The organism is Candidatus Rhodoblastus alkanivorans (genome assembly GCF_022760755.1).
Lineage (GTDB): Bacteria > Pseudomonadota > Alphaproteobacteria > Rhizobiales > Beijerinckiaceae > Rhodoblastus > Rhodoblastus alkanivorans.
Genome location: NZ_JAIVFP010000001.1, coordinates 3,093,172 through 3,148,531, shown reverse-complemented (window position 1 = coordinate 3,148,531; position 55,360 = coordinate 3,093,172). Strand labels below are relative to the sequence as shown.

Sequence of the window (55,360 nt, the reverse complement as noted above, 5' to 3'; positions counted from 1 at the left end):
GCTTTTCGCTGCTATGCCGGACCCGCCAGTCGGCTGGATGGCCGCCGTCTTTCGAGACGGAGGAAAGTCCGGGCTCCACGGAGAAACGGCGCCGGATAACGTCCGGCGGGGGCGACCCCAGGGAAAGCGCCACAGAAAGCAAACCGCCTCTGGGCTTCCAGAGGCAAGGGTGAAAGGGTGCGGTAAGAGCGCACCGCGCTGGCGGCAACGTCCGCGGCACGGCAAGCCCCGCCGGGAGCAAAACCGAATAGGGACGACAGGGGTTTTCCCCACCCTTCTCCGGGGCGTCGTCCGGGTTGGTTGCACGAGGCGGCAGGCGACTGCCGCCCCAGAGGAATGGCCATCGCGCGCCGCAAGGCGCCATACAGAACCCGGCTTACAGGCCGGCTGGCTCCCAACGCGATACCCTTTCGTCGCGTAAATGGGTTCTTAACGCTAACGATGCTTTAATCGGGCCAAATGTATTTTCTCCAAGCCCGTCGCCGCCTTGACGCTCCAAACGCCCCATGCCAACCGAATTCGCGATCCCCGCGGTCTCGCGCCGCCGCGCCGTCACGCAGGCGGAACGGCCTTCTGGCGCATCGGCGCGCGCCGCCGACACGCGAGGGCGCGGATGACTGAGATCGCGCCCGAAACGCCCCATGTTCCGGTGCTCGCGGCCGAGGCGATGGACGCTTTGGCGGTCGCGCCCGGCGGCCTTTATCTCGACGGAACTTTCGGCGCCGGCGGCTATTCCCGCCTCATTCTCTCCGCCGGCGGACGGGTGCTTGCGCTCGATCGCGACCCGACCGCGATCCAGGGCGGCGCGGGCCTCGTCGCGGAAAGCGGCGGCCGGCTGACTTTGGTCCAGACCCGCTTCTCGCGGATGGAGGCGGCGGCGCGCGAAAAAGGGCTCGGGCCCTTCGATGGAATCGTCCTCGACATCGGCGTGTCGTCGATGCAGTTCGACGAGCCGGAGCGGGGCTTCTCCTTCCGCTTCGACGGCCCGCTCGACATGCGCATGGAAAAGGTGGGCCGCAGCGCCGCCGATCTGGTGAATGAGATGGAGGAGGGCGCGCTCGCCGACCTGCTCTATCATTTCGGGGAGGAGCGCGCCTCGCGCCGCATCGCGCGGGCCATCGTCGCCGAGCGGACCAAGGCGCCGATCGTGACCACCGCCGCGCTGGCGCAGATCATCGCCCGGGCCAATCCCGGCCGGCCGCAGGACATCCATCCGGCGACGCGCTCCTTCCAGGCGCTGCGCATCGCGGTCAATGAGGAACTCGACGAACTGACCCGCGCGCTCGCAGCGGCCGAGCGCCTCCTGCGCCCCGGCGGACGGCTCGCGGTGGTGACGTTCCATTCGCTGGAAGACCGCATCGTCAAGCATTTCTTCGCCGCGCGCTCCGGGCGCGGCCGCGCGCCGTCGCGGCTGCTGCCGGGCGAAGAACCGCCGCCGACGCCGACCTTCAGGCTGTTCGGGCCTCAGCCGGTCGCACCGGGCGCCGCCGAATGCATCCGCAATCCGCGCGCCCGCTCAGCCAAATTACGCTGGGCCGAACGGACGGAGGCGCCGCCCGCGCCGCGAGAGGAGGGCCGCTGACATGCTGCGCTTGATGAATGTCCTCGCGATCGTCGTGCTGATCGGATCGGCGGTTTACGCCTATTCGATCAAATATGCGACGCTCTACCAGGTCGAGAAAGTGGCCAGGCTGAAGCGCGAATTGCAAGCCGAAAAGAACGGACTGGCCATGGCGCGGGCTGAATGGGCGCATGTCGCCGCGCCGGTGCGCATCGAGGCCCTGGCCGACCAATATCTCGGCGGTCAGGTGATGCAATTGTCGCAGATCGCCTCGCTCGCCAGCCTGCCCGACCGGGGGCCGAGCACAGACGAGATCGGCGCCGAACTCAAGCAACTCGGACTCGGCTCGCCGGTCACGACGCCGGGCGCGGCGGGCGCCACTGCCACGCCGGCCACGGTCCCGGCGCAGACGGGACCGGGCGCCTCGGCGTCGTCACGGACGGGGAGATAGGCCATGGCAGGAGCGCCCGCGCGGATCGAACCCGAATTTGAGACGGAGTATCCGGCGCCCATGAATGCGTCGCAGGTTCATGCGGCGCCGGCTTTCGCGCCCGCCGAAGCGCCGGCTTTCGCGCCGGTCGAGCCGCCGCCCGCCGCCGCGCCCGCGCCCGAGGCCCCGCCCGCGCCGCCGCCGCCACGCCGGCGGTTCAACCTGAAAAAGGCGCTGCGCGCGATCTTCGGCACCCATATGTCGAAAAGCCGCTTCCGTATCCGGCTGACGGCCCTCGCCTTCTCCGGGCTTTTCCTGCTTTTCGTCGGCCGTCTGGCCTATCTCGGCACGAAGCCGGACCCGGAATCCTTGCGCCGCGAGGCGTCCGAGGCGATTTCCGCGGCGCGGCCGGAAATCGTCGATCGCAATGGCGAACTGCTCGCCATGGACGTCAAGGTGATGTCGGTCTTCGCCGAGCCGCGCAACATCATCGACAAGGACGAGGCGACCGAGCTGATCACCGCCATCCTGCCGGACCTCAACGCCCGCGAGCTGCGCGCCAAGCTCGGCTCGCGCAAAGGTTTCGTCTGGGTCAAGCGCGCCGTCACGCCCGCCCAGCAGCAGGCGATCTTCCGCCTGGGCCTGCCGGGCGTCGGCTTCCTGCCGGAAAACAAGCGCATTTATCCCAACGGCCCGCTCGCCGCCCATGCGCTGGGCTTCACCAATTCGGACAATCAAGGCATCGCGGGAATCGAGAAATATATTGACGGGCAGGGGCTTTCCGACCTTCACGACGCCGGTTTCAAGCTCACGCCGGACAATCTCAAGCCCATCTCCCTCTCGCTCGACATGCGCGCCACCCATGCCCTGCGCGACGAACTCGAGCAGGCGATGCAGCGCTTTTCGGCCAAGGCCGCCGCCGCCGCGATCCTGGATGTGAACACCGGGGAGGTGGTCGCCGAAGCCTCGCTGCCCGATTACGATCCGAGCAATCCGGTTGACGCGCTCAAACCCGGCGCCATCAACCAGCTCACCGTCGGCGTCCATGAAATGGGCTCGACCTTCAAGGCGCTGACGCTCGCCATGGCCCTGGATTCGGGCAAGGCCACGCTGAACACCCGCGTGGATGTGAGCAATCCCCTGCGCGCCGGCCACAATTACATCCACGATTTCGAGCCGCAGCATCACCCGCTGACCCTGCCCGAAATCTTCACCTATTCGTCCAATATCGGCTCGGCGAAACTGGCGCTGATGGTCGGCGTCGAAGGTCACCAGGCCTTCCTGCGCAAGATGGGCCAGCTGACGCGCATGCGCACCGAACTGCCGGAAAACGCCGAGCCGATCCTGCCGCGCCATTGGAGCGACATCTCGACCATGACCATCGCCTTCGGCCATGGTCTGGCGGTCGCGCCGTTGCAGGCGATGATGGCGGTCGGCGCCTTGGTCAATGGCGGCTATCTCATCACGCCCACTTTCCTCAAGCGGCCGCCCGGTTTCAGCAAGACGAGCGAGCCGCGGGTCGTCAAGCCCGAAACCAGCGAGGCCCTGCGCTACATCCTGCGCCTCAACGCGGTCATCGGCACGGCGAAAAAAGCTAATATTCCCGGCTATTTCGTCGGCGGCAAGACTGGCACGGCGGAAAAGGTGGTCAATGGGCGTTACTCCAAGCACCTGGTTTTCACCACGTTCATGGCGGTCGTGCCGGCCGACAAGCCGCGCTATCTGTTCATGACGGTGATGGACGAGCCGAAAGGCCTGAAGCAGGACGGCAACTGGAACACCGCCGCCTATAATTCCGGCTATGTCACCGGCAGGTTGATCGAGCGCGTCACGCCTCTGCTCGGCCTGGCGCCGCGCCTTAAGCTGCCGACCGAGCCCTTCCCTCTGCTGGCGCGCATGGGCTATGGCTTCGCCAACGCGCCTCCGATCACCGGCGCCGGAGACCATTGATGCGCCTTGCCGCCTTGCTGCCCGATGCGCCTTCGACATGGCGCGGCCTCGACGTCACAAGCGTGACGGCCGACAGCCGCGCCGTCGCGCCCGGCGCGCTGTTTTTCGCGTTGAGCGGGAGCAAGGCCGACGGCATGCAATTCGCGGCCCAGGCGCTTGCGGCGGGGGCCGTAGCCGTGGTCGGCGACAGGCCGGCGCCTGCGGCGCTCGCGGGCGCGCCCTATATCCAGGCGGCGGATGCGCGCCAAAGCCTGTCGCTGGCGGCGGCCGCGCTCTTTCCCCGTCAGCCGGAGAAAATCGTCGCTGTAACGGGGACCTCGGGCAAGACTTCGGTCGCCGATTTCACCCGCCAGATTTTCGCCTTCTGCGGCCTTGAAGCCGCCTCGCTCGGCACGATCGGGGTGGTGCAGCCGGGGGGCGCGGTCTATGGCTCGCTGACCACGCCCGATCCCGTGACCCTGCACCAAACGCTCGACGCCCTGGCAGGCGAGGGCGTGACCCATCTGGCGATGGAGGCCTCCTCGCACGGCCTCGACCAGCGCCGGCTCGACGGCGTGCGCCTTGTGGCCGCCGGCTTCACCAATCTCTCGCGCGACCATCTCGATTATCACGCCAGCCTCGACGACTATCTCGCCGCCAAGCTGCGGTTGTTCACGGATCTGCTCAAGCCCGGCCAGACCGCGGTGGTCGCGGCCGACGGCGACTATGCGGGGCGGGTGATCGAGGCCTGCCGCGCGCACGGCTTGAAGCTGTTCACTGTCGGCGCCAAAGGCGAAGGCCTGCGCCTGAAAGAGGCGCGCGCGGAAGGTTTTGCGCTGCGGCTTGAGCTTGTGTTCGAGGGCCGCGAGATCGCTGTAAAACTGCCGCTCGCCGGCCAGTTCCAGGCCGAGAACGCTTTGGTCGCGGCGGGCCTCGCGCTCGCCGCCGGCGCGCCGCCGGAAAAAGTCTTCGCCGCGCTCGAAATCTTGCGCGGCGCGCCGGGCCGGTTGGAGCGGGTCGGCGACCGGAAGGGCGCGCCGGTTTTCGTCGATTACGCCCACAAGCCGGACGCGCTGGAAAAGGCGCTCGCCGCTTTGCGTCCTTTCGCAAAAGGCCGGCTCATCGTGGTTTTCGGCTGCGGCGGCGACCGCGACGCGGGCAAAAGGCCGATCATGGGCGGGATTGCGACGCGCTGCGCCGATGTGGTCATCGTCACCGACGACAATCCGCGCAGCGAGGAGCCGGCGTCGATCCGCGCGCAAATCCTCGCCGCGGCGCCAGGCGCGCGGGAGATCGGCGACCGCGCCTCGGCCATCAGGGCGGGCGTGGCGATGCTGGGGGAGGGCGATCTTCTCCTCATCGCTGGCAAGGGCCACGAGACCGGGCAGCTCGTCGGCAAGACCCTGCTGCCCTTTTCCGATCACGACGAGGCGCGCGCGGCGCTGGCGGAGTGCGCCACATGAGCGAAATTCTCTGGAGCGGTCTCGGTCTCGTCGCGCCCCTGCGGGCGCGGGTTCTCGGGCTTCCGCCCGAGGGCGCGACCGGAATTTCGATCGACACCCGCACCCTCCTGCCGGGCGAGCTGTTCTTCGCCATCAAGGGCGATCGCAGCGACGGCCACGATTATGTCGGCGCGGCCTTCGACCGCGGCGCGGTCGCGGCGGTGGTGGACGAAGCCCATGCCGACGCGCTCAAACATCTCGGGACGCTTTACATCGTCCATGACGTGCTCAAGGCGCTGGAGGGTCTGGGACGCGCGGCGCGCAAGCGCAGCCGGGCGCGGATCGTCGCGGTCACCGGCTCGGTGGGAAAGACCTCGACCAAGGAAATGCTGCGCAAGGTCCTCTCCGACGCCGGGCCGACCCATGCCTCGGACAAATCCTACAACAATCATTGGGGCGTGCCGCTGACTTTGGCCCGCCTGCCCGAAACGGCGCGCTACGCCGTGTTCGAGATCGGCATGAGCCATGCGGGCGAGATCGCGGCTCTGGTCGATATGGTCCGGCCCCATGTCGCGGTCGTCACCAATGTGGCGCCGGTCCATCTCGAACATTTCGCCAATGTCGAGGAAATCGCGCAGGCCAAGGCGGAAATTTTTTCCGGAATCGTCAAGGGCGGCGTCGCCATCGTCAACCGCGACGTCGAGACCTTTCCCATCCTCGAAGCGGCGGCCAAGGCCTCGCCCGCGGGCTATCTCCTCAGCTTCGGCGAAAATATCGCCGCCGACGCTCATCTGACCAAGTTCGACCCGGAGGAGAGCTTTTCGCGCGTTTCGGCGCGCGTGCTTCGTCAGGAGCTTCATTTCCGCGTCGGCGCGCCGGGGCGGCACATGGCGATCAACGCCCTTGCCGTGCTGCTGGCGGCGCGCGCCGTCGGCGTCGAATTCAGCGCGATCACGGCTTCGCTCGCCGGCGTCGCGCCGCCGCAGGGACGCGGGGCGCGCGAAACCCTGCAGCGCGACCGCGACGATCCCGAAAGCAGTTTCCTGCTGATCGACGAAAGCTACAACGCCAATCCGGCCTCGATGCGCGCCGCGTTTCAACTGCTTGGAGCGGCGCAACCGTCCGGCGCCGGCCGCCGGATCGCCGTTCTGGGCGACATGCTGGAGCTGGGGCCGACCGGCCCCGATCTGCACGCCGCGCTGCGGGACGACCTCGATCGCGTCAATGTCGAGCTCGTTTTCGCAGCCGGGCCTTTGATGCGCCATCTTTTCGACGCGCTCCCGCCGGAAAAGCGCGGCGCCTGGACCGAAACCGCCGCCGCGCTGGAGCCGCTCGTCGCCGAGGCCCTGCGCGCGGGCGACGTCGTCATGGTCAAAGGCTCCAACGGATCGAAACTGCATGCGCTCGCCGCCGGCCTCAAAAGCCGTTTCGCCGCGCCCGAGCTGCAAGAAGTCGAGGAATAAAATGCTCACCTGGCTCGCGGAACTGTCGCACCATTTCAGTCCGCTGAACGTCTTTCGCTACATTACGTTTCGCGCCGCCGGGGCCACCGCCACCGCGCTCGCCTTCGTCTTCTTTTTCGGCCCGACGATCATCGCTTCGCTGCGGATCAAGCAGGGCAAGGGCCAGCCGATCCGTAGCGACGGCCCGCAATCTCATCTGTCCAAAAAGGGCACGCCGACCATGGGCGGCCTGATGATCATCGCAGGCCTGGTGGTCTCGACCGTGCTCTGGGCCAATCCCAAGAGCGCCTATGTCTGGATCGCCCTGTTCGTGACGCTGGGATTCGGCGCGATCGGCTTTTATGACGATTATCTCAAAGTCACCAAGCAGAGCCACAAGGGCTTTTCCGGCCGCGCCCGGCTTGGCGGCGAGGCCGGAATCGCCATGCTCGCCGCCTATTTCATGATGTGCGCCTCGGCCTCCGGGCCGGTGAGCAATGTCGGCGATTTCATCGCCGCGCTCGGCGCGCCCTTCACCGCCGCCGCGCCGGCGACCAAGCTTTCGGCGCCTTTCATCCACGGCTGGATCGTCGATCTCTCGTGGCTGTTCCTGCCCTTTGCGGGTTTCGTCATCGTCGGCGCCGGCAATTCGGTCAATCTCACCGACGGGCTCGACGGCCTCGCCATCGTGCCGGTGATGATCGCCTCGGCGACATTCGGCATCATCGCCTATCTCGCCGGCAACGACATTTTCGCCCATTATCTCGGCATCAATTACGTGCCGGGCGCGGGCGAGCTGACGGTGATGACCGGCGCGATGATCGGCGCGGGCCTCGGCTTCCTGTGGTTCAACGCGCCGCCGGCCCAGATTTTCATGGGCGACACCGGTTCGCTGGCTCTTGGCGGGATGCTCGGCGCCATTGCGGTGGCGGTCAAGCACGAGATCGTGCTGGCCATCGTCGGCGGCTTGTTCGTGATGGAGGCGCTTTCGGTCATCGTCCAGGTGGCGTCCTTCAAGATGACCGGCAAGCGCGTGTTCAAAATGGCGCCGATCCATCATCATTTCGAACAATTGGGCTGGGCCGAGCCCCAGGTCGTGGTGCGGTTCTGGATCATCGCCTTCGTCCTGGCCCTCATCGGCCTCACGACGCTGAAGGTGCGCTGATGATCCCGATTACATACCTTGCCGGCCAGTCTGTCGCTCTGTTCGGTCTCGGCGGCTCCGGCCTTGCGACGGCGAAGGCGCTGGTCGCCGGCGGCGCTTTCGTCAACGCCTGGGACGATTCGCCCGCCGCGCTCGACAAGGCGTCGGCGGAAGGGATTCACCTGTTCGACCTCCATCAGGCGGACTGGTCGGCCTTTGTGGCGCTGATCCTCGCGCCGGGCGCGCCGCTCACCCATCCCGAGCCGCACTGGAGCGCGGCGCTGGCGTCAGCCGCGGGCGTTCCGATCATCGGCGACATCGAATTGTTCTGCCGCGAGCGCGCCCATGTTTCGCCCGGCGCGCCGATGATCGCGATCACCGGCACCAACGGCAAGAGCACGACCACGGCGCTGATCGCCCATATCCTGCGCGACGCGGGAATCGACGTTCAGCTCGGCGGCAATATCGGCACGCCGATTCTCGATCTGGAGCCGTTGTCTCTCGAGCGAGTCCAAGACCGCGTATATGTCGTCGAATGTTCGAGCTTCCAGATCGATCTCGCGCCCTCGCTCAATCCAAGCGTCGGCGTCCTGCTGAACCTGACGCCCGACCATCTCGATCGCCATGGGACCATGGAAAATTACGCCACGATCAAGCAGCGTCTGGTCGAGGCGTCCGACTTCGCCGTCGTCGGGCGCGATGACGACTGGTGCGAGGCGATCTTCCAATATCTCAAGCGCGCCGGCCATTCCGTGGTCGGGATCGCCAACAGCAGGCCGAACGCCCTTGCCAGCGTCTGCTACGAGGCGGGCCGGCTGCGGCGGGCCTTCGCTTTGCCGGGCCTCAAGACGCTGGAGGAAAACCTGTTCGACCTCGCCCGCGCGCCGGCCCTGCGCGGCGCCCATAACGGGCAGAACGCGGCGGCCGCCTTCGCCGCCTGCGAGCGGCTCGGCCTCGCTCATGACGAGATCGGCCTCGGCATGCGCGGCTTCCCCGGCCTCGCCCATCGCATGGAGCAGATCGGGCGCAAGGGCAAGGTTCTGTTCGTCAACGACAGCAAGGCGACCAATGCCGACGCCGCCGAGAAGGCGCTCGAAAGCTTCGACGATATTTTCTGGATCGCGGGCGGCAAGGCCAAGGCGGGCGGCATCGACTCGCTGCGGCCCTTGTTCGGCAAGATCGCCAAGGCTTTCCTGATCGGCGAGGCGGCGCCCGCTTTCGCGGCGACGCTCGAAGGCGCGGTCGCCTGCGAGCAATGTGGGACCCTGGACGCGGCGGTCGCGGCCGCCGCCCGCGACGCGGCCGCGAGCGACGCGCCCGAGCCGGTCGTGCTGCTGTCGCCGGCTTGCGCCTCATACGACCAATTCGCCAATTTCGAGCAACGCGGCGACGCCTTCCGCGAGCAGGTGCTGGGCCTGCTGGCGGAGGACGCCGTGCAGGGCGCGTTGTTTTGAGCTGATCGGGCTTTCGCCCACGAGAGGAGGCGGCCATGTTGTCTCGCGCTGAACGCTCCGCCATCGCCGACTGGTGGTGGACGGTGGACCGCTGGCTTCTCGCCGGCGTCGGGGTGGTGATCGTGCTGGGGCTGGTGCTGATCATGGCCGGCAGCCCGCCGGTGGCGGACCGCCTGCATCTGCCGTCCTTCCATTTCGTCAACCGGCAGGTCGAATTTTTGATTCCGACCATCGTCGTGATGCTGTCGTTGTCTTTCCTTTCGCCGCGCCATGTCCGGCGCGCCGCGCTCGTCCTCTATATTGGCTCGATGGTCCTGGTCGTCGCCACCTTGCTGTTCGGACATGAGGTGAAGGGCGCGCGGCGCTGGATTTTCGGCGTCGAGCCTTCGGAATTTCTGAAACCTGCTTTCGTCGTTCTCGCGGCCTGGGCGATTTCCGAAGGCGCGAAACGCCGCGACCTGCCGGGCAATTGGCTCGCCATTCTGCTCTTTCCGGCGACGGTCGTGCCGCTCATTCTCCAGCCCGACTTCGGCCAGACCATGCTGCTGTCGCTCGTCTGGGGCGTCATGTTCTTCATGGCCGGCCTGCACTGGTTCTGGCTCGGCGGCCTCGGCGCCTCCGCCGCCGCTTCGGTGACTTTGGCCTATAAATTCTCGCCCCATGTCCGCTCGCGCATCATGCATTTCCTCGATCCGGGCCAGATGGGCGGGATCGCTGACACATTCCAGGTGGACACAGCGCTCGACAGCTTCATTTCCGGCGGCTGGTTCGGCAAGGGGCCGGGCGAGGGCGTGCTGAAGCAGATCTTGCCCGACGCCCATACCGATTTCATCTTCGCCGTCACCGGCGAGGAATTCGGCCTGTTGTTCTGCATGTTCATCGTCGGGGTCTATGCCTTCATCGTGCTGCGCGCCTTGTTCAAGGCGGCGAACAACGACGATCCCTTCTGCCGTTTCGCCACCGCCGGACTGGCGCTGCTGTTCGGCATCCAGGCCTCGATCAATATTGCGGTCAATCTTCACCTCATGCCGGCCAAGGGCATGACCCTGCCGTTCATCTCCTATGGCGGCTCGTCGCTGATGTCGCTCGGCATCACGGTCGGCTTCCTGCTCGCGGTCACCCGCAAGCGGCCGAAATCGGAATTGATTTTCGACCGCGCCGCCGCGCCCGCCGCGCCGCCGATGGGAGTCCCGGCGGAATGACAGGCGACAATCTCGTTCTGGTCGCCGCCGGGGGAACCGGCGGCCATCTCTTTCCGGCCCAGGCCTTGTCTCATGCGCTGATCGCGCGCGGCGCGCGGGTGCGCCTCGCCACCGACGAGCGGGCGCTGAAATACGGCGGCGATTTTCCCGCCGAGGAAATTCACGAAATCGCCTCCGCGACGCCGACCGCGGGCGGCTTCATGGCCAAGGCGCTCGCCGCGCTGACCCTCGGCAAGGGCGTGATCGAGGCCTATGCGCTTCTCGGTAAAATCAAGCCGCGCGTGGTGGTCGCCTTCGGCGGCTATCCCACCGTGCCGCCCGCGCTCGCCGCCTCGTTGCGCGCGATCCCGCTGATCCTGCACGAGCAGAATGCGGTCATGGGCCGCGCCAATCGTTTTCTGGCGCGGCGCGCCGACAAAATCGCCTGCGGCTTCCCGACCCTCGACGGCCTGCCCGAAGGTTTGCGCGGACGCGTCACGCAGGTCGGCAATCCGGTTCGCCCAGCGGTGCTGGAGGCGGCGGCGCTGCCTTATCCCGATTTCGCCGATGGCCGCCTGCGCCTGCTGGTGACCGGCGGATCGCAGGGCGCGCGCATCATGTCGGACGTGACCCCGGCGGCGGTCGGTCTGCTCACGCCCGAGCAGCGGTCGCGGCTGGTGATCGTCCAGCAGGCGCGCGGCGAGGACCTCGCCCGCGTCGAGGACGCTTACCAACGCCTGAACGTGACTTGCGAGGCCGCGCCCTTCTTCCCGGACCTGCCGCTGCGCATGGCGCAAGCCCATCTCGTGCTCGGGCGCTCCGGCGCCTCGACAGTGTCGGAACTCGCGGTGATCGGGCGCCCCGCGATCCTCGTGCCGTTCCCCCATGCGCTCGACGCCGATCAGGCGGCCAACGCCAGGCACCTCGAAAAGACGGGCGCGGCGGAGGTGATGCGCCAGACCGGATTCACCCCGGAATGGCTGGCCGGGAGGCTTTCCCACGCGCTCGACGATCCAAAGGACTTGACGCGGCGCGCGCAAGCGGCCAAGAGCGCGGGCATTCCCGACGCCGCCCAACGTCTGGCCGATCTGGCCCTCAAAACCGCCGGCCTTTAGAAAGCCCATGATCGATCCCGCTTATGTCAAGACGCTCGCCGCATATAACAGGTGGCAGAACGCCAGCCTGTACGAGGCCGCCGCGACGCTGACCGACGCGCAAAGGCGGGAGGATCGCGGCGCTTTCTTCAAATCTGTCCATGCGACGCTCAACCACCTTTTGTGGGCCGACCAGATGTGGATGAGCCGCCTGTCGGACGTGGCCCGCCCGGAAACGCCCTTTCCCGGGATCGATCATGTCGCCGATTGGGACGAGCTGACGCAGCGGCGCAACGCTTTGGACGACAGGATCATCGCCTGGGCGGGCGGGCTCGCGGCGGACGATCTCGCCGGCGAGCTTGTCTGGATTTCGGGGCTGATGGGCGGCGAGGCGCGCCGCCCGCGCTGGCTCGCCGTGGTCCACATGTTCAACCATCAGACGCATCATCGTGGGCAGGTTCACGCCCTTCTCACCGGTCTCGGCGCAAAACCGCGGGACACGGACATCATCCTGAGCGAGTTTTGGTCGCCGCCGCCCGGCTGAGCCTTTTCGGAGATCCAGAATGAAACTGCCGAGCAAACTTGGCCCCATTCATTTCGTCGGGATCGGCGGCATCGGCATGTCGGGCATCGCGGAAGTGCTGCTCAATCTCGGCTATGACGTCCAGGGCTCTGACGCCGCCGACAACGCCAATGTCAAACGGCTGCGGGAAAAGGGCGCGCGCGTCTTCGTAGGCCACAACGCCAAGAACCTCGGCGAGGCGGCGGTGGTCGTGGTCTCGACCGCGATCAAGCGCGACAATCCCGAACTCGCCGCGGCGCGCGAAAAACGCCTGCCTGTCGTGCGCCGCGCCGAAATGCTCGCCGAACTGATGCGGCTCAAGCAATGCGTCGCCATCGCCGGCACCCATGGCAAGACGACCACGACCTCGCTGGTCGCGACTTTGCTCGACGCCGGCGGTCTCGACCCGACGGTCATCAATGGCGGCGTCATCAACGCCTATGGCGCCAACGCCAAGCTTGGCCTTGGCGACTGGATGGTGGTCGAGGCCGACGAGAGCGACGGCACTTTCCTGAAACTGCCGGCCGACGTCGCGGTGGTCACCAATATCGACGCCGAGCATCTCGATCATTTCAAAACCTATGACGCGATCAAGGAAGCCTTCCGCGCCTTCATCGAAAACCTGCCCTTCTATGGCTTCGCGGTGATGTGCATCGACCATCCCGCCGTGCAGGAACTGGTCGGCAAGATCGAGGACCGCCGCGTCGTCACCTATGGCGAGAATCCGCAGGCCGACGCGCGCCTTTCCAACACCGACCTTTCGGGCGGCGTATCGCGCTTCGACGTCACTTTGCGCGACCGCCAGCAGGGCCGGGAGGAGGTCCTGACCGATCTGACCCTGCCCATGCCCGGGCATCACAACGCCCTCAACGCGACCGCCGCCATCGCCGTCGCCCATCAGCTTGGCGTCAGCGTCGAGAATATTCGCAAGGGTCTCGCCAATTTCGGCGGGGTCAAGCGCCGCTTCACCCGCGCCGGCGAGTGGAAAGGCGTCGCGATTTTCGATGATTACGGTCATCATCCGGTGGAAATCGCGGCGGTGCTTCGCGCCGCCCGCGCCTCGACGCCGCATAAGGTGATCGCCGTGGCCCAGCCGCACCGCTACACCCGACTTCAGTCGCTGTTCGAGCAGTTCGCGACCTGTTTCAACGACGCCGACGTGGTGATCGTCGCCGACGTCTATGCGGCGGGCGAGACGCCGATCGAAGGCGTCAACAAGGAGGCTCTGGTCGCGGCGATCAAGGCCCACGGCCATCGCCAGGCGCTGGTCCTTCCGAGCCCCGACGACCTGCCCGACATGATCCGCGGCCTCGCTGGCCCCGGCGATTACGTGGTCATGCTCGGCGCTGGCAATATCACGCAATGGGCCTATGCGCTGCCAGGCCAGCTCGCGGCGGGAGACGAAGCTTGAGCAGGACCTGCCTCGTCATCCGCCATGTCGCTTTCGAAGGCCTGGGCGTTCTGGCGAGCCTGCTCACGAATCTCGACTTCGAGATTCGATGTTTTGACGCCGGCCTCGAACCTTTCCCCGTCGCCGACATGCAATCCTGCGATCTGCTGGTCGTGCTCGGCGGGCCGATCGGGGTCTATCAGGTCGAGGACTATCCCTGGCTGATCGTGGAAACGGCGGCGATCGGCGAGCGGTTGCGTGCGCAAAAGCCGACGCTCGGCATTTGTCTCGGCGCCCAGCTCATGGCGGCCTCGCTCGGCGCCAGGGTGGACCCGGGGCAGGCCAAGGAAATCGGCTACGCTCCTCTGAGCCTGACGCCGACGGGGCTGGCCTCGGTGCTGGCGCCTTTCGCCAACGAGCCGGTTCTTCATTGGCACGGCGACAATTTCGACCTGCCGCGCGGCTCGGTCCGTCTCGCCTTCACCCAGGCGTGCCCGAACCAGGCTTTCGCGATCGAGAATTACGCGCTGGGCCTGCAGTTCCATCTTGAGGTGGACCCGGATGCGCTGGAAAGCTGGCTGATCGGCCATGCGGTGGAATTGTCCGCGGCCGGCGTGCGGCCTGCGACCTTGCGCAAGCAGGCTGCGCTTCATGGCGCGGAGACGGCGGCGCGCGGGATGGAAGTCATCGCGCGATGGCTTGAGGGCGTTTTCGCGTGAGCCGCGCCTTTCCCGATCCGGCCGCGCGCGTGGCCGCGGCGGCGCCCGAATTGCGCGGCCGGCTCGCCGCCCAGGCCAAGCTTGCGCCCTTCACCTGGTTCCGCGTCGGCGGCCCGGCGGAACTGCTGTTCAGCCCGGCCGACGAGGCGGACCTGGCCTATTTCTTGAAAAATCTGCCCGCCGAAATCCCGGTGACGACGATAGGCCTCGGCTCGAACCTGATCGTGCGCGACGGCGGCGTCAAAGGCGTGGTCATTCGTCTCGGCGGCAAGGCTTTCGGCGAGATCGCGGTCGAGGAGGGGTTTCGGCTGCGCGCCGGCGCCGCTGCGCCGGACATGCGCGTCGCCAAGGCGGCCGCCGAGGCGGGGATCGACGGCCTCGCCTTTCTCCGCGGCATTCCCGGCTCGATCGGCGGCGCCTTGCGGATGAACGCCGGCGCCCATGGCGGCGAGACGAAGGAGGCGCTCATTTCCGCGCGGGGCGTGAACCGCAAAGGCGAGATCGTCGAATTCGCGGTCGCCGACCTCCGCATGACCTATCGCCATAGCGGCGCGCCGGAGGACGTGATTTTCACCAGCGCTCTGTTTCAGGGCAAGCCAGGCGATCCCCAACAAATCCTGGCGGAAATGGACCGCATCACCGAGGCGCGGGAAAAATCGCAGCCGATCCGCGAAAAGACCGGCGGCTCGACCTTCAAGAATCCGCCCGGCGAGAAGGCCTGGCAATTGATCGACCGCGCCGGCTGCCGCGGCCTCGTCGTCGGCGACGCGCAGGTTTCGGAAATGCACTGCAATTTTCTCATCAACCGCGGCGCGGCGACCGCCGCCGACATCGAAAACCTCGGCGAGGAAGTCCGTGCAAGGGTCAAGGCGGCGACCGGCGTCGAACTGCAATGGGAAATCAAGCGGATTGGCGTGACAAAATAGCGCCGTGAAGTTCCGACTGACGACATTGCGAGCGAAGTGATCCATTGCAGCCATGCGACAGATTGATCGGCGGATTGCTTCGGCATAGCTCGGCGCCATGCGCCGGACGTGGATTCAACGGGCGCGCGGTGCGCGCCTTATGGCTGGCGATGACGGTTGCGAAGGAAAAAATACATGACCAAGCACGTCGCGGTTCTGATGGGCGGCCTTTCCAGCGAGCGCAGCGTGTCCTTGCGCTCCGGCGAGGCCTGCGCCAAGGCGCTTGAAGGCGAGGGGTTTCAGGTTTCGCGCGTCGATGTCGGGCGCGACGTTGCGGAAGTTCTGGCAAAGCTCAAGCCTGACGCTGCGTTCAACGCTTTGCACGGGCCGGGCGGCGAGGATGGCGTGATCCAGGGCGTGCTGGAATTGCTGCGCATCCCCTATACCCATTCCGGCGTGCTGGCTTCGGCGCTCGCCGCCAACAAGGACAAGGCCAAGATGGTCATGGCGGCGGCCGGCGTGCCGGTCGCGCCGGGCAAGGCCGTGTCGCGCTTCGAGGCCGCCAGGGGCCATGTCCTGCCGCCGCCATATGTGTTGAAACCCGTGGCGGAAGGCTCGTCCTACGGCGTGTTCATCGTGCGGGAGGGAACGTCCCATCCGCCGCAGGAACTGCTGCGGCCCGACTGGCCCTATGGCGACCTCATGCTCGCCGAAAAATACATAGCTGGCCGTGAGTTAACCTGCGCGGTGATGGGCGATCGCGCCCTCGACGTCATCGAGATCAAAACGGCCGGCGGCGGCTGGTACGACTTCGAGGCGAAATATGCGCCGGGCGGATCAATTCACGAACTTCCTGCAAAAATTAAAGAAAATATTTACCAAAATGTTCAAGATTTGGCGTTGATGGCGCATCGGGCGCTCGGATGCCGCGGCGTGAGCCGAACCGACTTCCGCTACGACGACCGCCCCAACGGCACGGGCGAACTCGTCGTTCTGGAAGTGAATACGCAGCCGGGAATGACCGAGACTTCCCTTGCGCCTGAATTGGCCGCTTATGCCGGCATTTCGTTCGGTGAGCTTGTGAAATGGATGGTGGAAGACGCCTCCTGCGATCGGTAGATGGGCTTGATCCGGCCCTTGCGTCTCCGCGCGCCGCGGTCGCCGGCGCCGCGGCCGGACCCTTCCATGGATTTTCCTTCTTTCATCCGCGCTCGCCGGGACGCGCCGGATTTCCGGCCCGGCGGCGGCCGCGCGTCCGTCACGACGCCGGCGCGCTGACGGCGATTTTGCGGCTGCCGGGTCTTGGCTCCGCCCTCGCCGTCGCCTTTCTCGTCGGCGCCGGCTTGCTCGGCGTGATGGAGAACGGCCAATATGCCGCATTCGTGCAGGAATACGGCGCCCCCCGGGACATTGTCGCGCGCGCGATCGGCTTCGGCATCGATTCCGTCACCATCGCCGGCCAGGTCGAAGTGACCGACAAGGAAATCCTCGCGATCGCCGGGGTTAACGCCAAACAATCGCTGCTGTTCATCGACGCCAACGAAATGCGGAACAGGCTCCTTGCCCTGCCGCTGATCAAAGACGCCAGCGTCCGCAAATATTTCCCCGACCGCCTCGTCATCGACGTCACCGAGCGCCGGCCTTACGGCCTGTGGCAGAAGGACGGCGCGGTTTCGATCGTCGCCAGGGACGGCGCGCGGATCGACACGCTGAACAATCCGAAATTCGAGACCCTGCCTTTTGTCGTTGGCGACGGCGCCAATGAGCGCATCGGCGAATATGTTGCGCTGCTCGACGCCGCCGGCGCGATGCGGAGCAAGATTCGCGCGGGCGTGCTGGTGTCGCAGCGCCGCTGGAACCTCAAGATGAAATCCGGCGTGGACGTGCTGCTCCCCGAGGTCAATCCCAAAGAGGCCGTCGCCACCCTGGCGCAGCTCGAACGCGAATATGGCGTGCTGGAAAAGGCCGTCGTCACCCTCGACCTGCGCGTTCCGGGCAAGCTTTACATCCGCCTGACCGAGGAAGCCGCCGCCGCGCGCGAGGCCGCCCACACCCATGGCAAGGGAGCGCACTAATGGCCGCTTCCGTCCATCTCCCGCGGATCAAGCCGATCTCGTCGCGCAAAAGCTCGATCCTTTGCGTGCTCGACGTCGGCGCCTCGAAAGTGGTCTGCCTGATCGCCAAGCTGATCCCGGCCGAGCCCTCCGACCTGTTGCGCGGCCGCACCCATCGCACGCGAATTCTGGGGATAGGCCACCAGCGTTCGCGCGGCATCAAGGGCGGCGTCGTCATCGACATGGACGAGGCCGAGGCCGCGGTCCGCCTCGCGGTGGACGCCGCCGAGCGCATGGCCAAGGCGCAGGTCGAGAGCGTGATCGTCGCCAATCATGGCGGACGGCTCGGATCGGCCTATTTCCACGCCCAGGTGCCGCTGGTGAAAGGCGTCAGCGAAGGCGACATCCACCGCGTGCTGGAGGCGACGTCCGTGCGCACCGCGCGGCACGGAAGGGCGATCCTCCACAGCGTGCCGACCGGCTTCAATCTCGACGGCGCCGCCGGCATTCGCGACCCCAAGGGCATGATGGGCGAGTCGCTCGGCGCCGATCTTCATGTCGTCAGCGCCGACGCCCCCGCCCTCAGCAATCTTCTGCTCGCCATCGAACGCTGCCACCTCTCGATCGAGGCGGTCGTCGCCACGCCCTATGCCTCGGGCCTCGCCGTGCTGGTCGATGACGAGGCGGTGCTCGGCGCGACCGTGCTCGATCTCGGCGGCGGTTCGGTGAGCATCGGCGCGTTCCGCGACGGCAGGCTGGCGCACAGCGACGCTTTCGCGGTGGGCGGCAAGCACATCACCATGGACATTGCGCGCGGGCTCAACACCAGGCTCGCCGACGCCGAGCGGCTCAAGACGCTCTATGGCAGCGCGATCTCTTCGCCTTCCGACGACCGCGAGACGCTTGCCGCGCCGCAGGTCGGGGACGAGGGCGACAGCCCGATCCACATTTCGAAATCGCAGCTGACGAGGATCATCCGCCCGCGCGTCGAGGAGATTCTCGAACTCGCGCGCGACCGCCTCAAGGCGGCGGGTTTCCCGCCGACCTCCGGCGGACGGATCGTCCTGACCGGCGGCGCAAGCCAGCTCACCGGCCTGCCTGAGGCGGCGCGCCGCATTCTCGGTGGCCAGATCCGGGTCGGGCGTCCGCTCGGCGTGCAGGGGATGCCGGAATCGGCGAAAAGCCCGGGCTTTTCCGCGGCGGTGGGGCTGCTGGTCTATCCGCAATTCTCGAGCGTCGAATATTTCGAGCCGAGCCGGTCGGGCGCCGGCGGGGAGCGGCGGCCGGCGGGCTATTTCGGCCGGGTCGGCCGATGGATCAAGGAAAGTTTCTGACAGTAACGCGTAACGTCGCCTCCGGCGGCAGGGTTCAAACAGCAAACAGGCGCGGGCGGCTTCGCCCACAGAACAAGAGGCCACAAAATGACGATCAACCTTAAAGCGCCGGAACTGCGCGAACTCAAGCCCCGCATCATGGTGTGCGGGGTGGGCGGCGCAGGCGGCAATGCAGTGAACAACATGATCGCCTCCGGTCTCGCCGGAGTCGATTTTATCGTCGCCAACACCGACGCCCAGGCGCTGACCAGCTCCCGGGCCGAGCGCATCATCCAGATGGGCCTGCAGGTGACCGAAGGCCTCGGCGCCGGCTCCCAGCCCGAAGTCGGCCGCGCTTCGGCCGAGGAGGCGATCGAGGAAATCCGCGATCATCTCGCCGGCGCCCATATGTGTTTCGTCACCGCCGGCATGGGCGGCGGCACCGGCACCGGCGCGGCGCCGGTCATCGCCCGCGCCGCGCGCGAGTTGGGCATCCTCACCGTCGGCGTCGTCACCAAGCCGTTCCAGTTCGAGGGCGTGCGCCGCATGCGCATCGCCGACAACGGCATCGAGGATCTGCACCAGTCGGTCGATACCCTGATCGTCATCCCCAACCAGAACCTGTTCCGCGTCGCCAACGAGAAGACGACCTTCGCCGACGCCTTCTCGATGGCCGACCAGGTGCTCTATTCCGGCGTCGCCTGCATCACCGACCTGATGGTGCGCGAGGGCCTGATCAATCTCGACTTCGCCGACGTCCGCGCCATCATGCGCGACATGGGCAAGGCGATGATGGGCACCGGCGAGGCGACCGGCGAGCGCCGCGCGATCCTCGCCGCCGAAGCCGCGATCGCCAATCCGCTGCTCGACGAAGTGTCGATGAAGGGCGCCAAGGGCCTGCTGATCTCGATCACCGGCGGCAACGATCTCACCCTCTATGAAGTGGACGAGGCCGCGAGCCGCATCCGCCAGGAAGTGGACGAGGACGCCAATATCATTCTCGGCGCCACCTTCGACCAGGGGCTCGAAGGCGTGATTCGCGTCTCGGTGGTCGCCACCGGCATCGACAAGCCGGCCGGCGCCACCGATATGAATGATCAGCGCGGCGCGGCCGAGGCCGCCGAGCGCCTGCGCATGCAGGCGGCGTCCCGCCAGGCCGAGACCGTTCAGGCCGCGCGTCCGGCCGCGCCGGCGCCGGCGCCCGAAGGCTATTACGCCGCGCAGGCGCAGCAGCCCGCGACCGCTCAGGCGCAGCCCGCGCCGGCCTATGCCCCGCAGCCCGCGCCGGCCTATGCCCCGCAGCCCGCGCCGGCCTATGCCCCGCAGCCCGCGCCCGCTTACGCGCAGCAGCCTCAGACGGCGGCCGAAGTGGCCTATGCGCCGCACCATCCCGACGTGCAGATCAAGCGCATGGCGCCGCCCCCGGCGGTCTATCAGGAGCCGCCGGCCCCGCCGGCGCGTCGGCCCGAGGCGCACGCCATTCAGGAGCCCTTCGTCCCGCCGCCGGCGGAACAGCCCATGCGCGCCCCGCGCATGCCCAATATCGACGAACTGCCGCTGCCCGGCCAGAACCTGATCCGCGCCAGCCAGCAGCACGGCCAGGAAACCCGCCGCCGCACCCTGCTCGAGCGTCTCGCCACTTTCGGCATGAGCCGCGCCGAGGAACAGGCCGCCGGCGCCCCGATGGCGCCGCCCGCGCTTGGCGCGCCGCAGGCTCCCGCCGGCGCCCAGCCGCCCATGGGTTATGCGCCGCCGCGTCAGGCCCAGCCCTCGCCGGTCCATGCGGAATACGCCAAGCGTCCGCCGGCCCAGCGTCCGGCCGCGATCGACCCCAATGGCCGGGGCTATCCCCGCGCCGAGGACGATCACCTCGAAATTCCCGCCTTCCTGCGGCGCCAGTCGAACTGACGAATCGCCGCAAATGTGACGGAGACGGACGAAAACCCGCCGCAAGGCGGGTTTTTTGTGTTGCATTGCTGCGAATCGCGGTAAAGGCGAACGCTCGATTAACGGGATCAGGTCGAAAATGAGGTTAATTTGTAACAGCGGCGTAAGAAAGAGTGATTTGTTATGGCGCGTTGCTCCCGATATCTTTTCAATGTGGCGAATCAAGGATTTCGGCAGGCGATAAGGCTTCCCGAAGTTCGGTATCGAGGATCGCCCTCGGCGGTCGCCACGCGCCTTTCCGGGAGACGCCGCATTATCGCGGCGAGACCGTGGCGTCACCCCAATAGTCCCGTCGTTCGCCGGGACGAGCCAACGGAAATATAATGAAGCCTCGCTTTCAGACCACGCTCCGCGAACGCATCGTTCTGGCCGGGGGCATTGGCGTTCATTCGGGAAAGCCCGTCCGTCTGGTTCTCAATCCCGCCGAAGCGAACACCGGGCTCGTCTTCCTGCGCAGCGGCCTGCCCGATGGCGGCAGCCGTTTCATCGAGGCCAATTGGGCCAAGGTGACCATGACCGAGCTTTGCACCGTCATCGGCGACGGCGCGCAGCATATGGTCGCCACCATCGAACATCTGGTCGCGGCCTTGCATGGCATGGGCGTCGATAATTGCCTCGTCGAGGTCGACGGCCCTGAAGTGCCGATCATGGACGGCTCGGCGGGCGCCTTCGTCGAGGCGATCGACCGCGCCGGGATCGCCCAGCTCGACGCCTCCCGCCGCTATATCAAGATTCTCAAGCCGGTCCGCGTCGAGCAGGGCCGCGCCTTCGCCGAGCTTCTTCCCGCCGACAAGGGCTTCCGGCTCGATGTCGAAATCGATTTCAAGAGCGAGGCGATCGGCCGCCAGCGCAAGATTCTCGATCTCGACGCCTCCGCCTTCCGCCGCGAACTGGCGCGCGCCCGCACCTTCGGCTTCCTCGCCGACGTCAAGCGCCTGGTCATGGCCGGCTTCGCGCTCGGCGCGTCGCTCGAAAATTCTGTCGGCATCGACGATGACCGCGTGCTCAACCCCGAAGGTCTGCGGTTTTCCGACGAATTCGTGCGCCACAAGATGCTCGACGCCGTCGGCGATCTGGCTTTGGCCGGGGCGCCGATCCTGGGCCAATACCGCTCCTATTGCGGCGGCCATAAATTGAATGTGGCGGCGCTAGCCGCGCTTTTCGCCGACCGTTCGGCTTATCGCTTCGTTGAAGGCGCTCCCGCGCCGCGCGAAGGCGCGCGCGCCGATCTCGGTCTGGTCGCGGCGCCGGTCTTCATGCCGGAGCGCAGCTGAGCCGAAAGCGGCAAGTCTTAAAAATGCCGTAAAAAATCGCTTTTGCTTTCCGGCGCGCGGCGCTATGCGCGTGGGTTAAGAGCGGCGCGCCTGGCGCGTCCGTCTGCGCATAGTCGCCAGAAATGCGAAACTCATCCGGGCCCACGGCGCGCCCGCGTCATCACGAGCGTGTTGAATGAACCATTCGAATGTCACGGCCATCAGGACTTTTCGCGCCGTCCTTCTCGCAGGCGTCGCGCTTGTCGGGTTCTCTTCGGCGGCGTTCTGCTTTTCGCTGGAGGACCTCAATCCCTTCGGCAAAAGCAAATATGAGATGAAGGTCGATCCGGTCGTTCCTCCGGACCACCTCTACAACGAAGGCCTCGCCAAGATCCAGGACAAGGATTACGAGGCCGCCGCCAAGCAGTTCGCCAATTTGCAGAAGCAATATCCCTTCGGCGAATGGGCGCGGAAAGGCCTGGTGATGGAGGTCTACGCAAATTATCTGGGGGGCAAATATATCGACGCCTCCACCGGCGCCGACCGTTTCAATTCGCTTTACCCGAATGCGCCCGACGCCCCTTATGTGAACTATCTCGCCGGACAGGCGATGTATGGCGAAATGCCCGACGTCGAGCGCGACCAGGACCGGGTCGTGAAAGCGCAAAAATATTATCAAACCGTGGTGGATAAATATCCCAAGTCGAAATATGCGCAGGACGCGCATCTGAAGATCGACATCTGCCGCGACCAGCTTGCCGGCCATGAGCTGGATGTGGGCCGCTTCTATCTGAAGCGTGAGAATTATACCGCGGCGATCAATCGTTTCCGCGAGGTCCTGTTCAAATACCAGAAGACGCGCGAGGCCGAGGAGGCGCTGGAGCGCCTGACCGAGGCTTATCTTGCCATGGGCATCACCCAGGAGGCGGAGACGGCCGCAGCGATTCTGGGCGCGAATTATCCTCATTCGCAATGGTACAAGGACGCCTACGAGCGTCTGCAGTCGAACGGGCTTTCGCCGCACGAGCACCAGGATTCGTGGATTTCCAAGGCTTTCAAAAAGGTCGGATTGAGCTGAGGCGCGTTTCGCTTTATTCCTGCGGAGAGGGGGCGCAGCTCTCGTCTGGGCAGGGGAAATGTTGGTTCAGCTCGCGATTCGCGACATCGTCCTGATCGACCGGCTGGAGCTGGATTTCGGCCCCGGCCTGACCGTGCTCACCGGCGAAACCGGCGCCGGCAAATCCATTCTTCTTGACGCCTTTTCGCTGGCCCTTGGCGGGCGCGGCGATGGCGCCTTGGTGCGCTCGGGGCAGGGGCAGGGGCAGGTGATCGCGGTGTTCGATCCGCCGCCAGGTCATCCCGCGCGCCTCGTCGCCGCCGAACAGGGCCTAGACGTCGAGGGCGACCTCATCCTGCGCCGCGTGCAGATGGCCGATGGCCGCAGCCGCGCCTTCGTCAACGATCAGCCGGTCAGCATTCAGGCCCTGCGCGCCGTCGGCGATGCTTTGGTGGAGATCCACGGTCAGCACGACGACCGTGTTCTGGTCGATCCCAATGTCCATCGCGCGCTGCTCGACGCCTTCGGGGGCCACGGTGACCTTGTCGCCAGAACCCGCGCGGCCCATGCCGAGTTGCGTGAGGCCAACCAGGCCTTGCGCGACGAGACGGCGGCGGTCGAGGCCGCGCGCAAGGAAGCGGATTACCTCAGCCACGCCCATGAGGAGCTGGCCAAACTCGGCCCCCGCGCCGGCGAGGAGGAGGAGCTTGCGGCCGAGCGCACGGCGATGCAGCAGGCGGAAAAAGTCGCCGGCGACCTTCGAGACGCTCAGGATAGCGTTTCCGGCGACGGCTCGCCGCTCTCCACCTTGTCCTCCGCCCTGCGCCGGCTGGAGCGGCGCCAGCCCCAGGCCCCGCACCTGATCGAGCCGGCGCTCAAGGCGCTCGACGCCGCGCTCACCGCGTTCGATCTTGCCCAGCAGGCGCTCGATCAGGCCCTGCGTGACGCTGAATTCGACCCGCGCGCGCTGGAGCAAGTCGAGGAGCGGCTGTTCGCTCTGCGCGCCGCCTCGCGCAAATATTCCACGCCTGCGGACGGGCTTGCTGCCCTCGCGGAAAAATTTGCGGCCGATCTCGCCGCGCTCGACGCCGGCGAGGCGCGCCTCGTCGCGCTCGCCAAGGCGTGCGAAGCGGCGGAGGTCCATTATCGCGCCTGCGCCGCCGATTTGACCGCGGTGCGCAAAAAGGCCGCCAGAGCGCTCGACGCGGCGGTGAACGCCGAACTGCCGCCGCTCAAGCTGGAGCGCGCGGTTTTTTCGACCCAGATCGTGACCGACGAATCGCAGGCGGGGCCGGACGGCGCGGAAAAAGTCGAGTTCTGGGTCCAGACCAATCCCGGATCGCGTCCCGGCCCGTTGATGAAGGTCGCCTCGGGGGGAGAGCTGTCGCGTTTCATGCTGGCGCTGAAAGTGGCTCTGGCCGATCGCGGCTCGGCCCCGACTCTGGTGTTCGACGAAATCGATTCGGGCGCGGGCGGGGCGGCGGCCGACGCCATCGGCCAACGGCTGGCGCGCCTAGGGGCGAACGTGCAGGTGCTCTCCGTCACCCACGCGCCGCAGGTCGCGGCCCGCGCCACCACCCATATGCGCATTTCCAAGGACCTCGCCGACAAGGGCGCGCGCGCCGCCACCCGCGTCGCGCCGCTCGCCGACGAGCACCGCCGCGAGGAGATCGCCCGCATGCTCGCTGGCGCGACCATCACCGAGGAGGCGCGGGCGGCGGCGGCGCGGCTGATCGAAAATGCGCGCTAGCATGAGCAAGAGGGACGAACGCGTGCGCGCCCGCGAAGAGCACGCCAAACTCGGCGAGGAAATCGCCGCGCATGACCGCGCCTATTATCAGAATGACGCGCCGATCATTTCCGATGCGGAATATGACGCGCTCCGCCAACGCTATCAGGCGCTGGAGGCCGAGTTTCCCGAACTGGTTGATGAAAACTCGCTGAGCCGGACTGTCGGCGCGGCGCCGGCCGAGAAATTCGCCAAGGTCGCGCATGCCGTGCCCATGCTCTCGCTCGGCAATATTTTCTCGGACGAGGAACTGGAGGATTTCGTCGCCCGGGTGAAACGTTTTCTCGGCCTCGACCCGCAGGCGGAAGTCGCCTTCACCGCCGAGCCCAAGATCGACGGGCTTTCCTGCTCGCTGCGCTATGAAAAGGGCGTCCTGGTCAGCGCCGCCACGCGCGGCGACGGGCTGGTCGGCGAGGACGTGACCGCCAATGTCCGGACCATCGCCGATATTCCGCAAAAACTGGCCGGCGCGCCGCCGGAAATCATCGACGTGCGCGGCGAAGTCTATATGAGCCACAGCGACTTCGCCGCGCTCAACGAAAGGCAGGCGGCGGCCGAAAAGCCCTTGTTCGCCAATCCGCGCAACGCCGCGGCCGGCTCGCTGCGCCAGCTCGACGCCAATATCACGGCGCAACGGCCGCTGAAATTCTTTGCCTATGCCTGGGGCGAGTTGGTTTGGGGGGCGGCGGAGCCGGCGCCGCCGGCCGACACGCAGATGGGCGTGATCGCGGCCTTCCGCGACTTTGGCTTCACGGTCAATCCGTTGACGATTCTATGCCGTTCGGCGGCGGAAATGCTCGCTCATTTTCGCGACATCGAGAGCCGGCGCGCCGCGCTCGGCTATGATATCGACGGCGTGGTCTATAAGGTCAACGACCTCGCGCTTCAGCAAAGGTTGGGCTTCGTCTCGCGTGCGCCGCGATGGGCGACGGCGCATAAATTCCCGGCGGAAAAGGCGATCAGCGTCGTGCGCGACATCGAGATTCAGGTCGGCCGCACAGGCGTGCTGACCCCGGTGGCGCGGCTCGATCCGGTGACCGTCGGCGGCGTGGTCGTCTCCAATGCGACCCTGCACAATGAGGACGAGATCACGCGCAAGGATATTCGCGTGGGCGATAGTGTGATCGTTCAGCGCGCGGGCGACGTCATTCCGCAAATCCTCGGCATTGTTCCGGAAAAGCGTCCGGAGGGCGCGAAACCCTATGAATTTCCCCATGTCTGCCCGGCCTGCGGCTCGGCGGCGGTGCGCGAAATCGACGCCAAGACCGGCGAGGCGGAGGCGGCGCGGCGTTGCACTGGAACTTTAGTTTGTCCGGCTCAAGCTGTTGAAAGACTGAGACACTTTTGTTCACGTAATGCTTTCGATATCGAAGGCCTCGGCGATAAGCAGATCGCCTTTTTCTATGACAAGGGCCTGATTGGCGCCCCCGCCGACATTTTCACCCTTCAGCGGCGCGACCGTGAAAGCCTGACCAAGATCGAGAATTTCGAGGGCTTCGGGAAGGTCTCGACCAGAAAGCTGTTTGCGGCGATCGAGGCGCGGCGCGAGATCGCGCTCAACCGATTCATTTTCGCCCTGGGGATCCGCCATGTCGGCGAGACCAACGCCATCCGACTGGCGCGCTCCTTCGAAACTTTCGACGCCTTGCGCGAGACCGCTCGCCATGCCACGCCCGGTAGCGAGGCCCGCCGACGGATCAACGACATTGACGGCATCGGCGAGGTCGTCGCCGAAGCGGTGGCGGATTTTTTCGTCGAGCCGCACAATGAGCGCGCGCTCGACGCTTTGCTGGCGGAAGTGCGCATCCTGCCGATGGAGGCGCTCAAGAGCGACAGTCCGGTGGCGGGCAAGACAGTCGTCTTCACCGGCTCGCTGGAAAAAATGACCCGCGACGAGGCCAAGGCCATGGCGGAACGCCTCGGCGCCAAAGTGTCGAGCTCGGTCTCGAAAAAGACAGACCTCGTCATCGCCGGCGCCGATGCGGGGTCGAAGCTGGCCAAAGCGCGGGAGCTTGGCGTCGAAGTGATCGATGAGGACGGCTGGCTGGCGTTGGTCGGCGGGGCCTAGAACAAACGCTGTCATGTATTGAAATCATGGCGTTATTTTCAAGGCGACAATTTCGCGCGCCTAGCGGGGGAGGGCGCGGTTGCAACCCTTTCGCTCGCACTCTATCTGATGAGCAGAGGCGCGCCGCGAAAATCATGTTCGACGACATCTACAACCGCAAAATCCTGGAACTTGCCGCCAATATCCCGCGGGTTGGCCGGCTTGAGGCGCCGCAGGCCTCGGCCGACGCTCATTCGCGGCTGTGCGGCTCCTCGATCACCGTGGATCTCAGTCTCGAAGACGGAAGGGTTTCCGATTACGCCCAGGATGTGAAGGCCTGCGCTCTCGGCCAGGCGGCGTCCTCGGTCATGGGGCGGAATATCGTCGGCGCGGCGCCCGAAGAATTGCGGGACTTGCGCGAATGCATGCGCAAAATGCTCAAGGAAAATGGCCCGCCGCCGCAGGGCCGCTTCGCCGACGCGGGCGTGCTCGAACCCGCGCGCGATTACAAGGCCCGTCACGCCTCGATCCTGCTGGTGTTCGACGCGGTCGCCGCGGCGCTCGACAAAATCGAGAAAAGTTGTGTCCAGCCGCAACAATGATTTCGATCAATGCCTTTTCTGGCGAGAATTCTATATTAGCTATTGAAGCGAGGGGTTCAGCCCCAACCGCAACCCCAAGGGACAGAACCCTCGTCGTGACGCCCCGCAAATGGCGAGCCGCTGCTCGCCGGGCGCGGGGCGGACAGGAGGATGTCATGAAAACCCTGCTTCCGGATCTCTGGACGCGCGACTTTGTGACGGATCCCTTCCGCGCTTTTGAAAGGGAGCTGTTCGGGCGAGACCTTCCGAAAATGTTCCAGACGCCCGCCATGAAAGAAGCCATGGCGCCGGTTCCGGCGATGAACATCGCCGAGACTGAAAATGCGATCGAAGCGACGCTGGAAATTCCGGGCGTCGATGAGAAGGACATCAAGGTTCGCGTCGAAGGCGATCGCCTTATCGTCTCCGGCGAGAAAAGGTGTGAAAACAAACGCGAGGATAAAGATTGGCACGTGACCGAACGCCGGTTCGGCGCATTCTATCGCACGGTGCTGCTGCCGTTCGAACCTGCGGCGGATGCGATTAACGCCCATTATGACAAGGGCGTCCTGCATCTGACAGTTCAGAAACCCGCCGCCAAGACGACGACCGCCAAGACCATTCCCGTAATGTCTGGCGCGCCGAAGGCCGAAGAACCGCCGAAAGTCCAATAGGCGTCAAAGTAAATAGCAAAGCATCCGGCCGGCCCCCTCAAATGGGGGCCGGAGCTTTTTGGGGGCAGGATTCAGAAAGGTTTCAGGCCTTCAAGTCCACCCTGATCGGCACATGGTCCGAAGGCTTGTCCCTGGCCCTCATGTCGCGGTCGATGGCCACGCTTTCCAGCCGGTCGGCGGCCTGGGGCGACAGCAGAAGATGGTCGATCCGCAGACCGTTGTTCTTCTGCCAGGCGCCGGCCTGATAATCCCAGAAAGTATATTGCTTCGGCGCGTCGGTCGTCGCGCGCAAGGCGTCGGTGAAGCCGAGCGCCAGCAATTCGCGGAATTTTTGCCGCGTCGGCGGCGCGTAAAGGGCGTCGCCGAGCCAGGACTCGGGGTCGTACACGTCGCGCGCGTCGGGGATGACATTGTAATCGCCGCACAGAACCAGCCGCTCTTCGTATGAAAGCAGCTTGCGCGCATGGGCGATCAGCCGGTCCATCCAGGCGAGCTTGTAGTCATATTTGTCCGCGCCGAGCGGGTTGCCGTTGGGCAGATAGAGGCAGCCGACCCGCAGCGCCGTCTTGCCCCAGGGGATCACGGCCTCGATATAGCGCGACTGGGCGTCGTTTTCGTCGCCCGGCAGGCCGACGGCGATTTCCATCGGCGCCTTGGAAAGGATGGCGACGCCATTATAGGATTTCTGGCCGTGGATCGCGACATTATAGCCCGCCGCCTCGACCTCCAGCCGAGGGAACTGCTCTTCCAGGCATTTCAGCTCCTGAAGGCACAGAACATCCGGCTGGACAGTGCGCAAATAGCCGACGAGCGCCTCGACACGCTGGCGCACGGAATTGACGTTCCAGGTGGCGATGCGCAAGCGTCAGCTCCTTGTCGCTGACGGACGCCGCGCCGGCGGGCGGGCGCGCATCAGTTTCGGCGTCGGGCCGTGCGGGGTGACGCCCTCGCGCATCAGGGCGCGGCGCAACGGCCCGATCGCCGAGAAGAAGTTGAGGGCGAAAGCGCGCGCGAAATCGACCGGCAAGGCGTGAATGAGCAGGGAGCGGTTGAGAATATCGATGCCGCGCACCCGCAGTCCGATGTCGCGGGCGCGCTGGCGCTCGTAACGCTCCAGGGCGCGGGAGATTTCCTCCGGCTCGTCGAGATCGACGCCGTCGAGGCAATCGACCAGATTGGCGATGTCGCGCAGGGTCAGGTTCAGGCCTTGCGCGCCGATCGGCGGGAAGAGATGGGCCGATTCGCCGATCAGCGCCATGCGCATGCCGGTGACCCGCGAGGTTTTCATCGCGCCCATCGGGAAGGCGCCGAGCGGCCCGTCGAGCCGGATCGCGCCGAGCAGGCCGTGCGATTCGTCCTCGATCTCGGCGGCGAGTTCTTCCGGCGGCAAAGCTTGCAGGCGCCGGGCGTCGCGCGGCGAGACCAGCCAGACCAGGCTGGAGCGGCAGGGTTCGCCCTCGCGTCCGCGCAGGGGCACGAAGGTGAAAGGGCCCGAACGCTTGTGCCATTCGGTCGAAATCTGATGATGCGGCTTGTCGTGGGCGAGCAAAGCGGTCAGCGCGATCTGGGGATAGGACCAGGTCGTCACCGTTATGCCGGCGATCTGCCGCGCCTGGGAATTTCGGCCTTCGCCGGCGACGATGAACTTGGTCTCGATCCGCCCGCCTGAGGCGAGCCGCGCGCGCGCGCCGGAAAGGTTGAGCTCGAACTCGTCGATCAGGTCCTCGATCAAGGTGATCGACGGATCTTCGCGCGCGGCCTGGGCGAGTTCGGCGACCAAAGCATTGTTTTCGATATTCTCGCCGAAAGCGTCGAGGTCGATCTCGCGCGAGCGGAACTCCTTGGGGCCGGTCGGGAAGATCGAGCCGGTGTCGTCGATCATCCTTATGCCCTCCATCGGGGCGGCGTGACCGGCGAGGCGCGGCCACAGGCCGAGCGCGCGATAGAAGCGCAGCGAACCTTCGAACAAGGCCACGGTCCGGCCGGCGAGATTGGTCTCGACCTTGCCCACGACCACCACTTTGCGGCCCTGCGCGGCAAAGGCGTGAGCGGCCGAAAGCCCGGCCGAGCCGGCGCCCGCGACCAGCACGTCGCATTCCCATTGCTCGAGCGGTTGGCCTGCGCCAGAGCGAGAGCCTGTCGGCTCCTTCTGCTCCTGTCGCGCCTTCGCGGGACGACTCGTGGCGCGATTCGCCGGACTCATGGGCCCAATCCTTTTCTTAACCAGATTCACTTTAAGGCCCCGCGATTTGCGAGGGCAAGCGGGCTTTGCCGATAAGACGAATTGTCGCGTCCACGGCGCGTTAACGCCTGCGCGTCAGTCTGCGCTCATGAACTCGGAAAACGAAATGCACATCGACCGCCGAGCGGTTGTTTTCGGCGCAGGTCTGGCCGTGGCTTCGGCGGGCGCTGGCCTGTGGGCGTGGCGTCATCTGGGCCTGAGGGCGCGGCTTTTCAACCCTTTTCGCGCGGACCATTTCGAACTGGCGGCGCTGCCCGGCCTGACAGACGCTTCAGGCGCCGCCGTTCCGGGCTTTTCCTCGGCCGACATTGTGGGGAAATCCGTCTATATCAACGCCTTCGCCTCGTGGTGCCCGTTCTGTCGCGCCGAACATGAAGCCTTGATGGAATTCGCGCGGTCAGGCGCCCGAATTTATGGCGCGGCCTCGCTCGACCAACCGGAAAAAACGCTTCATTTCCTGCGGGAAAACGGCAATCCCTATTTCAGGCTCGGCATGGATCGCCACGGCTTTCTGTTCCGCGCGCTCGGCGCGCGCGGCATACCGGCGCATTTCGTTTTCGCGCCGGCGCCGCGCCTGACCTTCGCCGCGCAAGGGCCGATGGATTTCGCCCAGTTGCGGGCGAAAATCCTGCCCGCCTTGGCTTAGGGCTTGTTGGCGTTCGATCCGCGGCCGTGACGCGCGAAGGCTTTGCCTTGAGCGGGAGAGAGAAAATCGAAAATGCCTAGCCGGCAAAAACCTTAATGGCCGTCTGGTTCGTCGAAAGCCTCGCCGATATCCTTAGTCGCTCCGCGCCGCGATGGCGATCTTCGGCGGGTTGCCGAGGCGCTTGTCGAGATAGGCGTCGACCTTGCCGATCAGGTCGTCCACGCGATCCTCGAAGAAATGGTTGGCGCCTTCGACCACCGCGTGTTCGATGACGATGCCCTTCTGGGTCTTGAGCTTTTCTATGACGCTGGTGACTTCCTTGATCGGCGCCACGCGGTCCTGATCGCCGTGGACGAACAGGCCGGAAGAGGGGCAGGGCGCCAGAAACGTGAAGTCGAAGCGGTTGGCGGGCGGGGCGATCGATACGAAGCCCTCGATCTCGGGGCGGCGCATCAGCAGCTGCATGCCGATCCACGAGCCGAAGGAGACGCCGGCGATCCAGCACGAGCGCGCCTCCGGGCTGATCGCCTGCGCCCAGTCGAGCGCGGCCGCAGCGTCCGACAATTCGCCCTGGCCATGGTCGAAGGCGCCCTGCGAACGGCCGACGCCGCGGAAATTGAAGCGCAATACGGAAAATCCGCGCTCGGCGAAGGCGTAATAAAGCTGATAAACGATCTGATTGTTCATCGTGCCGCCGAATTGCGGATGCGGATGAAGAATGATCGCTATGGGCGCGCCGCGCTGTTTGGACGGATGAAAACGTCCTTCGAGACGACCGGCGGGTCCGTTGAAAATCACCTCGGGCATGGGCCTTCTCTTGGGTTCTTGACTCTTGGGTTCTTGACTGTGAACGACCTTCTTACCCAAGCGCGGGCTTTCGAATCAAACTTTTTCGCGCCTTTCGTCCGGAGAATCTCGTGTTGCTCGCCATCCGCCTGTTTTGGCTGACCTTGGCCGCCGCCGCCGCGCATTTTCACGACGGCCTGGCCTATCCGACCGTTCTGCTCGCCGCGCTGATCGCCTGGCGCGGCTGGGGACCGTGGTGGATTCTCCCGGTCATCGTCGCCGAGGCGGTCTATGCCTCCGACCTATTCGCGAGCGCCAGCGGCGGCGGCAAATTGCCGGGAGCGATGAGCAATGTGTTTTTTCAGCTGATCGTGTTCGCGCTGCTTGCGTTGATCGGTTTTGCCGCCGGCTGGACGTTCAGGCGGCGGGATACAAGGACATGATCGGCGCCGTCGTTGCAAGAGCTTTGGCGAGAGTTTTGGCGAGAGTTTTGCGTTTCGACGCTCGGCCGATTGCCCTCAAGGCCGCCGCGCGCTATCGAAAACCATGGTTCAAATAAAGCCTCATCCGCTGCTGGCTTTCGTCAACGCCCGCCTGATCGACCCGGAAAGCGGGACCGAGACGCGCGGCGGCGTTCTCGTCGAGAACGGGCGAATCAGTGATTTCGGCGCCGAGGTTACGGCGGCGAACCTGCCTCGCGAGGTCGCCCTGATCGAATGCGGCGGCGACGTCCTTTGTCCCGGCCTGATCGATTTGCGCGCCTTTGTCGGCGAGCCGGGCGCCGAGCACCGCGAATCCATCGCCACCGCCACGGCGGCGGCGGCGGCCGGCGGCGTCACCACTCTGGTGGCCAGTCCCGAGACCCATCCGCCGGTGGACGACCCGGCGGTGGTCGATTTCCTCAAGCGCCGGGCGCGCGATCATGGCCGGGTGCGGGTGCTGCCGACGGCGGCGATCTCCAAGGGGCTGGAGGGCCAGGAAATCACCGAATTCGGCCTGCTGCGCGAGGCGGACGCGGTGGCCTTCACCGACGGCTCGCGCTCGATCCGCAACAGCCAGACCCTGCGTCGCGCCATGACTTACGCCCGCGATTTCGACGCGCTGATCCTGCACTTCCCGGAGGATCGCGACCTCGCGGGCTCTGGGGTGATGAACGCGGGTGAATTGGCGACCCGGCTCGGCCTTTCCGGCGTGCCGCGCGAGGCCGAGGCCATTGCGCTCGACCGCGACATCAGGCTGGCGCGCATGACCGGGGCGCGCTATTGCGCCGCGCCCATTTCCACCACTTTGGCGCTGGACGTCATCGCCAAGGCCAAGGCGGAAGGGCTGCCCGTCTCCTGCGGCGTCACGATCAACCATCTGACGCTCAACGAGAACGACATCGGCTCCTATCGCACCTTTTTGAAGCTCAAGCCGCCGCTGCGGCGCGAGGAGGAGCGGCTCGCTTTGGTCGAGGCGGTCGCCAGCGGGCTGATTGACGTCGTTTTCTCCGACCATAATCCGCAGGACGTCGAAACCAAGCGCCTGCCCTTCGGCGAGGCCGATTTCGGCGCCGTGGGCCTCGAAACCCTGCTCGCGGCCGGGCTTCGCCTGGTTCACGCCGGCCATGTTCCGCTCAGCCGTCTGTTGCGCGCGATGACGACGAATCCCGCCGACATTCTGCGGCTGGAGCAGGGGCGGCTGAAGCGCGGCGCGCCCGCCGATCTCATTCGCTTCGATCCGGACGAGCCTTTCGTGCTGAACAAGGACGATCTCAAGTCGAGATGCAAGAACACGCCCTTCGACGAGGCGCGCCTGCAGGGCGTGGTCAAGATGACCATGGTCGCCGGCCATATCGTCCATGGCGCGGCGGCGGCGATGGAGCAGGCATGATTTCCCTTCCGCTCGCGCTTCTTGCGCTTCTTATCGGCTATGGCCTCGGCTCGATTCCCTTCGGCCTGCTGCTCACCAAAGCCGCGGGGCTCGGCGACGTGCGCGCGATCGGCTCCGGCAATATTGGCGCGACCAATGTGCTGCGCACCGGGCGCAAGGACATAGCCGCCGCGACTCTGCTGCTCGACGCGCTCAAGGGGACGGCGGCGGTGCTCATCATGTCCCGCTTTTCGCTCGAAGCCGGCGCCCTGGCGGGGTTCGCGGCCTTTCTCGGCCATATTTTCCCGGCCTGGCTCAAGTTCAAGGGCGGCAAGGGCGTTGCGACCTTTCTCGGCTGCCTGTTCGGCTTCGCCTGGCCCGCCGGTCTGGCCTTCATGGCGATCTGGCTCGCGACAGCTTTTCTTTCGAAATATTCGTCGCTCTCGGCTTTGGTCGCCAGCGCTTTGTCGCCTGTCGTGCTTTGGCTGCTGGGCCTTCCCGGCCACGCCGATCTGCTTGCGGTCATGGCCGCGATCCTGTGGGTCAAGCACAGGGAAAACATCGCCCGGCTGCGCGCGGGGACCGAAGGCAGGATCGGCCAGAAGAAATGAAGGCGGCGCGCCTCACCGACGAACAGAAACTTGACTGGCTGCAACTCATCCGTTGCGAAAACATCGGTCCGCGCACTTTCCTCGCCTTGATCCAGCGCCATGGCGACGCCGGCGCCGCGCTGCGCGCTCTGCCAGAGCTGATCCGCCAGGGCAGGGGCCGGCCGGTGACGCTGGCCTCGCGCGATATGGCTTTGCGCGAATGGGAGCGGGCCGCGCGCCTCGGCGCCCGCTTCATCGCTTTATGCGAGCCGGATTTTCCGCCCGCGCTGCGGGCGATCGACGCGCCGCCGCCTCTGATCGCGGTTCGCGGCGACGCCGGCCTGTTGCGCAAGCCCATGGTCGCGCTGGTCGGCTCGCGCAACGCCTCGGCCGCGGGGCTCGCCATGACCGAAAGGCTCGGGCTGGGCCTGGGCGCGGCGGGCTATGCCGTGGTTTCGGGCGCGGCGCGCGGCATCGACGCCTGCGCCCATAAAGCCTCGCTGCCGACCGGCGCGGTCGGCGTGCTCGCGGGCGGGCTCGACAGGCCCTATCCGCCGGAAAATCTCGATCTGCTCGAAGACATGGCCGCGCGCGGCGTGGTGATCTCCGAAATGCCCTTTGGCTATGAGCCGCGCGGCCGTGATTTTCCCCGCCGCAACCGCATCGTCTCCGGCCTGTCCCTGGCGACGGTGGTGGTCGAGGCGGCGCGGCGCTCGGGCTCGCTGATCACGGCGCGCTTCGCCCAGGAGCAGGGCCGCGAGGTTTTCGCCGTGCCGGGCTCGCCGCTCGATCCGCGCGCGGCGGGGGCGCTCGACCTTATTCGCGACGGCGCGCTGCTTTGCATGGACGCGCAGGATGTGATCGACGTCGTCGCGCCGCTCGCCGCGCGCGGCGCCGCACGTTACGACCTGCTGTTCGAGCCCGAGCCGGCGCCCTATGACGAGCCGCTGTGGGACGAATGGGACGGGATCGCGCCCGCCGCGCCGCTCGCGCTCGAATTCGTGGACGACGAATTGGACGCCGGGCAGGACTTTAAGGCGAATGGCGCAGAGCGCCGCGACGCCGAGACGGGCCGCGAAAGGGTCGAGCGCCTGCTCGGGCCGGCGCCTATTGGCGTGGACGATCTCGCCCGCGCCAGCGGATTTTCGGTTCAGGAAATCCGTCTGATCCTGCAGGAGCTGGAAATCGAAGGCCGGATCGAACGCCACGGCGGCGACCGCGTCGCGCTGATCGGCTGATCAATCCTCGTCAAAAGGCGTCTCGGTCTGCCGGGCCTGCATCTCGGCCTCGACGCGGGCCATTTCCAGCAGATAGTTGAGGAGGTCGAGCCTGGCGTCGCGCGCTATCAGGGCGAGCGAGCCGACCATGTCCGAAATATAGCGCGCGGTCTCTTCCGCCGAGCCGGCCGCGGGCGCGTCGGCGCCGTCGTCCTCGGTGTCGTAGCGGAAATCTTCGTCGTTTGCGTCGTTTGCGGCCGGCGTTTCAGAGGCAAAGGCGTCTAAATCCATTGCGGCTTTTTTCCTGGATTTCTTGGTCATGGAACACCGAAGAACCGAAAACTGGCGAGACGCGGGCAGGGGCCAAGTTCGTCCGACCGGAGGCATCCCCGCCAGCGCCGCTCCACGGACAAGCAAGGGTTGTAGCGCCTTGGCCCGCGAGCGTCTCGTCTTGAGGCGATCCAGAAGTTTAACGCGATTTGTGTTTGTGGTCGATGGTTAAGGCGTAAATCTCATCTTAAATCTTGGCTTGATTTATCCCGGAAGTCGATGGAGGCGGTCCAACGCGCCTTGCAGGATATAGGCCGCGGCCATCCGGTCCACAACTTCCGCGCGCGTTTTGCGCGAGACGTCCTGAGCGATCAACTCGCGGGTGACGGCGGCGGTCGAGAGCCGCTCGTCCCAGAACACGAAGGGTTTTTTGGCCAGGGGCGCGGTTTGTCTGACGAAAGCGCGCGTCGATTGGGCGCGCGGGCCTTCCGTGCCGTCCATATTGAGCGGCAGGCCGATCACGAAAGCCGCAACTCCGTGGTTGTCGGCGAGGGCCAGCATCTGCGCGACATCCGGCGTATATTTGACGCGCTTGATCGTCGTGAGCGGCGTGGCGAGCCGCCGTTCGACATCGGACAGGGCCAGGCCGATGGTCTTGGTTCCGAGGTCGATCCCCATCAGCCGCTCGTTGCGCTTCAACTGGCCGGCAAGCTCGTCCAGCGTCACGACGGCGGCGTTTTTCTGCGGTTCGGTCATGGTTCCCGCTAACACGGGCCATGCGTTTAGGCTAGCGTCGCGCCATGGCCGGTTCGAACGAAAAGACGTTGCAATCCTATGCCGCGCGGCTCGCGGCCTATGTCGACGGCACGGCGCCGGACGTAAGCGGCGCGGTGAAGGACTGGATCGATGCGCTGCTGGCCGATTTGCCGCCTTCCGCGCGCCTTTTCGAACTGGGCGCCGCCTTCGGCCGCGACGCCGCTTACATTCGCCGCCGGGGGTTCCGCATCGAATGCGCCGACGCCGTGCCGGGTTTCGTCGAAACCTTGCGCGCCCGGGGGCTGAAGGCGCGGCTTTTCAACGTCCTGACTGACGATCTTCCTGAAATCTACGACCTGATCTTCGCCAATGCCGTGCTGCTGCATTTCACGGGTGATGAATTCGCCCTGGCGCTCGCCAAATTACGCTGCGCGCTTGCGGCCGGCGGGCGCCTCGCCTTCAGCCTCAAACGGGGACGGGGCGAGGAATGGTCGAACGCGAAAATCGGCGCGCCGCGCTACTTCCTTCATTGGGAGGCGGAGGATTTGCCGCCCTTTTTGCGCGCGGCCGGCTTCGCCTCCTGGGAAATCGCCTGCGCGCGCGAAAACTGGCTCTATGTCACGGCGCGCGCGCCCTGACCCTTTCGCTTGCGTCAACCATGCGCGCGACTAAACTCCCGCCAATTCTCCATGAGAGGCGATATGAGAGGCGATCCCATGAAAATCACCTGGCTCGGCCATTCGGCGTTCCGCGTCGATCTGCGCGACTCGCACATCCTGATCGACCCCTTCCTCACCGGCAATCCGAAATTCACCGGCAGCCTGGACGAGGTCTCGGCGGGCGTCACCCATATCGTCCTCACCCACGGTCATGACGACCATATCGGCGACGCGCCGGAGATCGCCAAAAAGACCGGCGCGCAGATCGTCGCCAATTTCGAAGTCTGCATGTTTCTCAACAGCAAGGGCGCCGAAAACATCAATCCCGGCAATACCGGCGGGACCATTCCCTGCGGCGAATTCTCGGTCGCGCTCACGCCGGCTTTGCATTCGGCCAGCACCATCATTGACGGCAAGCCGGTCTATCTCGGCAATCCCAATGGCGCGGTCCTGCTGCCAGAATCCGGCCCGCGCGTCTATCATTTCGGCGACACCGCGATCTTTTCCGACATGGACCTCATCCGCGAAATGTACCAGCCGGAAATCGGCCTCATTCCGGTCGGCGACCGTTTCACCATGGACGGCAAGACGGCGGCCCTGGCGGTGAATCGTTATTTCGACTTCCGCCATGTCATTCCGATGCATTACGGCACCTTCCCGATCATCGACCAGACGCCGGACGCCTTCGTCGCCGCCATGCAGGGCGCCAAGGCGCGGGTCCATCGTCCGGAGATCGGCGAGACGATCCAGTTTTGAAATGTTGGGCGTCGGAGCGTCAAAAGCCGTCGGGCCGCGCGGCGAAATCGCGGCGCGGCCCGAGATTCTGAGGCGTTTGCGGCGCGGTCGCCGCTTCAGCGCGCCGCCGCTCGCGCCGATTCCCGCAGGGCGGGCTTGGGAGCGATCTTCTCGGTCGGGATCTCAACATCGATCTCGAGCGTGGAAACGGCCCCCGAATGATCCATCTTGATCTTCAGAGCCTCCGGATCGATTTCGACATGTTTGGCGATCGTCGCCAGGAGTTCGTCGCGCAGAATGGCGATGAGATTCCCGGGCCCCAGCGTGACGCGCTCGTGCGCGAGCAGAATCTGCAAACGCTCGCGCGCGACCGGCGCGGAACCGCGCGTCTTGAAAAAGGCGAATACGTTCATGCCGCCCTCCGGCCGAGGATGCGATTGAGGAACGACTTCTTTTCGCCGGGAAACAGCATGGGCACCGATTCGCCGGTGAGGCGGCGCGCCGCGTGCTCATAGGAGCGGGCCGCCTCGGTCGTCGATCCGTTGATGGTGACGGGAGCGCCGAGATTGGACGCCCGCAGGATGTCCTCGCTCTCCGGAATGATCCCGAGCAGGGGAATGGAGAGGATGTCCAGCACATCGTCGACGCTGAGCATTTCGCCGCGGCTCGCGCGGGAAGCGTCGAAACGGGTCAGGAGAAGCTGTTTCTCCATGCGCTGGCCTTGTTCGGCGCGCAGGGTCTTGGAATCCAGCAATCCGATGATGCGATCCGAATCGCGGACCGACGACACCTCCGGATTGGTGACCACGACCGCCTCGTCGGCGAAGCGCATCGCCAGCGTCGCGCCCCGTTCGATTCCCGCCGGACTGTCGCAGAGAATCCAGTCGAAGACGCCGCGCAATTCGCCGATGACCCTTTCCACGCCCGCTTCCGTCAAGGCGTCTTTGTCGCGGGTCTGCGACGCCGCGAGCAGGTTCAATGTGTCGATGCGCTTGTCGCGGATCAGCGCCTGCGACAGCTTGATGTCGCCCTGGGCGACATTGATGAGGTCATAGACGACCCTGCGCTCGGCGCCCATCACCAGATCGAGATTGCGCAAGCCCACGTCGAAATCGACGACGCAGACCCGCTGGCCGCTCTTGGCCAGCGCGGCTCCGAGCGAAGCCGTCGATGTCGTCTTGCCCACGCCGCCTTTTCCTGACGTCACCACAACGACTTTGCTCATTGCGCTCCCCTTTTCCTCAATTCAAGATGCGGATCTGCAGGCCGCCTTCGGCCAGCCGGACTTCGACGCTTTTGCCCTCGAGCCTCGGATCCATGTCCTCCGCGGTCCTGTAGGCGCCGCCGATGCAGAGCAGTTCGGCGCGCGCTTCGGTGCAGAAAATGCGCGCATTCGGCGCGCCGGAGACGCCGGCGATGACCCGGCCCTGGATCGCGCCATAAACATGAACCGATCCGCCAGCGATGATTTCGGCGCCTGAGGCGACGCGGCCCACGATCGTTATGTCGCCCTCGAGATTCACGATCGATTGGCCGGAACGCACCGGCGCGTCGATCACCAGCGTTTTGGCGCTCGGCGGGGCTTTCGCAGGCTCTGCGGGTGCGGCATTGGTTTCAGCGGGCGTTTCAGCGGGCGTTTCTTGCGGCGCGACGGGCACGCCTCCCGTCACCTTCGGCGGCAGATGCGGCCCGACCAGGGACGGGTTGGCGCCTTCCGCGCCCATGACGCGGATATGGCGGCGCGCAAGCTGGCCCAGAAGGTCGCGATAATCCTTCACCGATATGTCGATCTGGGCGAGATCGAGGATGATCGGCTTGTTGGCGAAGAAATTCGGGGCTTGGGCCAGCCAGCCGTCAAGCGTCCCGAGCCATTCGCTCAACGGCTCCACGGGCTGCAGAACGAACGCGATCAGCGAATGGGTTCGCAGATTTAGCGTGGCAGGAGAGCGAACGTGGGCGTTCATCGAAGCATCCCATTGTCATTTCGTTAACCATGCATGGGAATGGTTGACGAAATCTTAACGGATCGATCGCAGCTCCCTCGCCGGGTCCGGGTGTCTGGTGAATTTCCACAGTCGGATCAACTGGCGCAATCGTTGCGCCGCGGCAACGCCTTCTGTATAGGCTAGAGCCCTTACAGGCGGCGGGTGAAGCCGCCTCATCCAGCATGGAGCCCTCGATGTCGGTCGATCTGGCGACGGTGCGGCGCATCGCCCATCTCGCGCGCATTCGCGTGAGCGAAGAAGAAGCGCCTTTCCTGCAGAACGAAATCAATTCCATCCTGAGCTTCGTCGAGGAGTTGAACGCGGTCGACGTCTCGGGCGTCGAACCGATGACCTCGGTTCTGCCGATGACGATGAAGAAACGCGAAGACGTCGTCACCGACGGCGAGATCGTCGAAAAGGTCCTGGCCAACGCCCCCGCACGCGAGGACGGTTTCTTCGTCGTACCGAAAGTCATCGAATAGCAAAGGGACGCGATATGTCCGATCTGACCCGCCTGACGCTTGCGCAAGCGCGCGAGGGCCTCGCCGCCAAAAAATTCTCGGCGGTCGAACTGAGCCAGGCTTTCATTGCCGCCATGGCGCGGGCGAAGAGCCTCAACGCCTTTATTGTCGAAACGCCGGAAAAGGCGCTCGAGCAGGCCAAAGCCAGCGACGAAAGGCTCGCCAGGGGCGAAGCCCGCCCGCTGGAAGGCATCCCGCTCGGGATCAAGGACCTTTACGCGACCGAAGGCGTCCAGACGACCGCCGCGAGCCATATTCTCGAAGGTTTCGTGCCGCAATATGAGTCCACCGTCACCGCCAATCTGTGGCGCGACGGCGCGACCATGCTGGGAAAACTCAATCTCGACGAATTCGCCATGGGCTCGTCGAACGAGACCTCTTATTTCGGTCCGGTGATCTCGCCCTGGCGGCGCAGCGGCTCCGACGCCAAACTCGTCCCCGGCGGCTCCTCGGGCGGCTCGGCGGCGGCGGTCGCGGCGCGGCTGTGCCTTGGGGCGACGGCGACCGACACCGGCGGCTCGATCCGCCAGCCCGCGGCCTTTACCGGAACCGTCGGGATCAAGCCGACCTATGGCCGCTGCTCGCGCTTTGGCATAGTGGCCTTCGCCTCGTCGCTCGACCAGGCCGGGCCGATCGCGCAGAATGTGCGCGATACGGCGATTCTGCTGCGCTCGATGGCGGGGCATGACCCTAAGGACACCACCAGCGTGGACGCGCCTGTGCCGGATTACGAAAGGGCCATCGGCGCCTCGGTCAAGGGCAAGGTGATCGGCATTCCGAAGGAATATCGCCTCGATGGCCTGTCGGCCGAGATCGGGGCTTTGTGGGATCAGGGCGTCGCCTGGCTGCGGGCGGCGGGCGCCGAAATCCGCGAAATCTCGCTGCCCCACACCAAGCACGCTTTGCCGGCCTATTACATCGTCGCGCCGGCGGAAGCGTCTTCCAATCTCGCCCGTTACGACGGCGTACGTTATGGGTTGCGCAAGACCGGCAAGGATATTGTCGATCTTTACGAGCTCACCCGCGCCGAAGGTTTCGGGAAGGAAGTGCGCCGCCGCATCATGATTGGCACTTATGTGCTGTCGGCCGGCTATTACGACGCCTATTACCTGCGCGCGCAAAAAATCCGCTCGCTGATCAAGCGCGATTTCGACCTCGCTTACGAAGCCGGCGTGGACGCGATCCTCACTCCCGCGACCCCGTCGGCGGCTTTCGCGCTCGGCGAAAAGGGTTCGTCCGATCCGGTGGAAATGTATCTCAATGACGTTTTCACCGTCACCGTGAACATGGCAGGCCTGCCGGGCCTCGTCGTGCCCGGCGGCCTTTCGGCGGAGGGTCTGCCGCTTGGCCTGCAATTGATCGGCCGGCCGTTCGAGGAGGAAACCATCTTTTCGCTCGGCCAGGTCATCGAGGAGGCGGCGCCGAAGATCGGCCTGCCGGAAAGCTGGTGGGGCTGAACGCCGTGAGCGGCGCAGACGAGATGGCTGCGGCGAACAACGCGGACATGGCCGCATTGCGCCAGAGAATCGACTCGCTCGACGCCGCCCTCGTTGATGCGCTCGCCGAGCGCCAGCGCTGCATCGAGGAGGCGGCGGACATCAAGAGCCGTATCCGCTGGCCGGCGCGCATCGGGCCGCGCGTCGATGAAGTGCTTGCCCGCGTCGCCGCGCGGGCAAAGGAAAAAAATCTCGATCCCGATCTCGCGCGATCCCTGTGGACCGCGATCATCGAATGGTCGATTGCATATGAAGAGCGTCTGATGAAAGATTTGTCAGACAGGAAAGGCGATCCCGCATGAATACGCACGCCAGTTCTTCCAAACTGATCCCGGGCGCGACCGGCGAATGGGAAGTCGTCATCGGCCTTGAAATCCACGCCCAGGTGACGAGCCACGCAAAGCTTTTCTCCGGCGCCTCGACCGAATTCGGCGGCGCGCCCAACAGCCATGTCTCGCTGGTGGACGCGGCCATGCCGGGCATGCTCCCCGTCATCAACGAGGAATGCGTCAAACAGGCGATCCGCACCGGCCTGGCGCTGAAGGCGCAGATCAATCATCGCTCGGTGTTCGACCGCAAGAATTACTTCTACCCCGACCTGCCGCAGGGCTATCAGATCAGCCAGTACAAACATCCCATCGTCGGCGAGGGCGAGGTTTTGGTCGATCTGTCGCCGACCGAGCAGATCAAGGTCGGCATCGAGCGCCTGCATCTCGAACAGGACGCCGGCAAATCCCTGCACGATCTCGGCGCCAACGATTCCCATGTCGATTTGAACCGCTCCGGCGTCGCGTTGATGGAGATCGTGTCGAAACCCGACATGCGCTCGGCGGACGAGGCCAAGGCCTATGTGACCAAGCTGCGCACCATCCTGCGCTATGCCGGGACCTGCGACGGCAATATGGAGCAGGGGTCTTTGCGCGCCGACGTCAATGTTTCGGTGCGCAAGCCGGGCGCGCCCTATGGCACGCGCTGCGAGATCAAGAACGTCAATTCGATCCGCTTCATCGGCCAGGCGATCGACGTCGAGGCGCGCCGCCAGATCGGCATTCTCGAAGACGGCGGAACAATAGATCAGGAGACGCGGCTCTACGATCCCAACAAGGGCGAGACGCGCTCGATGCGCTCCAAGGAAGAAGCGCATGACTATCGCTATTTCCCCGACCCCGATCTGCTGCCGCTCGAATTCGACCAGGCCTATGTGGACGAGCTGGGGAAGAACCTGCCCGAACTGCCGGACGAGAAGAAGGCCCGTTTCATCGCGCAATATGGGCTCTCGCCCTATGACGCGGGCGTGCTGGTGCTGGAGCGCGCCTCGGCCGATTATTTCGAGGAGGCGGCGAAAGGCCGCGATGCGAAACTCGTCGCCAACTGGGTGATCAACGAACTTTTTGGCCGCCTGAACAAGGAAGGCAGGGGAATCGAGGACTCGCCGGTTTCCGCGGCGCAGATCGGCGCCATCGTCGATCTGATCGCAAGCAATGTGATCTCCGGAAAGATCGCCAAGGACCTGTTCGAAATCGTGTGGACCGAGGGCGGCGCCCCGACGCAGATCGTCGAAACGCGAGGCATGAAACAGGTCACCGATACCGGCGCGATCGAGGCGGCGGTGGATGAGATCATCGCCAAGAATCCCGACAAGGTCGAACAGGCGAAAGCCAAGCCGACCATGCTCGGCTGGTTCGTCGGTCAGGTGATGAAGGCGACAGGCGGCAAGGCCAATCCGCAGGCGGTGAACGATCTGTTGAAGGCGAAACTGGGACTCTGAGTCGCGCGCGTCGCGCTCGCCAAATCGCTTCCGTCGCCGACGCGCCGCGAATTTTCGCGGCGTTGTTTTGCGCGGGTGAATTTTTTTTTTCGTGTGTGCGCGCCGGCCTTCCGCGGCGCATCGGCGCTCCTGCGGCGCAAGCCGTCACGACGAATTGAAACAGGAATTTCACCCCTCCGCCTGTCGGCGAAAATGACGTAGCGTCGTTGCGGCGCGCGGAAAAGCTGCGGCGAAGGGCGTGGCTTAATAAATTGATTTTGATGTAAAAATCATGAATTGTTCCTGCCGGGTGGCGACGGGATGTTGATAGGCTCCGACCTTGGCGAGCGCGAAAATTGCAGCGTGGCGCGATCGCGAAGCGCCTTCCCTTCATCGCTTGCGCGCGGACCCGTTCGCGGGAATCCGCGCCCGCGAGACGGATTTTCTTGACGTCGCGCGCAGTCGTTGCGGAGCAAATTTCGTCGCGCGTGAGCGCGAGAGACGTCGGGCTCTCTTGCAAGACTTTTGAACAGGTTTAGGCTGCTTGCGCCCAATCCGGCAGAACATGCGCCGGCGACGCCAAGGGGGATATGATGGCGCAATCAACAAGGAAAAATTCAGCCGCGAAAAAATCCGCGGCGCCGGCGGAAAGCGAGGCCGCCGTCGAGAAGAAACCGCGTGCGACCAAGCCCAAAGCGGCGGCCAAGTTGGTCGCCAAGCCGGCTGGCAAGTCGGCCGCCAAATCGGCTGGCAAGTCGGCTGCCAAGTCTCAAGCTGCGGCGAAAGAGCCAAAGAAGGCTGCGGCCGCAAAGAGCGCCGCCAAAAAGACCGACGCCAAAAAGACCGACGCCAAAAAGTCTGAGAGCAAGAAAACGGAAGCCAAGAAGTCCGAGGCCAAGAAGTCGGCCAAAGGCGTGACCAAGACCTCCGCCAAGAGGACCGCAAAGCTGGCGGCGGAAAAGCCCGCGATCGCCAAGAAGACCGCGGCCAAGAAGACTGCGGAAAAGAAGGTCTCCGAAAAGAAGACGTCCGCCAGAAAGACTTCCGCGAAGCCGGCGGCGAGCGCAAAAAAGACGGCGGCCAAATCCTCTGCGAAGACGGCGACCAAGAGCGCCGCCAAGACGACGGCCAGGGGCGCGGCGAAGACGACCAAGAGCGCCGCCAAGACGGCCAAGAGCGACGCCAAGGCGGCGGCTAAGGGCGCCGCCAAGACGGCCAAGAGCGACGCCAAGACGGCCAAGAGCGCCGCCAAGACGGCCAAGAGCGCCGCCAAGACGGCCAATGGCGCCGCAAAGACGATAAAGAGCGCGACGAAAAAGCCGGCGGAAAGGAAATCGGCGACCGCGAAAAACACCGCCAAGGCCGCGACGGCGAAATCGGCCAACGGCAAATCACCGGCGGCCAAACCGGCGGGCGGAAAAAAGGCCGCAGCCAAATCCGCTGCGACTCAGAATGCGCGGGTGAAGGCGGGTGCGAAAAAAACTGCGGCGAAGGGCGCGGCCAAGGCGACCGCGCCGAAAGCTTCCGCGAAAGTCGCAGCCAAGAAAGCGCCGGCGAAGTCTGCGGCCAAGGCGGCCGCAAAATCGGAAGCAAAGCCGTCGGCGCGCAGCGCCGCCGCGTCCCGTCGCGTGACGAAGAAGGTCGTGGCTGAGGCTGTGGCGGTTCCCGTTGCGGCGCCAGAAAAGCCGAAGGCCAGACGCGCCGCGTCGCGCAAGCCGAAAGCCGCCGTCGCGCCGGCCGAGGCTCCGCCGCCCGTCGAAACCACGCCTGTCGTGGAGGAGGCGCCGGCTCCTGCGCCCGGGGCGAGCGAAGGGCAGGCCTGAGCCGGCTCGCGCCAGCTTTCCGTTGATCGCGATTCGGGCGGGATCAACGAAGGCCCTCGCATCGGCCATCGCCCTTCGTGAGACGGGCGTCCGCAGACGTCCTGTCGGTCGCGGGCCTGACCGGTTCAATGGGAGCCGGCGTCAGTCCTTGGCAGGCAGACATTTTTCGGCGAAGGAGCGCCAGGTCAGTCCCTCGCTCTTGCCAGCCATTTTCAGATCGCGCCAGCGTTCGCCACATAGGCGCATGCGTTGGCGCGAGGCCGGCGGAAGATTGAAGGGTTTCAATGTCGCTGGATCGACGTCGACCGGCACGCGCTGCGTCGAGGGGACGGTCGTTGGCGCGGTCGCCGGCTTCTGTGGCGCGAGATTCGCCGGGGCTTCCGGCTGCGCGGCTGGGGGCGGCGCGCCTTGCGGTTGCGCGGGGGCCATGTATTCGGGCGGCCGGCGCGGCGGCTGCGGAATTGCGCCCAGGGCCGCGCCGGCGAGCAGGACGATGGGCGCCGACAAAACGACGCCCCGGATGCAGGGCTCGCGTCGGCAATGACGAGACAGAATGGCGAGATTAGTCCGAAAACCGGCAGCCACTTTTCGGAAATCCTGCTGTAGGTGATGGCGGAGACGGAGGGATTCGAACCCTCGATAGGGCTTTACAACCCTATAACGGTTTAGCAAACCGCCGCCTTCAGCCTCTCGGCCACGTCTCCCGCCGACGCGCCGCGCCGCAAACTGAGCCGCAGCGAAACGCGTGGCGCTGACATATGCCCGACCGGGAGAGGAATGGCAAGCGGTTCCGGCCGCAAAAGCCGAACTGGCGGCGCGCGCGCAAGGCCATTGGCGCCGCCGGCCGTGGGCGGCTAGATTTAGGGCGATGAAGATGAAGTGGGGGAGTCGATGCGTCGGCCCGGCATTTGGTGGATAGGTCTGGCGGCGGCGACCGGCCTGTGGCTGGCATTGATCCATTTCGAGGCGCCGAAGCTGGAAAGCGGGCTCGCGGCGCGCGCCGACGCCGTCCTGCGCGAGAAATTGGGCGGGTCCGCGACGGTCTTCGCACAGGGCCGCGACCTGCGCGTCGCCGGTCTGATTTTCGACCAATCGGCGCGGGCGGGCGCGCTCGCCGCGCTACGCGCGCTGCCGGGGGCAGGGCGAGTCGAGGACGACCTGAAGCCTCCGCCGCCGCTTTCGCCCTATGCCTGGCGCGCGGCGCGGAACGGGGCCGATCTGGTCCTTGGCGGCGCGACTCCGACGCCCGCCGCCCGGGCGGCCTTGGTCGAGGCGGCGCGGAAGGCGGCGCCCGGCGCGCGAATCGTCGATGACATGATCTATGCCTCAGGCGCGCCGCCCGATTTTGTCGTGCGCGCCGCGGCGCTGCTTCCCGCTCTCGCTCATTTGCGCCATGGCGAGGCGCGCTTGCGCGACGGCGCGGCGACGCTTGCCGGTGAAGCGGCGAATGAAGCCGAATATCGCGCGGTCGCGTCCGCCGCCGCCGGACTCCCCGTCAAACTCGATGTTCCGCCGCCCGGCGCGCCTCGGCCCGAGACCACGGCCGACAGTGGCGTAAAAACGCTGCCCCCGTCGCAGTCTGCCGTGACGCGGCCGGCTGCCCCGCCCATGTCCGCCCTGGCGCCGAAGGCGGCCGAGGATTGCAACGCCGCGCTGGCGCGGATGGCGCGCGCGACGCCGGTGCAATTCGAAAACGCCGCCCGGCTGACGCCTGCCTCGAAGGCGCCGCTCAAGGCTTTGGCCGCGGCGGCCAAGGCTTGTCCCTCCGCCACGCTCGCCATTTCGGGCTTATCCGATAGCGCCTCGGAACGCGGCGATGATCTTTCGTGGCGGCGGGCCGAGGCGGTGGCGGCTTTTCTGCTCGCCGAAGGGGTCGAGCCGCAAAGCCTCCATATTTCCGGTCCGGGCGAGGGCCGGCCGGCCGAAGGCGGCGAGGGCCGCATCGACATTCAGGCAAGGTGAAGCGCTGATGATCTTTCTCCTGCAGCGTCTTTCGGCCTGGGCTTTCGCCGCCGCCGCGCTCGGCTTCGTCTGCGGCCTGCTCGCCTGTCGCGGAAGGGAAAAGCCGCATTGGCGCGGTTTCGGGCTCGCGCTGGCGTTCGCCCTGGGGCTCGGCGGCGCCGACGCCCTCGATCTGGCGCCGGGCCGTTATGGCCTTTGGCTTGAGGCGGGCCTGATGGTCCTTGCGTGTTATCTGTTGGGGAGCGGCGCCGGCTGCCTCCCCGGGCTGCTTCTCGCTCCGCATAAAAAGGCCGAGCCGCCGGAATGGGTCGGCGCGGCGCGGGAGGCGGGCGAATGGGCCGAAGCCTTCGTCGCCGCCGCGCCGGCGGCGATCGCCGCGAATGACGCGGCCCTGGCCTGTCTCGCCTCGTCCGCCGCCGCGCCGGCGCCAGAGCCTGCGCCGGTCGAGGCGCCGCCGGAGCCCGAATTGTCGCCGCCGGCGCCGCCCGCGCCCGCAGACATTCCTCCGCCGCCGGCGCCGCCCGCGCCGCCAACGGAGGATTTCGCGGCAATTCGCGGCCTCGATCGCCGGTCGGCGCAGGGGCTGCGCGCTCTGGGCGTCAACGATCTGGCGTCGCTTGCGGCATTGCCGCGGGAGGGGCGCAAGGCCGCGGCCGTCCGGCTTGGCCTTGACGAAGAGGTGATCGATTATTGGGCGGCCCAGGCGCACCTGTTGGCCCATGGCGTCACGGCGCGCCCGGCCGGCGCGGAGGAAACCGCCGACCGGCTCGACGCCGGCGCGGCGCGGGCCCTGAGCGCTGGCCTGCCGCAGATCGTCGCCGCTCAGACCAACGACGCGCTTTATCCCGGCGAAAGGCCGTTCGGCGTCCTGGCGGCGCTGGGCGGCGGCGACGACCTGACGCGGATCGCCGGCATAGACGAGGCCGACGCGCGACGCCTTCATGCGCTCGGCATATGGACTTTTTCCCAGATCGCCGCCTGGTCGGCGGATCACGCGCGCTGGGTCGAATTCTATCTCGCGGAGCCTGGCCGCGTTCGACGGCAACATTGGCGCGAACAGGCGCGGAAACTGGCGGCGCGGCCTTCGGTTACGTTATGACCTGAGTAACGTTTGCCGGCGAAGCGGGTTTATTGCCGGCGTTTGTCTCTATTGCCCGGTAAATCTTGGCCGCTTGAAAAAATTGTGTGTGGGACTCTTGTCGCCACAAAAAATGGCTAGGAAGGCCGACAGCCAATGCTATCCTCGATTCGTTGATTCTGAGCTTGGTCGCGGGTCGTATCGGGGCGATTCCCCGGTTCTCGCGGGCGGCAGCCACATTGTCAGGAGCCGTTTCATTGGGCGCCAGCGAACAGCCGGGAATTCCGCAGGACTCCGAATCCGGGATGTCGGGCGAGGCCGCGCCCGAGGTCATCGAGGTTCGAGGCCGCATCAAATGGTTCGACATGGCGAAGGGCTTCGGCTTCGTCGTTCCGGACAACGGGCTCGCCGACGTCCTGCTGCACGTCACGGTGCTGCGGCGCGACGGCTATCAGACCGCTCCGGAGGGCGCGCAGGTGGTCTGCCAGGCGCAGAACCGCACCCGGGGCCTGCAGGTCTTCCGCATCCTCTCGATGGACGAATCGACGGCGGTGCATCCGGCCCAGCTTCCCCTGGCGCGCACCCATTGTGTCGCCGAGTCCGTCGGCGGTTTCGAGATCGTCGTCGTGAAATGGTTCAACCGCGTGAAAGGCTTCGGCTTCCTCACCCGGGGCGAGGGCACCGAGGATATATTCGTTCATATGGAGATCTTGCGCCGCTACGGCATCGCCGATCTCAAGCCCGGCGATTCGCTTCTGGCGCGGTTCGGCAATGGGCCCAAGGGCCTCATGGCGGCCGAGGTCCGGGCGCTGGAGACCCGGCTTCCCAGCGCCCATTGATCGCTGCGCTTGGTCTCAGCGGGGTTTGGTCTTAGTGAGGTTTGGTTATGGCGCGTCTGTTCGGGGGCTCCCCCCGCCTTGTTTCCCTCGCGCGCGCCCTGGCGCTGATTCTGCCTTTCCTCGCCGCGGCGAGCCTCTCGTTCGGCGCTCCGGCCCTTGCGCTCGAAGCTGCGGCCACAGCCGCTCTCGAACCGCTTGCGATCGTGACCGATCCGAACGGCTCCCATCCCGTCGAGCATCACCTGATGGTCGAGGTCATGCGGACCCCGGCCGAGCGCGAACATGGGCTGATGGACCGGCGCTATCTTCCGCCGGACCGCGGCATGCTGTTCAAGTTCAATCGCGAGCAGAACGTCCTGATGTGGATGAAGAATACCTATATTCCGCTCGACATGATCTTCATTTCGCCGAACGGCGAAGTAACCCATGTCCATGAAAACGCCGAGCCTTTGTCCGAGGCCATCATTTCGTCGGACGGCCCGGCGCTCGGCGTGCTCGAGGTCAACGCCGGCTATGCCCGCAAGATCGGATTGAAGGAGGGCGATCTCGTGCGCCATCCGATGTTCGCAAAATGAGGCGAACGCTTGTCGCCGCGACCCGCCCATGCTAGCGACAAGGCGGCGCCGTCGGGGTATGGCGCAGCCTGGTAGCGCGGAAGTTTTGGGTACTTCAGGTCGCAGGTTCGAATCCTGCTGCCCCGACCATCAGCCCGTCGAGGCGGGCGGCGCGGCGTCGGCTGACGCCGGCGGCCGCCCTGCTCGGCAGGGGCCAAAGCAGGAGAGATTGGAACGGTCATGACGGCACGCATTTATCGTCCCGCGAAGAGCGCCACCCAGTCCGGCATGGGAAAAACGAAGCTTTGGCGGCTCGAATTTTTCCCCGAGAGCGCGCGGAGCGTCGAGCCCCTTATGGGCTGGACCTCGTCGAGCGACATGAAAAGCCAGGTCAAGCTGAGTTTCGAAACCCGCGAGGAAGCGATCGCCTATGCGCAACGCAACGGCATTCCTTATCGGGTCGAGGAGCCGCAGGAGTTCAAGCGCCGCGCCATCTCCTATTCCGACAATTTCCGCAGTAACCGCGTGACGCCCTGGACGCATTGATCGCTTGTCCAGGCCTCGCATGAGGCGAGTTCTCCGGCCCCGTAGCTCAGCTGGATAGAGCAACTGCCTTCTAAGCAGTAGGCCGCAGGTTCGAATCCTGCCGGGGTCGCCAGTAAAATCAATGAGTTACCGTGATTCTTTTCGGCGGGAAAAGTCGCCTTACAGTTGCTGGGTAATCAATCGGGTAACAAAACGTGGCGACGCTGACCGCCAGCGATGCCATCCGCGTCAATCGCGCCCCTCAAGAACCGCCGCCGACAATCGCCCATCTGATAGCCCAAGGCGTTGCGGGCGTCTGTCCCTTCTGCCGGGCCTGCGGGTATTCGGGCGGGGTTAGGTTCGATGCGATCGGCCTGCCGGATGCAACGCCCTTTCCAAGGATCGGCCGTGCCAGGCGGTTCCGCTGCTCGTCCTGCGTGGCGCGGGACTATCAGAACCAATGGGACATGGGCGATGGAGTTTGTCCACGACGACCAACTCGCCACGGGACGCAAGCTGCGGGTGCTCACGATCGTCGACACTTTCAGCCGGTTCTCGCCTGGCCTCGACGTGCGGTTCAATTTCCGCGGCGCCAACGTCGTCGAGACGCTCGAACGCATCGGCGCGGAACAGGGCTTTCCGGCGACGATCCTCGTCGACCAAGGAACCGAGTTCGTGTCGCGAGACCTTGATCTGTACGCTTATCAGCGCGGCGTAATCCTCGACTTCTCTCGGCCGGGCAAACCGACCCGCAACGCCTTTATCGAGTCGTTCAACGGCAAGTTCCGAGTAGAGTGCCTGAACGCGCACTGGTTCATGAGCCTTGCCGATGCGCGCGAAAAAGTGGAGTTTTGGCTTAGAGACTATAACGAGCTACGACCACATAGCGCCATCGGGTAACTAGCCGCCGATATCGCTTGTCAACGGGCCATCGGACAGCAGCCCGCGGTGAGCCGATCACCCCCCGGAATCGGCCAGCCGGCCGGTCCAACATCGGGGGCACGTCAAACACAGCCGACGTTCTAAACGCCGCTGGATGAAACTTCAGCGGCAGGTCACGGGTCAACTCCAACTCCATGGGCAACTTGGCCCAATTCGAAGCTCAGTATTTAATGAGAGGCCCCCGATGAATCCACCAAGACGAGAAAAATTCGCGCTGCTCGACAGAGACGGCACGATTATTTTAGACAAGGTTTATTTAAGCGATCCAAAATTGATCGAATTCGCGCCAGGCGCTATCAAAGGTCTGCAAATGCTTCGCGACGCCGGTTTTGCACTCATATTGGTCACCAATCAATCCGGCGTCGCGAGGGGCTATTTCGATGAAAACTGCATCAACCGGGTTCATGATCGGCTCGGGGCGTTGCTCGCAGGGCACGAGTTGGAACTCGCCGCGATTTATTTTTGTCCACATGGCCCCGATGACGCCTGCGCATGCCGAAAGCCTGAGCCGGGAATGGCTCGCAAGGCCATGACCGATTTCGGTTTTTCAGCCGAGCAGGCGGTCGTTATCGGCGACAGCGTCGCAGATGTCGGCATGGCTGAAGCGGCCGGGCTAAGAGCCATCCGCATAGGAACTGATCCAGGCTGCGCGCGAGATTTCCTGGAAGCGGCTCAAAAAGCCATAACCCTATGCGCTTGAGTCCCCAACCGCTCAATGCAGATTGTCATTTACATTACGTCATTTGCGCCTAACAATGCCCAAGTTGACGTTTCGATAGCTGGGGCTTGCTGTGATTGATCTCGGTTCGTTCACGGACATTGCTGTCCTTTGTGTTGGCGATGTGATGCTGGACCGCTTCATTACCGGCGACGTCAAGCGCATTTCGCCGGAAAGCCCGGTGCCCGTTTTGCTCGCCACGAACCAGCAGGATATACCTGGCGGCGCCGCCAATGTCGGGCGCAACATCCATTCGCTTGGGGGCAAATGCATTCTGATCGGCGCCATCGGCGAGGATTCGGCGGGCCGCGAGTTGACCGAAATTCTCTCGGAGGGCGAAGGAATCCATCCCGATATGGTCACGGTCGCATCGCGCCCGACCGCGGAAAAAACCCGGTTCGTCGCCCAAGGCCACCATCTGCTGCGCATGGACCGGGAAAAGGCGCATGCGCTTCCTCCGGAGGCGGAGACCGCGGTCATCGACAAAGTCGCGAATCACATCACCAATTGTCAGGCGCTGATCCTTTCCGACTACGCCAAGGGCGTCCTGACCGATAGAGTCGTCGCCGCGTCGATCACGCTGGCCAAACAGCATGGCGTTCCGGTGATCGTCGATCCGAAATCCCCGAATTTCCACCGGTATGACGGCGCCACCGTCGTTACGCCGAACATGTCGGAAACGGCGGCGGCCGTCGGCGTTTCGCCGACCACGGACGCGCTCGCCGAGGAAGCGGGCCGCCTCGCCTTGCGCGACGGCGCTTTGGCCTCCGTTCTCATCACCCGGGCCGAACATGGCATGACCTTGATCGAACGCGAGGCCGGCGTCACCCATCTCAAGGCCAGCGCTCGCGAAGTGTTCGATGTGGTCGGCGCCGGCGACACCGTGGTCGCCACTCTGGCTTTGGCTTTGGGTTCCGGCCGCCCGCTGGTCGAAAGTTCTCGCCTCGCCAATGCCGCGGCAGGCCTCGTGGTCGGCAAGCATGGCACCGCCACGGTCACCCAATCCGAACTGCTCGACGAACTCGGCCGCCTCAGCCTGATCGAAAAAGGCCAGTCCGAAACCAAATATTCCAACCCCCATGCCCTTGCCGAACGCCGCAAGCAATGGGAAAGGGACGGTCTCACCGTCGGTTTCACCAACGGCTGTTTCGATATCCTTCACATCGGCCATCTGCATACGCTGGAATTCGCCCGCGCCCATTGCGACCGGCTGATCGTCGCGCTCAACGGCGACGAATCGATCCGCCGCCTGAAAGGCCCGACCCGGCCGATCAATGGCGTCGAGGATCGCGTGCGCATGCTCTCGGCCATGACTTATGTCGACGCCGTCGTGGTGTTCGACCAGGACACCCCGTCGGAAGTCATCGACCTGCTGCAGCCGGACGTGCTGGTCAAGGGCGCCGACTACGCGGCAGGCGAAATCGTGGGCGCCAAGACCATCATGGCGCGCGGCGGCAAGGTTTTGACATGCCCACTGATCCCCGACCGCAGCACCACCCGAATCATCAAAAAGGCGCAGATCGCGTGAGCGGCTTGCGCCTCGGTCAACGGGATCCGGCGCCCTGTTCCCTCCCCCTTGTGGGCGAGGGTTAGAGTGGGGGATAAGCCGGCGCAATCCGCCAGGGAATTCGGAATGACAAAAACTGATGATCTTCCGTCGCCGCGGTCGATTCTGGCCGCGGGAATTGAAATGCACGCGCAGGTCATCGCCGCCTGCCTGCCGGCGCTCGAAGAACCTTTCGCAAAGGTCGTTGAAATCTGCGAGAGCAAGCTCAAGGCCGGTGGAAAAATGGTATTTTTCGGCAATGGCGGCAGCGCCGCCGACGCCCAGCACATTGCGACCGAACTGACGATCCGCTTCACCGTGGACCGCCCGGCGATCGCGGCGCTGGCCCTGACCACGGACACGTCCGCCCTCACTGCCTGCGCCAACGATCTCGGCTTCGACCAGATTTTCGCCCGCCAGGTCGAGGCTCTGGTGCGCGAAAACGACGCCGTGATCGGCATCTCGACCTCAGGCCGCAGCGCCAATGTGCTGGCCGGCCTTCGCGAGGCGAAAAAGCTCGGCGCCGCGACGATTGGATTGACGGGCGGAACCGGTGGTGACATGCCGTCGCTCTGCGATGCGGTCTTGTGCGCACCGAGCAAGGTGACGGCGCGGATACAGGAGATCCATATTCTTTTGGGTCATCTGCTGTGTGAAACCCTGGAAAAACGCATGGGCTACGTTACCGTTTAACCGTCAGATGCGCTTCAGCTTGAAACCGGGACAAAGCCTAATGCGACGAACGTTGAACAACGCCGTAATAAAAATATTTTTATCAGTGCTCAACCTTATTTCTTGCACCAACCCTTCCTTTGCGTTCCAGATTTGGGTCTCGGGTCATGATCCAGTGTCCGGGCCTGAAAAGAACCCAGCTTATCCGTGCGATTTCATGGATTTATTTGCTCCCAACGCGCCTTGGGAAAATGCCGCAAAACGGGTGTCAGTCTTCAAACTTTCTACTGCGTTTGTCCTCAAGGGAACGGATGACGACTTACGGAAAACGTTCTCTGGACTCAAGGAACGTCATATCGCACTGGCCGTTGAAACCGGCGTATTATTTAGCCCGAATTGCGGCAAAGGCATGGAGGGTTTCGCAAATCCAGCGAGCGCCAAAGCGATAGCGTACCGGGTAAAGCGTCTCGGCGGCGACCTTCAATACGTGGCCATGGATGAGCAGTTGTGGTTCGGCCATTTCGCCCACGGTAAGAACGCCTGCGGATTTTCGATTTCTGAAATCGCCAAACAAGTTGCGCAACACGCCAAGGAAATTGCGGCCTTTTTTCCGAGCGTGAAAATCGGTGCGATCGAACCGATCAGCGACTTGGAGCCCGCGGAGGCCATCAGCAAATACCTGAAGGCATATGAAGCGGCTTACGGCTCCAAATTTGCGTTCTTGCATGGCGATATTCAATGGTCGCGCGAATGGGAGACGCCGTTGGCAAACGCCGTCCGCGTTGCACGATCGGAGCATATTTCCTTTGGGCCGATCATCGATTCAGATCATCCGGCAGATGACAATGGGGACGAATGGGCGCAGCATGCTCAGCAGCGCCGCTACGCCATCAACAAAGTCGTTTCTCCGAGCGATCTCAATGCCTTAATTATCCAAACATGGACCAAGGAGCCGCATAGTTGGCTTCCAGAAACGTCCAAGGATTCTCTGACTCATTTTATCGTGGACCTCAAATGATCAAGTTCGAACCTTCGTTGGCCGCGATCCTCGATGGTCGTCTCGGTGACGCCTGGGACGGGTCGATTCAACTTGTAAAATCGGAGGAAACAGGACAGCCGAGTATCATAAATTGGGAACCAGCAAAACGACGGGTCATCCTTCATCGCACCATTAGGGAGTCCCATCATTTCAAATATTTCGCATCCAAGATTCAGCCGACGTTGCGAGTGCT

Annotated in this window: 55 protein-coding genes, 3 tRNA genes, 1 other RNA gene and 1 pseudogene (1 of these 60 cut by a window edge); 48 read left to right on the top strand and 12 right to left on the bottom strand. The window is 65.1% G+C overall.

Going from position 1 to position 55,360, the window contains the following annotated elements; genetic code table 11:
- Window positions 1–25: 25 nt before the first annotated feature.
- From rnpB to K2U94_RS14440, 24 genes are all read left to right on the top strand, one after another.
- An RNA gene (gene rnpB, locus K2U94_RS14555) (RNase P RNA component class A) lies at window positions 26–395 on the top strand.
- A gap of 218 nt (window positions 396–613) precedes the next feature.
- Window positions 614–1,582 (top strand): 16S rRNA (cytosine(1402)-N(4))-methyltransferase RsmH, encoded by a 969-nt coding sequence (gene rsmH, locus K2U94_RS14550; RefSeq protein ID WP_243067887.1) that lies wholly within the window; start codon window positions 614–616, stop codon window positions 1,580–1,582.
- Between the two features lies 1 nt (window position 1,583).
- Window positions 1,584–2,012 (top strand): cell division protein FtsL, encoded by a 429-nt coding sequence (ftsL, locus tag K2U94_RS14545; protein WP_243067886.1) that lies wholly within the window; start codon window positions 1,584–1,586, stop codon window positions 2,010–2,012.
- A gap of 3 nt (window positions 2,013–2,015) precedes the next feature.
- On the top strand, window positions 2,016–3,941 hold the full coding sequence (locus tag K2U94_RS14540; RefSeq protein WP_425332527.1) for a peptidoglycan D,D-transpeptidase FtsI family protein: 1,926 nt from the start codon (window positions 2,016–2,018) through the stop codon (window positions 3,939–3,941).
- Window positions 3,941–5,383, top strand: coding sequence for a UDP-N-acetylmuramoyl-L-alanyl-D-glutamate--2,6-diaminopimelate ligase (locus K2U94_RS14535; protein ID WP_243067885.1), 1,443 nt, complete (start codon window positions 3,941–3,943; stop codon window positions 5,381–5,383). The genes K2U94_RS14540 and K2U94_RS14535 overlap by 1 nt, the downstream gene beginning before the upstream one ends.
- Window positions 5,380–6,825, top strand: a complete 1,446-nt coding sequence (locus K2U94_RS14530) for a UDP-N-acetylmuramoylalanyl-D-glutamyl-2,6-diaminopimelate--D-alanyl-D-alanine ligase (RefSeq protein ID WP_243067884.1) — start codon at window positions 5,380–5,382, stop codon at window positions 6,823–6,825. The genes K2U94_RS14535 and K2U94_RS14530 overlap by 4 nt, the downstream gene beginning before the upstream one ends.
- A gap of 1 nt (window position 6,826) precedes the next feature.
- A complete protein-coding gene (gene mraY / locus K2U94_RS14525) occupies window positions 6,827–7,969 on the top strand; it encodes a phospho-N-acetylmuramoyl-pentapeptide-transferase (RefSeq protein WP_243067883.1) in 1,143 nt (380 codons plus the stop codon).
- The gene (gene murD, locus K2U94_RS14520) at window positions 7,969–9,402 is read left to right on the top strand and encodes a UDP-N-acetylmuramoyl-L-alanine--D-glutamate ligase (protein WP_243067882.1); all 1,434 of its coding nucleotides are present in this window, start codon (window positions 7,969–7,971) and stop codon (window positions 9,400–9,402) included. Before mraY ends, murD begins: the two co-directional genes overlap by 1 nt.
- A 35-nt stretch (window positions 9,403–9,437) precedes the next feature.
- Window positions 9,438–10,604, top strand: a complete 1,167-nt coding sequence (locus tag K2U94_RS14515) for an FtsW/RodA/SpoVE family cell cycle protein (RefSeq protein ID WP_243067881.1) — start codon at window positions 9,438–9,440, stop codon at window positions 10,602–10,604.
- On the top strand, window positions 10,601–11,698 hold the full coding sequence (murG, locus tag K2U94_RS14510; RefSeq protein WP_243067880.1) for an undecaprenyldiphospho-muramoylpentapeptide beta-N-acetylglucosaminyltransferase: 1,098 nt from the start codon (window positions 10,601–10,603) through the stop codon (window positions 11,696–11,698). Before K2U94_RS14515 ends, murG begins: the two co-directional genes overlap by 4 nt.
- A gap of 7 nt (window positions 11,699–11,705) precedes the next feature.
- Window positions 11,706–12,221 carry a DinB family protein gene (locus K2U94_RS14505; protein ID WP_243067879.1) on the top strand — a complete coding sequence of 172 codons (516 nt, stop codon included), beginning with the start codon at window positions 11,706–11,708 and terminating at the stop codon, window positions 12,219–12,221.
- Between the two features lie 19 nt (window positions 12,222–12,240).
- Entirely contained in the window at window positions 12,241–13,650 is a 1,410-nt protein-coding gene (gene murC, locus K2U94_RS14500) for a UDP-N-acetylmuramate--L-alanine ligase (RefSeq protein WP_243067878.1), read from the top strand.
- Window positions 13,647–14,348 (top strand): glutamine amidotransferase, encoded by a 702-nt coding sequence (locus K2U94_RS14495; RefSeq protein WP_243067877.1) that lies wholly within the window; start codon window positions 13,647–13,649, stop codon window positions 14,346–14,348. The genes murC and K2U94_RS14495 overlap by 4 nt, the downstream gene beginning before the upstream one ends.
- Window positions 14,345–15,274 carry a UDP-N-acetylmuramate dehydrogenase gene (murB, locus tag K2U94_RS14490; protein ID WP_243067876.1) on the top strand — a complete coding sequence of 310 codons (930 nt, stop codon included), beginning with the start codon at window positions 14,345–14,347 and terminating at the stop codon, window positions 15,272–15,274. Before K2U94_RS14495 ends, murB begins: the two co-directional genes overlap by 4 nt.
- Window positions 15,275–15,448: 174 nt before the next feature.
- Window positions 15,449–16,372 carry a D-alanine--D-alanine ligase gene (locus tag K2U94_RS14485; RefSeq protein WP_243067875.1) on the top strand — a complete coding sequence of 308 codons (924 nt, stop codon included), beginning with the start codon at window positions 15,449–15,451 and terminating at the stop codon, window positions 16,370–16,372.
- The gene (locus K2U94_RS14480) at window positions 16,339–17,328 is read left to right on the top strand and encodes a cell division protein FtsQ/DivIB (RefSeq protein WP_243067874.1); all 990 of its coding nucleotides are present in this window, start codon (window positions 16,339–16,341) and stop codon (window positions 17,326–17,328) included. The genes K2U94_RS14485 and K2U94_RS14480 overlap by 34 nt, the downstream gene beginning before the upstream one ends.
- Window positions 17,328–18,641, top strand: coding sequence for a cell division protein FtsA (gene ftsA / locus K2U94_RS14475; RefSeq protein ID WP_243067873.1), 1,314 nt, complete (start codon window positions 17,328–17,330; stop codon window positions 18,639–18,641). Before K2U94_RS14480 ends, ftsA begins: the two co-directional genes overlap by 1 nt.
- Before the next feature lie 87 nt (window positions 18,642–18,728).
- On the top strand, window positions 18,729–20,528 hold the full coding sequence (gene ftsZ, locus K2U94_RS14470) for a cell division protein FtsZ (protein ID WP_243067872.1): 1,800 nt from the start codon (window positions 18,729–18,731) through the stop codon (window positions 20,526–20,528).
- Between the two features lie 362 nt (window positions 20,529–20,890).
- The gene (gene lpxC, locus K2U94_RS14465; RefSeq protein ID WP_243067871.1) at window positions 20,891–21,841 is read left to right on the top strand and encodes a UDP-3-O-acyl-N-acetylglucosamine deacetylase; all 951 of its coding nucleotides are present in this window, start codon (window positions 20,891–20,893) and stop codon (window positions 21,839–21,841) included.
- A 175-nt stretch (window positions 21,842–22,016) separates the two neighbouring features.
- Complete coding sequence (locus K2U94_RS14460; RefSeq protein ID WP_243067870.1) at window positions 22,017–22,898, top strand: outer membrane protein assembly factor BamD; 882 nt, start codon at window positions 22,017–22,019, stop codon at window positions 22,896–22,898.
- A gap of 58 nt (window positions 22,899–22,956) precedes the next feature.
- The gene (recN, locus tag K2U94_RS14455) at window positions 22,957–24,627 is read left to right on the top strand and encodes a DNA repair protein RecN (RefSeq protein ID WP_243067869.1); all 1,671 of its coding nucleotides are present in this window, start codon (window positions 22,957–22,959) and stop codon (window positions 24,625–24,627) included.
- A gap of 1 nt (window position 24,628) precedes the next feature.
- Window positions 24,629–26,734 (top strand): NAD-dependent DNA ligase LigA, encoded by a 2,106-nt coding sequence (ligA, locus tag K2U94_RS14450; RefSeq protein WP_243067868.1) that lies wholly within the window; start codon window positions 24,629–24,631, stop codon window positions 26,732–26,734.
- Between the two features lie 134 nt (window positions 26,735–26,868).
- On the top strand, window positions 26,869–27,315 hold the full coding sequence (locus tag K2U94_RS14445; RefSeq protein ID WP_243067867.1) for an iron-sulfur cluster assembly scaffold protein: 447 nt from the start codon (window positions 26,869–26,871) through the stop codon (window positions 27,313–27,315).
- Window positions 27,312–27,968 (top strand): Hsp20/alpha crystallin family protein, encoded by a 657-nt coding sequence (locus tag K2U94_RS14440; RefSeq protein WP_243067866.1) that lies wholly within the window; start codon window positions 27,312–27,314, stop codon window positions 27,966–27,968. The genes K2U94_RS14445 and K2U94_RS14440 overlap by 4 nt, the downstream gene beginning before the upstream one ends.
- Before the next feature lie 82 nt (window positions 27,969–28,050).
- Here K2U94_RS14440 and xth read toward each other — a convergent pair whose 3' ends face one another.
- Window positions 28,051–28,830 (bottom strand): exodeoxyribonuclease III, encoded by a 780-nt coding sequence (xth, locus tag K2U94_RS14435; RefSeq protein WP_243067865.1) that lies wholly within the window; start codon window positions 28,828–28,830, stop codon window positions 28,051–28,053.
- Window positions 28,831–28,833: 3 nt separating this feature from the next.
- Window positions 28,834–30,171 (bottom strand): FAD-dependent monooxygenase, encoded by a 1,338-nt coding sequence (locus tag K2U94_RS14430; protein ID WP_243067864.1) that lies wholly within the window; start codon window positions 30,169–30,171, stop codon window positions 28,834–28,836.
- Between the two features lie 145 nt (window positions 30,172–30,316).
- On the opposite strand from K2U94_RS14430, the gene K2U94_RS14425 reads away from it, so the two are divergent.
- Window positions 30,317–30,856 carry a redoxin family protein gene (locus K2U94_RS14425; RefSeq protein ID WP_243067863.1) on the top strand — a complete coding sequence of 180 codons (540 nt, stop codon included), beginning with the start codon at window positions 30,317–30,319 and terminating at the stop codon, window positions 30,854–30,856.
- 132 nt (window positions 30,857–30,988) lie between these two features.
- Here K2U94_RS14425 and K2U94_RS14420 read toward each other — a convergent pair whose 3' ends face one another.
- Complete coding sequence (locus K2U94_RS14420) at window positions 30,989–31,663, bottom strand: alpha/beta hydrolase (protein WP_243067862.1); 675 nt, start codon at window positions 31,661–31,663, stop codon at window positions 30,989–30,991.
- Between the two features lie 110 nt (window positions 31,664–31,773).
- On the opposite strand from K2U94_RS14420, the gene K2U94_RS14415 reads away from it, so the two are divergent.
- The 4 genes from K2U94_RS14415 (at window position 31,774) to dprA (ending at window position 35,321) form a co-directional block, all read left to right on the top strand.
- A complete protein-coding gene (locus K2U94_RS14415; RefSeq protein ID WP_243067861.1) occupies window positions 31,774–32,085 on the top strand; it encodes a hypothetical protein in 312 nt (103 codons plus the stop codon).
- Window positions 32,086–32,188: 103 nt separating this feature from the next.
- Window positions 32,189–33,514 carry a dihydroorotase gene (gene pyrC, locus K2U94_RS14410; protein ID WP_243067860.1) on the top strand — a complete coding sequence of 442 codons (1,326 nt, stop codon included), beginning with the start codon at window positions 32,189–32,191 and terminating at the stop codon, window positions 33,512–33,514.
- Window positions 33,511–34,104 carry a glycerol-3-phosphate 1-O-acyltransferase PlsY gene (gene plsY, locus K2U94_RS14405; RefSeq protein ID WP_243067859.1) on the top strand — a complete coding sequence of 198 codons (594 nt, stop codon included), beginning with the start codon at window positions 33,511–33,513 and terminating at the stop codon, window positions 34,102–34,104. The genes pyrC and plsY overlap by 4 nt, the downstream gene beginning before the upstream one ends.
- The gene (gene dprA / locus K2U94_RS14400) at window positions 34,101–35,321 is read left to right on the top strand and encodes a DNA-processing protein DprA (protein ID WP_243067858.1); all 1,221 of its coding nucleotides are present in this window, start codon (window positions 34,101–34,103) and stop codon (window positions 35,319–35,321) included. The genes plsY and dprA overlap by 4 nt, the downstream gene beginning before the upstream one ends.
- Here the strand turns inward: dprA and K2U94_RS14395 are convergent, their stop codons facing one another.
- Both K2U94_RS14395 and ruvX read right to left on the bottom strand, forming a co-directional pair.
- On the bottom strand, window positions 35,322–35,591 hold the full coding sequence (locus K2U94_RS14395) for a hypothetical protein (RefSeq protein WP_243067857.1): 270 nt from the start codon (window positions 35,589–35,591) through the stop codon (window positions 35,322–35,324).
- Between the two features lie 243 nt (window positions 35,592–35,834).
- Window positions 35,835–36,326: a Holliday junction resolvase RuvX gene (gene ruvX, locus K2U94_RS14390; RefSeq protein ID WP_243067856.1), complete on the bottom strand. Its 492-nt coding sequence runs from the start codon at window positions 36,324–36,326 to the stop codon at window positions 35,835–35,837.
- 44 nt (window positions 36,327–36,370) lie between these two features.
- Here ruvX and K2U94_RS14385 point away from each other — a divergent pair, with 44 nt between their 5' ends.
- Both K2U94_RS14385 and K2U94_RS14380 read left to right on the top strand, forming a co-directional pair.
- Window positions 36,371–36,964, top strand: a complete 594-nt coding sequence (locus K2U94_RS14385) for a class I SAM-dependent methyltransferase (protein WP_243067855.1) — start codon at window positions 36,371–36,373, stop codon at window positions 36,962–36,964.
- A gap of 78 nt (window positions 36,965–37,042) precedes the next feature.
- Window positions 37,043–37,741, top strand: coding sequence for a metal-dependent hydrolase (locus tag K2U94_RS14380; RefSeq protein ID WP_243067854.1), 699 nt, complete (start codon window positions 37,043–37,045; stop codon window positions 37,739–37,741).
- Window positions 37,742–37,836: 95 nt separating this feature from the next.
- Here the strand turns inward: K2U94_RS14380 and minE are convergent, their stop codons facing one another.
- From minE to minC, 3 genes are read right to left on the bottom strand one after another with little or no spacing between them, the layout of a single operon-like run.
- Window positions 37,837–38,133 carry a cell division topological specificity factor MinE gene (minE, locus tag K2U94_RS14375; RefSeq protein WP_243067853.1) on the bottom strand — a complete coding sequence of 99 codons (297 nt, stop codon included), beginning with the start codon at window positions 38,131–38,133 and terminating at the stop codon, window positions 37,837–37,839.
- On the bottom strand, window positions 38,130–38,945 hold the full coding sequence (gene minD / locus K2U94_RS14370; RefSeq protein ID WP_243067852.1) for a septum site-determining protein MinD: 816 nt from the start codon (window positions 38,943–38,945) through the stop codon (window positions 38,130–38,132). The genes minE and minD overlap by 4 nt, the downstream gene beginning before the upstream one ends.
- 16 nt (window positions 38,946–38,961) lie before the next feature.
- On the bottom strand, window positions 38,962–39,684 hold the full coding sequence (gene minC / locus K2U94_RS14365) for a septum site-determining protein MinC (protein ID WP_243067851.1): 723 nt from the start codon (window positions 39,682–39,684) through the stop codon (window positions 38,962–38,964).
- A gap of 215 nt (window positions 39,685–39,899) precedes the next feature.
- On the opposite strand from minC, the gene gatC reads away from it, so the two are divergent.
- Genes gatC through gatB form a run of 4 tightly spaced genes read left to right on the top strand, consistent with a single transcriptional unit; the run spans window position 39,900 to window position 43,490 of the window.
- Complete coding sequence (gene gatC / locus K2U94_RS14360) at window positions 39,900–40,187, top strand: Asp-tRNA(Asn)/Glu-tRNA(Gln) amidotransferase subunit GatC (RefSeq protein ID WP_243067850.1); 288 nt, start codon at window positions 39,900–39,902, stop codon at window positions 40,185–40,187.
- Window positions 40,188–40,201: 14 nt separating this feature from the next.
- Window positions 40,202–41,683 carry an Asp-tRNA(Asn)/Glu-tRNA(Gln) amidotransferase subunit GatA gene (gene gatA / locus K2U94_RS14355; protein ID WP_243067849.1) on the top strand — a complete coding sequence of 494 codons (1,482 nt, stop codon included), beginning with the start codon at window positions 40,202–40,204 and terminating at the stop codon, window positions 41,681–41,683.
- Window positions 41,674–42,024 carry a chorismate mutase gene (locus K2U94_RS14350; protein ID WP_243067848.1) on the top strand — a complete coding sequence of 117 codons (351 nt, stop codon included), beginning with the start codon at window positions 41,674–41,676 and terminating at the stop codon, window positions 42,022–42,024. Before gatA ends, K2U94_RS14350 begins: the two co-directional genes overlap by 10 nt.
- A complete protein-coding gene (gene gatB / locus K2U94_RS14345) occupies window positions 42,021–43,490 on the top strand; it encodes an Asp-tRNA(Asn)/Glu-tRNA(Gln) amidotransferase subunit GatB (RefSeq protein ID WP_243067847.1) in 1,470 nt (489 codons plus the stop codon). The genes K2U94_RS14350 and gatB overlap by 4 nt, the downstream gene beginning before the upstream one ends.
- A gap of 748 nt (window positions 43,491–44,238) precedes the next feature.
- Here the strand turns inward: gatB and K2U94_RS14340 are convergent.
- The 4 genes from K2U94_RS14340 to K2U94_RS14325 form a co-directional block, all read right to left on the bottom strand.
- Entirely contained in the window at window positions 44,239–44,853 is a 615-nt protein-coding gene (locus K2U94_RS14340) for a hypothetical protein (protein ID WP_243067846.1), read from the bottom strand.
- A 63-nt stretch (window positions 44,854–44,916) separates the two neighbouring features.
- Entirely contained in the window at window positions 44,917–45,339 is a 423-nt protein-coding gene (locus K2U94_RS14335; RefSeq protein WP_243067845.1) for a hypothetical protein, read from the bottom strand.
- 94 nt (window positions 45,340–45,433) lie between these two features.
- The gene (locus tag K2U94_RS14330; protein ID WP_243067844.1) at window positions 45,434–45,799 is read right to left on the bottom strand and encodes a hypothetical protein; all 366 of its coding nucleotides are present in this window, start codon (window positions 45,797–45,799) and stop codon (window positions 45,434–45,436) included.
- A 103-nt stretch (window positions 45,800–45,902) separates the two neighbouring features.
- Window positions 45,903–45,996 (bottom strand) — tRNA-Ser (locus K2U94_RS14325).
- 187 nt (window positions 45,997–46,183) lie between these two features.
- Between K2U94_RS14325 and K2U94_RS14320 the strand changes: the two genes are divergently transcribed.
- From K2U94_RS14320 to K2U94_RS14260, 13 genes and pseudogenes are all read left to right on the top strand, one after another.
- A complete protein-coding gene (locus tag K2U94_RS14320) occupies window positions 46,184–47,254 on the top strand; it encodes an OmpA family protein (protein ID WP_243067843.1) in 1,071 nt (356 codons plus the stop codon).
- 7 nt (window positions 47,255–47,261) lie between these two features.
- Window positions 47,262–48,353 carry a hypothetical protein gene (locus tag K2U94_RS14315; RefSeq protein WP_243067842.1) on the top strand — a complete coding sequence of 364 codons (1,092 nt, stop codon included), beginning with the start codon at window positions 47,262–47,264 and terminating at the stop codon, window positions 48,351–48,353.
- Between the two features lie 284 nt (window positions 48,354–48,637).
- Window positions 48,638–49,171, top strand: coding sequence for a cold-shock protein (locus K2U94_RS14310; RefSeq protein ID WP_243068888.1), 534 nt, complete (start codon window positions 48,638–48,640; stop codon window positions 49,169–49,171).
- 47 nt (window positions 49,172–49,218) lie between these two features.
- Entirely contained in the window at window positions 49,219–49,746 is a 528-nt protein-coding gene (locus K2U94_RS14305) for a DUF192 domain-containing protein (protein WP_243067841.1), read from the top strand.
- A gap of 52 nt (window positions 49,747–49,798) precedes the next feature.
- Window positions 49,799–49,875 (top strand) — tRNA-Pro (locus tag K2U94_RS14300).
- Window positions 49,876–49,965: 90 nt separating this feature from the next.
- Window positions 49,966–50,271: an ETC complex I subunit gene (locus tag K2U94_RS14295; protein ID WP_243067840.1), complete on the top strand. Its 306-nt coding sequence runs from the start codon at window positions 49,966–49,968 to the stop codon at window positions 50,269–50,271.
- Between the two features lie 35 nt (window positions 50,272–50,306).
- Window positions 50,307–50,383 (top strand) — tRNA-Arg (locus tag K2U94_RS14290).
- Window positions 50,384–50,709: 326 nt separating this feature from the next.
- Window positions 50,710–51,150, top strand: a pseudogene (locus K2U94_RS14285) (integrase core domain-containing protein); the annotation flags it as partial.
- Window positions 51,151–51,376: 226 nt separating this feature from the next.
- The gene (locus tag K2U94_RS14280; protein WP_243067839.1) at window positions 51,377–51,892 is read left to right on the top strand and encodes a D-glycero-alpha-D-manno-heptose-1,7-bisphosphate 7-phosphatase; all 516 of its coding nucleotides are present in this window, start codon (window positions 51,377–51,379) and stop codon (window positions 51,890–51,892) included.
- Between the two features lie 91 nt (window positions 51,893–51,983).
- Complete coding sequence (rfaE1, locus tag K2U94_RS14275) at window positions 51,984–53,438, top strand: D-glycero-beta-D-manno-heptose-7-phosphate kinase (protein ID WP_336606168.1); 1,455 nt, start codon at window positions 51,984–51,986, stop codon at window positions 53,436–53,438.
- Between the two features lie 105 nt (window positions 53,439–53,543).
- Window positions 53,544–54,149 carry an SIS domain-containing protein gene (locus K2U94_RS14270; RefSeq protein WP_243067837.1) on the top strand — a complete coding sequence of 202 codons (606 nt, stop codon included), beginning with the start codon at window positions 53,544–53,546 and terminating at the stop codon, window positions 54,147–54,149.
- Window positions 54,150–54,201: 52 nt separating this feature from the next.
- Window positions 54,202–55,146 carry a hypothetical protein gene (locus K2U94_RS14265; protein ID WP_243067836.1) on the top strand — a complete coding sequence of 315 codons (945 nt, stop codon included), beginning with the start codon at window positions 54,202–54,204 and terminating at the stop codon, window positions 55,144–55,146.
- On the top strand, window positions 55,143–55,360 hold the beginning of the coding sequence (locus K2U94_RS14260; protein WP_243067835.1) for a glycosyl transferase family 90. 745 nt of this gene lie beyond the right edge of the window; the window shows 218 of its 963 coding nt (coding positions 1–218); its start codon is at window positions 55,143–55,145; its stop codon lies off the right edge, out of view. The genes K2U94_RS14265 and K2U94_RS14260 overlap by 4 nt, the downstream gene beginning before the upstream one ends.

Excerpts from the sequence above, each read along its gene's own strand:
- K2U94_RS14310 (WP_243068888.1), top strand. The coding sequence starts at position 48,638 with ATGTCGGGCGAGGCCGCGCCCGAGGTCATCGAGGTTCGAGGCCGCATC.
- murG (WP_243067880.1), top strand. The coding sequence starts at position 10,601 with ATGACAGGCGACAATCTCGTTCTGGTCGCCGCCGGGGGAACCGGCGGC.
- minC (WP_243067851.1), bottom strand. The coding sequence starts at position 39,684 with ATGAACGCCCACGTTCGCTCTCCTGCCACGCTAAATCTGCGAACCCAT.
- murD (WP_243067882.1), top strand. The coding sequence starts at position 7,969 with ATGATCCCGATTACATACCTTGCCGGCCAGTCTGTCGCTCTGTTCGGT.
- K2U94_RS14540 (WP_425332527.1), top strand. The coding sequence starts at position 2,016 with ATGGCAGGAGCGCCCGCGCGGATCGAACCCGAATTTGAGACGGAGTAT.
- K2U94_RS14395 (WP_243067857.1), bottom strand. The coding sequence starts at position 35,591 with ATGGATTTAGACGCCTTTGCCTCTGAAACGCCGGCCGCAAACGACGCA.
- K2U94_RS14480 (WP_243067874.1), top strand. The coding sequence starts at position 16,339 with ATGGATGGTGGAAGACGCCTCCTGCGATCGGTAGATGGGCTTGATCCG.
- gatB (WP_243067847.1), top strand. The coding sequence starts at position 42,021 with ATGAATACGCACGCCAGTTCTTCCAAACTGATCCCGGGCGCGACCGGC.
- K2U94_RS14385 (WP_243067855.1), top strand. The coding sequence starts at position 36,371 with ATGGCCGGTTCGAACGAAAAGACGTTGCAATCCTATGCCGCGCGGCTC.
- K2U94_RS14535 (WP_243067885.1), top strand. The coding sequence starts at position 3,941 with ATGCGCCTTGCCGCCTTGCTGCCCGATGCGCCTTCGACATGGCGCGGC.
- minD (WP_243067852.1), bottom strand. The coding sequence starts at position 38,945 with ATGAGCAAAGTCGTTGTGGTGACGTCAGGAAAAGGCGGCGTGGGCAAG.
- minE (WP_243067853.1), bottom strand. The coding sequence starts at position 38,133 with ATGAACGTATTCGCCTTTTTCAAGACGCGCGGTTCCGCGCCGGTCGCG.
- K2U94_RS14515 (WP_243067881.1), top strand. The coding sequence starts at position 9,438 with ATGTTGTCTCGCGCTGAACGCTCCGCCATCGCCGACTGGTGGTGGACG.
- K2U94_RS14270 (WP_243067837.1), top strand. The coding sequence starts at position 53,544 with ATGACAAAAACTGATGATCTTCCGTCGCCGCGGTCGATTCTGGCCGCG.
- K2U94_RS14320 (WP_243067843.1), top strand. The coding sequence starts at position 46,184 with ATGCGTCGGCCCGGCATTTGGTGGATAGGTCTGGCGGCGGCGACCGGC.
- K2U94_RS14315 (WP_243067842.1), top strand. The coding sequence starts at position 47,262 with ATGATCTTTCTCCTGCAGCGTCTTTCGGCCTGGGCTTTCGCCGCCGCC.
- K2U94_RS14485 (WP_243067875.1), top strand. The coding sequence starts at position 15,449 with ATGACCAAGCACGTCGCGGTTCTGATGGGCGGCCTTTCCAGCGAGCGC.
- K2U94_RS14445 (WP_243067867.1), top strand. The coding sequence starts at position 26,869 with ATGTTCGACGACATCTACAACCGCAAAATCCTGGAACTTGCCGCCAAT.
- lpxC (WP_243067871.1), top strand. The coding sequence starts at position 20,891 with ATGAAGCCTCGCTTTCAGACCACGCTCCGCGAACGCATCGTTCTGGCC.
- pyrC (WP_243067860.1), top strand. The coding sequence starts at position 32,189 with ATGGTTCAAATAAAGCCTCATCCGCTGCTGGCTTTCGTCAACGCCCGC.
- K2U94_RS14430 (WP_243067864.1), bottom strand. The coding sequence starts at position 30,171 with ATGAGTCCGGCGAATCGCGCCACGAGTCGTCCCGCGAAGGCGCGACAG.
- ruvX (WP_243067856.1), bottom strand. The coding sequence starts at position 36,326 with ATGACCGAACCGCAGAAAAACGCCGCCGTCGTGACGCTGGACGAGCTT.
- recN (WP_243067869.1), top strand. The coding sequence starts at position 22,957 with ATGTTGGTTCAGCTCGCGATTCGCGACATCGTCCTGATCGACCGGCTG.
- plsY (WP_243067859.1), top strand. The coding sequence starts at position 33,511 with ATGATTTCCCTTCCGCTCGCGCTTCTTGCGCTTCTTATCGGCTATGGC.
- K2U94_RS14280 (WP_243067839.1), top strand. The coding sequence starts at position 51,377 with ATGAATCCACCAAGACGAGAAAAATTCGCGCTGCTCGACAGAGACGGC.
- K2U94_RS14505 (WP_243067879.1), top strand. The coding sequence starts at position 11,706 with ATGATCGATCCCGCTTATGTCAAGACGCTCGCCGCATATAACAGGTGG.
- K2U94_RS14425 (WP_243067863.1), top strand. The coding sequence starts at position 30,317 with ATGCACATCGACCGCCGAGCGGTTGTTTTCGGCGCAGGTCTGGCCGTG.
- K2U94_RS14305 (WP_243067841.1), top strand. The coding sequence starts at position 49,219 with ATGGCGCGTCTGTTCGGGGGCTCCCCCCGCCTTGTTTCCCTCGCGCGC.
- ftsZ (WP_243067872.1), top strand. The coding sequence starts at position 18,729 with ATGACGATCAACCTTAAAGCGCCGGAACTGCGCGAACTCAAGCCCCGC.
- mraY (WP_243067883.1), top strand. The coding sequence starts at position 6,827 with ATGCTCACCTGGCTCGCGGAACTGTCGCACCATTTCAGTCCGCTGAAC.
- murC (WP_243067878.1), top strand. The coding sequence starts at position 12,241 with ATGAAACTGCCGAGCAAACTTGGCCCCATTCATTTCGTCGGGATCGGC.
- ftsA (WP_243067873.1), top strand. The coding sequence starts at position 17,328 with ATGGCCGCTTCCGTCCATCTCCCGCGGATCAAGCCGATCTCGTCGCGC.
- K2U94_RS14420 (WP_243067862.1), bottom strand. The coding sequence starts at position 31,663 with ATGCCCGAGGTGATTTTCAACGGACCCGCCGGTCGTCTCGAAGGACGT.
- K2U94_RS14530 (WP_243067884.1), top strand. The coding sequence starts at position 5,380 with ATGAGCGAAATTCTCTGGAGCGGTCTCGGTCTCGTCGCGCCCCTGCGG.
- gatA (WP_243067849.1), top strand. The coding sequence starts at position 40,202 with ATGTCCGATCTGACCCGCCTGACGCTTGCGCAAGCGCGCGAGGGCCTC.
- K2U94_RS14295 (WP_243067840.1), top strand. The coding sequence starts at position 49,966 with ATGACGGCACGCATTTATCGTCCCGCGAAGAGCGCCACCCAGTCCGGC.
- ligA (WP_243067868.1), top strand. The coding sequence starts at position 24,629 with ATGAGCAAGAGGGACGAACGCGTGCGCGCCCGCGAAGAGCACGCCAAA.
- rsmH (WP_243067887.1), top strand. The coding sequence starts at position 614 with ATGACTGAGATCGCGCCCGAAACGCCCCATGTTCCGGTGCTCGCGGCC.
- K2U94_RS14460 (WP_243067870.1), top strand. The coding sequence starts at position 22,017 with ATGAACCATTCGAATGTCACGGCCATCAGGACTTTTCGCGCCGTCCTT.
- gatC (WP_243067850.1), top strand. The coding sequence starts at position 39,900 with ATGTCGGTCGATCTGGCGACGGTGCGGCGCATCGCCCATCTCGCGCGC.
- ftsL (WP_243067886.1), top strand. The coding sequence starts at position 1,584 with ATGCTGCGCTTGATGAATGTCCTCGCGATCGTCGTGCTGATCGGATCG.
- K2U94_RS14380 (WP_243067854.1), top strand. The coding sequence starts at position 37,043 with ATGAAAATCACCTGGCTCGGCCATTCGGCGTTCCGCGTCGATCTGCGC.
- dprA (WP_243067858.1), top strand. The coding sequence starts at position 34,101 with ATGAAGGCGGCGCGCCTCACCGACGAACAGAAACTTGACTGGCTGCAA.
- K2U94_RS14440 (WP_243067866.1), top strand. The coding sequence starts at position 27,312 with ATGATTTCGATCAATGCCTTTTCTGGCGAGAATTCTATATTAGCTATT.